Genomic DNA, 57413 nt, shown 5'->3' with positions numbered 1-57413 from the left:
GCACCGGGAGGGGGAGTGACGACGACGCTGGTCTCGGGGCTCCACCCCAATTGAACGGTTCCGTCCCGTCGCGGCAGGATGGCCACCGCGGGATCGAGTCGAACGGTCGATGTGATCATGAACCACACTGTGACACTCGGTCCGACGGCAAACGCCCGCTCGGAGCACGTTATCCACAGGGGAAAATGGGCTTCGAGCAGGCGTTCGACGGGACCGACGGCATTGGTGTGCGCCGTCCGGGTTCAGGGTGTGGAAGAGCCCTTGTCCGGATGGTCGTCGCCGTCCTCCGAGGCGTCGTCCGTGCCGTGTTCCGCCCGCTCGGCGGCCTCCTTTGCCTCCATCGCCTCGAGTTGCGCGATGGGGTCGTCGAAGCTGGAGGTGCCGCCGCCCACGACTCGGTCGATGAACGCCGCCGGATTGTCCAGGTCGGATGCGTCGGGCAGGAGATCCGGGTGTGCCCACACCCCGTCGCGGCCCTCCACGTCCGCGGCGGCCAGTAGTTGGCGCCACAGATCGGCGGCCTCGCGCACCTTGCGGGGACGCAACTCGAGACCGACCAACGTCGCGAACGTCTGCTCTGCCGGGCCGCCGGAGGCGCGGCGACGGCGAATGGTCTCGGCGAGGGCAACCGCGCCGGGGAGACGGTCGCCGAGTGCGGCCGTGACCACGGTCTCCACCCAGCCCTCCACCAGTGCCAGCAACGTTTCGAGACGTTCGAGAGCGTGCTTCTGCTCGGGTGTGGTCTGCGGCTCGAACGAACCCTGCTGCAGCAGCGCTTCGATCTTCGACGGATCCGTCAGCGCCGACGGGTCGAGCCCGGCAGCGGCTTCCTCGATTGCCGAGAAATCCATGCGGATGCCGCGAGCATATTCCTCGACAGTGGCGAGAACCCGCTGGCGCAGCCACGGGACATGGCTGTACAGCCGCTGGTGTGCAGCCTCGCGGGCGGCCAGGAACACCAGCACCTCACGCTCGGGCTGCTCGAGACCTTCGCTGAACGACGCGATCGCCGACGGTAGCAACGCGGCGGTGCCCGACGGGCCGAGCGGGAGACCGATGTCGGTGGAGGTGAGAACTTCCTTCGACAGTTGGCCCAGTGCCTGACCGAGTTGCGAGCCGAACGCCATTCCGCCCATCTGGGTCAGCATGCCCATCATCGGTCCGGCCATCTGCTGAGCCTCCGGCGGCAACCCCGAGGTCCACATGCCCGAAATCTGCTCGGCAACCGGATCGCACAGCCGCTTCCAGGTGTCGATGGTGTTGTCGAGCCAGTCGACCGGCGTCCACGCTGCAGTCTTGGTGGCACCGGCAGGCAATGTGGTGGCACCGTCCAACCAGAGCTCGGCGAGGTGCGCGGCCTCGGTGATGGCCTCACGCTCCCCGGCCGACACCGGGCTGAAATCGCCCATCTGCTGTCGGGCCAACTGCTTGGCGAGGTCGTAATTGACCGGTCCGGCCGACGATCCGCCCGACCCCGCGGCACCCATGCCGCTGAGCATCTGGCCGAACTGGGTGAGCATCTGGCCCAGCTGTGCAGGGTCGAAGCCCTCGGCCCCGAACCCGAAACCGGCGGGGTTACCCGACCCGTCCGGATCCTTCTTCTTGTCCGGGTCGTCGTCGGAAGCACCGAAACCAAAATTGCTCATGGCTCAACGGTACAAGCCATGAGCACTCGGAGCGCGAAAGATCGTCACGCTGACGGCGAACAGAACGGCTTCGTCGCATCGTGCGTCGGGCTCCGGCAGGGGCGGTATCCACGCCGCCGCACGTTCGGATCTAGTGTCTACCGAGTGAACCGAAGGATCGCCACACTCGTCGCAGCGCTGGTACCGGTCGTGGTGCTGGGCGTCACCGGCTCGGTCGTCACCGTTCCGTTCGCGGCACTCGGCCCCGGGCCGACGTACAACACTCTCGGCGACGTCGACGGCGTGCCCGTAGTCCAGATCGACGGCACCGACGTCGACCCCACCGCAGGCCATCTGAACATGACGACGGTGGCCGTGCGGGATCAGCTCAATCTTTTCGAGGCTCTCGGGTTCTGGGCCAGTGGGCGTCAGGGACTGGTACCTCGTGAGGAGGTGTACCCACCGGACAAGTCGAAAGAGGAAGTGCAGGAAGGTAATCAGGCCGATTTCGAGCAATCGGAATCCAGTGCCGAACTCGCCGCTCTGCATCACCTCGACCTCCCGGTGTCGCTGTCGGTGACGAGCGTGGCCCAGGACGGCCCCGCCGCAGGCGTGCTGAACATCGGAGACACTCTGGTTGCGGTGGGCGGCACCCCCGTCTCGACGGCAGGCGCGGTTCGCGAGGCCGTCAGCGCCAAGGCACCCGGCGATTCGCTCGACATCGACTACGTGCGTGATGGTGCCCCTCGTACGGGTTCCGTTGTGCTCGGGGCCAGGCCGGACGATCCGTCCAAGGGATATCTCGGTGTGACGCCCGAGGAGCAGCCGGACGTTCCGTTCGACGTGAAGTTCAATCTCGCCGACGTCGGCGGTCCGTCCGCCGGCTTGATGTTCAGCCTCGCGGTGGTGGACAAACTGAGTCCCGGCGAGCTGAGCAACGGCGAATTCGTGGCGGGAACCGGCACGATCGACGCAGCGGGAACGGTCGGCCCCATCGGCGGTATTCCGTACAAGTTGATAGCAGCTCGCGAGGCAGGGGCCACGACGTTCCTGGTGCCCGACGCCAATTGTGGTGAGGCGCAACAGAATGTGCCAGACGGTCTGCGCTTGGTGCGAGTCGAATCGCTGGAAAACGCGATCGACTCGCTCCGAGCGATCGGGTCGGGCGAAGACGCTCCGACGTGTAGCTGACCCGCTCGGTCGTATTCAGTCGTCGTCGACCACATCGAACGTCGCGTACAGACCGTGGACGACGTTGGGTGCCAGGTCCTCGGCGATGCGAAGGTCGATGGGAGCGAACGGATCGGCGTCTTCGTCCGGATGCAGTTGCAACAACGTCAACGACGGCCCGTCCTTGAGCACTGCCACGATCAGCCGCGCGTCACGCTTCTCGGGATGGTTCTCGGCGGCCGATCGTGCCGCGTTGTCGGCCGCGTCGGGATCTGCGAGAAGCGGTATCAGCGCATCGTCGAGTGCCGACTCCGCCGCCGGGGGGAGTACGACGATCTCCTGGACGAGTGCGCATCCCACGACGCCCTCCGGCCACGTCGACGTGGCGAGGAATTCGTCGAGGGCGGGGGAGCCGCCGGTGATGTCCTCGGGCAACGAATGCTGCTGGATCGGTGTGAGTGCAGCACCGTCGGCCAGATCGTCGAGCAGGCCGGGTTCTGCCGCGGCGAGGGCAGCGGTGGGCACCAGCGCGAACATCTGGGGCGATTGGCCCCACCCGCCCGCGTCGACGAAGTCCGCCACCTCACGCGCGCACCGAGCCAATGCCTCGGCGACGCCGGGTCCGCCCGACTCGGGGTCGAAGTCGTCTCCGAAATGTTCCTGGCCGGGCAGTCCGTCACTGTCGTTGCTCACCGCACTATCCTCGCATCCGAACGGTTCCACGAATGTCGATGCTCCTGACCTGCGGTCCGGCGGGGCCGCGGTACGGGCGTCACAGCCGTAGGATCAACGTACGTACAGTAGGGCGAAACGGACATGCGGCGCACGCGAGGTGCGCCGTGACAGTCATCTGCGGCGCCATCGGCGTCGCCCGAAGTTGGAGTGTGGCACGTGGGCATGAGGCCCCCCACCGGTATGCCGTCGTTGTCGCGGCGAAGCCGGATCTTGCTCGTATTGGCCTTGGTAGTAGCAGCTTTGCTGCTCATCGGTCCGCGGTTGATCGATATCTACACGAACTGGTTGTGGTTCGGAGAAGTCGACTTCCGCGGCGTCTACACCACCACTCTGTTGACCCGGTTGGTGATCTTCCTCGTCGTCTCGGTCGTCGTCGGGCTCATCGTCTTCGGCGCGCTGGTCGTCGCGTACCGCAATCGCCCGGTGTTCGTTCCAGTGGCCGGACCCAACGATCCGATCGCTCGATACCGCACCACGGTGATGAGCCGATTGCGGTTGTTCGGCATCGGAATCCCGGTCGTGTTCGGTTTCCTGTCCGGCATGATCGCGCAGACGAACTGGGTCACCGTGCAGCTGTTTCTGCATGGCGGCGACTTCGGCCAGACCGACCCGCAGTTCGGCCTGGACGTCGGGTTCTACTCGTTCGATCTGCCGTTCTACCGCTTCATCCTGAACTGGCTGTTCGTTGCCATCCTGGTTGCATTCTTCGCAAATCTGGTGACGCAGTACGTCTTCGGCGGTATTCGTCTCGCCGGCCGAGAAGGAGCGCTCACCCGTGCGGCGCGGATTCAGCTCGCTGTGCTGGCCGGCACCTTCGTCCTGCTCAAGGCCATCGCCTACTGGTTCGACCGATACACGCTGTTGTCGAGCAGTCGTAAGGAGCCGACGTTCACCGGTGCCAGCTTCACCGACATAAACGCGGTGCTGCCGGCCAAGCTGATTCTGTTGGCCATCGCAGTCATCTGCGCGATTGCCTTCTTTGCGGCCATCTTCCTTCGTGACCTCAGAATCCCTGCCTTGGCCACAGCGCTGTTGGTGTTGTCGTCGATTCTGATCGGTGCCGTCTGGCCGTTGGTGATGGAACAGTTCTCGGTTCGTCCGAACGCGGCCGACAAGGAGAGCACGTACATCGAGCGCAACATCGCGGCAACGAGGTCTGCGTACGGCTTGACCGATGACGTGGTCTCGTACCGCGACTATTCGGGTGAAGCGTCGTTGAGCCCGAGCGAAGTGGCATCGGAGTCGGCCACGATGTCGAACATCCGGTTGCTCGATCCGAACATCCTCGCGCCGACGTTCACTCAGCAGCGTCAGATCCGTAACTTCTACGGATTCCCCGACACACTGGCCGTCGACCGCTACCCGGACGCGGACGGCAACCTCCGCGACTACGTCGTCGCCGCGCGTGAGATCTCACCGCAGACTCTCGACGCGAACCAGCGTGACTGGATCAACCGCCACACCGTGTTCACGCACGGAAACGGCTTCGTTGCTGCTCCTGCCAACTCCGTCGACGAGGCTGTCGCCGACGAGTCCAGCGGCGGGCGTGGTGGTTATCCCAACTACCAGGTGAACTGGATCGAGAACAACGCCGAGGGAACCGTGCGTAAGGACGGCCCAGGTGACCTCGATCAGCCGCGCATCTACTTCGGCCCGGTCATCGCGAATTCCGACGCCGACTACTCCATCGTCGGCTCGGCCGGCGAACCCCGTGAGTACGACACTGACAGCAAGAGCTACTCCTACACCGGTGCAGCGGGTGTCGACGTCGGCAACTTCTTCAACCGACTCGTGTTCGCGAGCAAGTACGCCGAGCGCAACATCCTGTTCTCGAGTGTGATCGGTGACGAATCGAAGATTCTGTTCAACCGTGATCCCCGAGACCGTGTGCAGAAGGTCGCGCCCTGGCTCACCACCGACGGTTCGACGTACCCGGCGATCGTCGACGGCAAGCTCGTCTGGATCATCGACGGCTACACAACGCTGGACAACTTCCCGTATGCCCAGCGGATGTCGCTCGAGGATGCCACTGCCGACAGCATCGAGTCGACGACGACGCGCGCACTGCCGAGCCGGGAAGTCTCGTACATCCGGAACTCGGTCAAGGCCACCGTCGACGCTTACGACGGCACTGTCAAGCTGTACGAGCAGGACGAGAACGATCCGGTGCTCAAGGCATGGGAAGGCGTGTTCCCCGGAACGGTCATTCCGAAGAGCGAGGTGTCTCCGGAACTGCGGGATCACTTCCGGTACCCGGAGGACCTGTTCAAGGTTCAGCGTGAACTGCTGACGAAATACCACGTCAACGATCCGCGAGAGTTCTTCACCAACAACGCGTTCTGGGAGGTTCCGACCGACCCGACCGCGGAGAACACTGCCGCCAAGCAGCCTCCGTACTACGTCGTCGCGTCCGATATCTCCAACGAGGAGAACCAGGCCTCGTTCCAGCTGACCAGTGCGCTGGTGGGGTATCGCCGAGAAGTGCTGGGCGCGTATGTCAGCGCGGATTCGGATCCGGAGAACTACGGCAAGATCACCGTGCTGAGGCTGCCGACCGATACGTCCACTCAGGGCCCGAATCAGGTACAGAACCAGATGACGACCACGACGGACGTCTCCGAAAGCCTCGGCATTGTGCGCCGGGAGAACACTGTCGAGTTCGGCAATCTTCTGACCCTGCCTGTGGGCAACGGCGGTCTGATCTATGTGGAGCCGGTGTACGCCTCGCGCACCAACGAGGCGTCGGCGTATCCGCAGTTGATCCGGGTGTTGGTCTCGTACGAGGGTCGTGTCGGTTACGCCGCCACGCTGCCCGAGGCCATCGAGCAGGTGTTCGGGGCCGGTGCCGGACGGACCGTCACGGCGCCGGGGGAGACCGACGGCAGTACCCAGCCGGGTGCCGTACCCGAGACGACCCCGTCCGAGGGCGGTTCGACGCCGGCGAATCCGGCTCCGTCCACCGGTGGGTCGACCACCAGGGACGCCGCTGTCACCGGGTTGAACGACGCACTCTCCGCCGTGCGGACTGCACAGCAGAGCGGCAACCTGGCGCAGCTCGGTACCGCGCTGGAGAACCTGCAGAAGGCGGTCGACGCGTACAACGGGGCCGGTAGCTGATCGGCACTGTTCCACCGGGTTGACTGCAACGACAGAGCCGCCTCACCGAATCGGTGAGGCGGCTCTGTCGTTGTTCGCTACATCGGATGCGCTGGGCATCCACTGCGAGCGGAACGAGGCAGTTCTAGCGAACTGCCGGTGAATCAGCGTCCGATGGGCGCGAGCACTGGAGCGTTCGCAGCAGCGAAGTGCTGGAACTGGGTGCTCAGGCCGTACTGGTCTGCGAGCTTGGATGCTGCATCGAATGCGCCCTGAGCGGCCTGTGTAGCTGCTGCGACCTCGGGTGCGACGGCAGGCGCGGGGGCCGGTGCCGGTGCTGCCTGAGGAGCCGGTGCCGGTGCCGCTTCGGGCTCGGCTGCCGAGGTGCCGGTGGTCAGCTGCTGACCACAGACGGGCCATGCGCCCGGTCCCTGGCTCTGCAGGGTGTTCTCCGCGACGCGGATCTGCTCGGCCTTGGAGGCGTTGGCCGGGGATCCGGTTCCGCCGTTGGCCGTCCAGGTGCTCTGCGAGAACTGCAGGCCACCGTAGTAGCCGTTTCCGGTGTTGATGTTCCAGTTGCCACCGCTCTCGCACTGTGCGACGCCGTCCCAGTTGTGGGTGGCTGCGTTGGCGGTTCCGGCAGAAACGCCGAGCGGAATGGCGACGGCTGCGCCGGCGATGGCGGCCAATCCGAGTGCGCGCTTACCGAAGTTGTTCTGAGTGGTCATGCGGGGTGAATCCTCTCCGCGCTCGACTGGCGCGACTGGCCTGCGAATCGTTACGCCGGTGGTGATGGCGATAACAACCAGGCACTTCGTATCGTCGCGGCTCTGCCCCCGTACGTATTGGGGACCACACCCGCGGGGCAGAGCGAAAGAAGCGGCGGGGTGGTGCAAGCCCAGCGGTTTAGGGCCGTCCGTGAAGGTAGTCGAGGATTCACTCACCGTCACTGACCGGATATGGGATGCGACCCGTCCACATAGTGGGATTGGGCCCCCTGTTCGTGCAGCTCGAGCCGCATTGTGGCGGGAATGTTTCACCTTCGTGACCCGACCGTTATGTGACTCGAAACACGCAAGAAAAGAGACCCGGAGCACTATTTCGAGGGGCTGCGAACGTGCTGTTCGGGTCGGCTCGGCCGCGCGTCGAGCCTGATCGACTGGACCGAGCACCCCGTGGTCACGTGATTTGCATTCGTCGTACACGCGGGGGTAACTTCGTAGATGCAACGCGGGGTGGAGCAGCTCGGTAGCTCGCTGGGCTCATAACCCAGAGGTCGCAGGTTCAAATCCTGTCCCCGCTACCACTCGAAAAAGCCCGAGACCACACGGTCTCGGGCTTTTTTGTGCTCTGATAGCCACCGTGCAATCACGTTGGACTGCCCGATGCCCGCGCGAAGAGGGCGAGCGAGGATGATCCTGCCCGCTGTTCGAGATCCCCGGCTCGTCACCGCCCGGCGCGGGGGACTGCTGTCCGATGACGATCATCGGGCCCTGGCACTCTGGGCTGCTGCCTGTGCCGAACACGTGCTGCCCCTGTTCGAGAGCGCGGTTCCGTCGGACGCCAGACCCCGGGAAGCCATCGACGGGATCGGCGCGTGGATACGCGGCGAGCTGCCGATGATGGAGACCCGCGCCCTCGGCGGACACGCGATGGGCGCAGCGCGTCCCCTTCGCGGAGCGGCTCGATTCGCCGCCTACGCTGCGGGTCAGGCCGCATGCGTGTCGCACGTGGCCGAACACGACCTCGGAGCAGCGGCATACGCCATCAAGGCAGTTCGAGCTGCGGCACCGTCGTCGAGCGCAGCAGCCGCGGCGTATGCGGAAAATGAGTGGCAGAGGGAACAGCTGCCGGACAGCGTGCGGGCTCTGGTGTTGGAGGACCAGCACAGGAGAAACAGCATCTGCTGGTACGTGTTCGAGTAGATCTACAGAACCGTGACCGTGAAGGACTGGGTGTCGACGACCAGAGCACGAAGATCGTGCGGCCTCAGCTGATCTGCGGCAAGCAGTGACGTATCGGGACGAAACCGGATCGTGGTACCGGTCCGATCCGTAGGGGCAGTCGACACCAATTCGGTGACGGGCAACCCGTGCTGGTATCGGCGGGTCCACGAGCCCTCACTCCGACGGTTGGTGTGCTCGAGCACCTCCGACAGCGCTGCGACAGTCGACATTCCGCGGCGGGCATGTCCGTCCGCCAACAGCACTGGCTCCAGCCGGTCGAAGAAGCGAACATCTGCAGTGCTCACAACGGGCTTGCGAATTGCGAGTCCGCGGTCGAACCGTGTGTCGGTACCTCGTCCGAGGTCCGTTACATCGATCGTGCCGTCCGAGTCGAACGTGATGGTCGCGTGACCGCCTCCCTGATCCTCGGCTTCGTCCACCGCATACGCGAGGACTTCGAGAACCAGGTGCAGCACTCCACCCGGCGCGTACTCACCGGGGCGGCGTCTGATGTGCGAGAGGTGATCTCGATCGACGTCCATCGACCAGTCGTGCGTCGTGGTGGACCAAGTGCTTCGGCCGGACACGGAGGGGTCGGGCACCGACGTCAGTCCGAGACCTGCTCCCGTGCATCGTCGCTGGTGACGATGTCATCGTCGTCGGTGGTCGCAGCATCCTCCGGCTCGTCTGCGGTGAGGTCGACGGTGTCCGCGCCCTCGAGAGCCGTCAATTCCTGTTCTGCCTCTGCCATGAGGCCCTTGGCATTCTCTTCGACCTTCTTGATCCACTCGGCCATGACTGTCACCCTTCGCTCGATCGTCTACCACCGGTCTACCAGACCCGAGCCCTCTAGGATCACCGGTGTGCGAATGCAGACCCCACGACTGGTTCTCGACGAGCCTGCAGATGCAGATCTCGACGCGTTGTACGAGATCTGCAGCGATCCGCAGTCGTGGACACACTTTCCGAGCTTGCGGCACACCGATATCGGTACGACCGAACGTATGGTGCAGAACTGGACTGCGCAATGGCGTCGAGATGGATTGAGTACGTGGATCGTTCGTGAGCACGGCAGCGACATGATCAGCGGCTACGGCGGGTGTTCCATCCGACAGAATGCCTTCTGGAATCTCGGCTACCGTCTCCATCCCGACGCGCAGGGCAAGGGGTACGCCGCAGAAATGTGTCGAACCGCAGTCGAGTGCGCGTACCGAACTCGGCCCGAAATGCCGGTCGTGGCATATCTTCTCGAACACAACCTCTCCTCCGCTCGCGTGGCAGAGCGCGCCGGCCTGAAGCTGGTATCCCGTGGACCCGATATCGGCAACCCCGATCCCGAGGCCATCCGACTGGTGTACGCAGACCGACCGCTGACGGCCGATCAGGTGGATGCTGTGCTGTCCGTCTGATCCCGTGCGTCGGCAACCTCGGCCAGTCGTCTTCTCAGCAAACGCTTCTCCGGTGCCGTTCGCGCGAAATCCAGTGCTCTCCGGTAGTGCACGGCGGCCTCGTCCATCCGGCCCAGTCGGTGCAGCAGATCGGCCTTCGCCATCGCGAACGGGTGGTACCGGCGCAGGGCCGGCTCAGCGGCGATGGCGTCCAACAACTCGAGCCCGGCCTCGGGCCCTTCGGTCATTGCGACGCCGACGGCCCGGTTGAGCGCGACCACCGGTGATTGTGTGAGTGCCATCAACACGTCGTACAGAGCCACGATCTGAGGCCAGTCCGTGCTCGCGGCGTCAGCAGCCTCGTCGTGTAATGCCGCGATGGCGGCCTGAACGGAGTACGGGCCGGCCGGCCCGCGGGTCAGGGCCTCGCTCACGAGTTCCGTTCCCTCGGAGATGAACGCGGCATTCCATACGCGCCGGTCCTGATCGGCCAACAGCACGATCTCGCCGTGTTCGTCGATCCGGGCGCGGCGTCTGGCGTCGGTCAGCAACATCAGCGCCAGCAAGCCGGTCACCTCGGACGTGCCCGGCAGAGCCGCGTGCAGAACTCTGCCCATACCGATCGCTTCGTCCGAGAGATCGACGCGTCCGACTCCATCGCCGGATGTCGCCGAGTACCCCTCGGTGAAGATGGAGTAGACGACCTCGAGCACCATCGGCACTCTTTCCGCCAGCTCGTCCGGTCCTGGAACGCGAAACGGAATGCGACCCGTGCGAATCTTGTTCTTGGCCCGCACTATTCACTGTGCCGCCGTGGCCGGAGGGATGAGCAGTGCGCGCGCCACCTCTGCTGTGGACAGACCCGCGAGACACCTCAGCGTCAGGGCGAGTCGGGCCTGGGCAGCAAGAGCCGGGTGGGAGCACGTGAAGAACAGCTGGAGGCGATCGTCGGGCACACGATCGTCGAGCGCATTCGAGCCGGACGGGTTGTCGCGGTCCGAGTCGATCTGCAGTAAGGCCATTCTCGCAGCCAGTGTCTCATCGCGTCGAAGGCGGTCGACTGCCTTGCGCCGGGCTGTGGTGAGCAACCAGGCCCCTGGCTTGGCCGGTATGCCATCGATCGGCCAATGCTTCAGAGCGGCCTCGATGGCATCCGACGTCACCTCCTCGGCGAGGTCGAGGTCACGGTAGCGCTGCACCAACGACGCGAGCAGCATCGAGCGCTCGGCACGGAAGACCGATGCGATCGTTCGACTGACCTCGACCTCGCTCACCCAACGATCCCGCGCGTCAGAATTCTGCGAGCGGGCGCACGACGACGGTGCCGCCGTCCTTGGAGCCGGGGCAGCGGGCCGCCCACTCGAGCGCTGCATCGAGGTCGGGAACGTCGATGACGTCGTAACCCCCGAGTACCTCGTGCGACTCGGCATACGGGCCGTCCGTAACGGTACGTTCGCCCGTGCTCGGATCGACGCGTACCGCGGTAGCAGTGGTCAAGTCGGCCAGCGCGTGCCCGGCAACGTAGACCCCGGCCTCCTTCAGTTCCTTCTCGTACGTCATCCAGTCCTCCACACTGCTGCAGCCGGGTGCAGCACCGGGGGAGGTGTCGGCGTTGATCAACAGGATGTACTTCATGGTGCGCTCCTTGGCTCGGTACCTCGGTGTCGCGGCGCGATTCGCCGTACACGAAGACGACGATCGAGACATCACGATATCGACACCGACCCTCGACATTTCTTCCAAGCGCACGAAAGCGGCACCGGACGCACAGTCCGGTGCCGCTTGTCGATCACGTGCCGACTCGATGACGAGCCACTGTTTACTTCAGCTCGGCCGAGGACTTTCCGAGTACGCGACGGGCAACGATCAGCTGCTGGATCTGCTGCGTGCCCTCGAAGATGTCGAGAATCTTGGAGTCACGGCTCCACTTCTCGAGCAGCGGGCGCTCGGAGTAGCCGTAGGTACCGGCCAACTCGACTGCTTTGAGGGTGATGTCGACTGCGGAGCGTCCGGCCTTCGCCTTCGACATCGACGCCTGCAGCGAGTTGGGCTCCTTGTTGTCTGCCATCCATGCCGCGCGCAGTGCGAGCAGGTGCGCGGCTTCCCAGTCTGCTTCGAGTCGCAGGAATTCTGCGGCCGCCGCGTGCTGGTTGTAGGCGGGAGTCTCGTACGAGATGTCGACTCCGGCATCGACCAGGATGGACCGCAACTCCTCGAGTGCGGCACGGGCGACGCCGATCGCCATTCCAGCAACCAGAGGGCGAGTGTTGTCGAACGTCTGCATGACGCCCGCGAAGCCCTTTTCGACGTTGACCTCGGCGGTGCCGAGCAGGTTGTCCTTCGGGATGCGGCAATCCTCGAGCAGCAGGGCTGCGGTGTCGGACGCCTTGATGCCCAGCTTGTGCTCGAGGCGGGCAACCGACAGGCCCGGAGCGTCACGCGGGACGACGAACGACTTGATGGCCGCGCGGCCGAGAGACTTGTCGACCGTTGCCCACACCACGATGTGGGTGGAACGCTCACCGGCCGTGACGTAGATCTTCTCGCCGTTGAGCACCCACTCGTCGCCGTCGAGGACAGCGGTGGTGGTAACTGCTGCGGAGTCCGAGCCGAAGCTGGGCTCGGTGATGGCCATCGAAGCCCACACCTTGCCGAAGCGCTCGAGCTGCTCGTCGGTGGAGACCGCGGCGATAGCGGAGTTGCCGAGTCCCTGGTACGGGATCGACAGCGTGAGTCCGACGTCGCCCCAGCAGGTCTCGATCACGTTCACCAGAGCGGACATGTTGCCGCCGTTGGAGTTGGCTGTCTTGCTGGGCTTGGCCGACTCGCTGTCCTTCTCACGGCCACCGGCCGCTCCGCCGATTTCGCCACCGGCGTCGGACATGCCTTCGACCATGGACGCCATGGTGTCGAGCTCCACCGGGTACTCGTGCTCGGCGAGGTCGTACTTGCGGGAGATGGGGCGGAAGATCTCGGCAGCGACCTGGTGAGCCTGATTCGCCTGCGCCCGAAGCTTCTTGGGAAGTTCAAGATTGATCATCGTGTGTGTCCTTGGGTGAGTGCCATGGAATTCGGGTCGGCGAGCTAGATGAGAACGATGCCTTCGGCGACGCCGACGGACCGTAGATCGCGGTACCAGCGCTCGACCGGATGTTCCTTGGTGAAGCCGTGTCCACCGAGCAACTGCACACCGTCGGAGCCGATCTGCATTCCCTTCTCGGACGCCAGGCGGCGTGCGAGGGCCGATTCACGAGTGAACGACAGTCCCTGTTCGGCGCGCGACGCGCCACGCAGCGTGACCAACCGCATGCCGTCGAGCTCGATCGCGATGTTGGCAACCATGAAGGCCACGGCCTGGCGATTACTGATCGGCTCGCCGAACGCGACGCGCTCGTTGACGTAGGGAACGACGTAGTCGAGTACGGCCTGGCTCGTACCGACGGCCAAGGAGGCCCAGCCCAGACGGGCCAAACCGATGGCGGCGCTGTACTCGGCGGCGCGCTGGTCGGCGTCACCATCACCGAGCAGAGCCGACTCGGGCACTGCCACGTCGGTGAGGATCAGGCGACCCAGGCCCGCGGCGCGCAGACCCATGCTCGGATCCGCTTCGACGACGAGGCCCTTGGAGTCGGACTCGACGATGAAGAAAGTCGGGCGACCTTCGAGTTCCGCCGCGATGACGAACAGCTCCGAGCTGCCGGCCGCGGGTACGAGGCTCTTGACTCCGTTGAGCTTGTATCCGCTGGGCGAGCGCACTGCCTTGGTCTGCAGCGCGTACGGATCGAACAGTGCGCGGGGCTCGTTGACGACCACTGCTGCGTTCGGCACCTTCTCGCCGACGAATGCCGGAAGGTACGTCTTCTGCTGCGCATCCGTTCCCCACTGAGTGAGGGCGACAGCGACACCGCTGGGCGCGAGGATCGGCAGGGCCAGGCCCATATCGCCGTGGGCGAGAGCCTCGGCGACGAGGGAATTGGTGACCGCACCGCGCTCGCTGGCGGCACCGTCGAGTTCCTCGGGAACGTTGATGAGCGTGATGCCGAGTTCGGCCGAGCGACGAACCAGGTCCTCGGGCGAGGAGGCGTTGTGATCAGCCTCGAAGGCGGCCGGCCGGAGGATTTCCTCGGCGAACTCCTTGACCGTTTCGACGATCATGCGCTGCTCGTCGTCGGGCGTCAGGTCGAAGTAGCTCAGGTTTTTCGCGGCACCGTCGTCGAGACGCTTGGGCTTGCCGCCTCCGGTGACCTTGGCGAACGTACGGTTGGCGGCACCGAGCGTCTTGAACCCGGTTTTGGTGCTCTCGTAGGTGACGCGGTCGATCGTCTGTCGGAGGTTGTACTTCTCCGCCAGTTCGGACCCGGTGATGGCCGTCAGAACGCGCATGGCGGTTCCGATCGCATCTCTCTTGAACGGGTTGAGGCCAACCGCAGAAGTATCGCGGGGCACCTTGGGGGCCTTCGCGTCGACCACACTGTCTTGCTTGCTCATGATCACCAGTTCCTCGGCGTCGGGCACGGACTTCACCGATCTTACTCCCGAGTAAGTTAGCTGTCTACTGTCGAGTAAGTACTGGTGGCGCACAACACCGTGGCGGGTCTTTCGTATCCTGCGTCGTACCGATGTGACAGGCTGTTTCCTGTGCATCCGATAGCTCAGGTCTTCGCCGCCCTCGCCGCGGTACTCCATGTCGTCATCTTCGTCATGGAAAGCGTGCTCTGGTCCAAGCCGGCCGTGTGGGCGAAGTTCGGTGTCGCCAGTCAGAACGACGCAGACATCACCAAACCGATGGCCTTCAATCAGGGGTTCTACAACCTGTTTCTCGGCATCGGCATCGTGGTCGGCCTCATCGTGGGCGGTTCGGCCGGCGACGCGATCGTCTACTTCGCATGCGCCAGCATCGTCGGCGCGGCTCTGGTGCTCGCCACCGGCGGAGCGAAGTACTTCCGGCCCGCGTTCGTGCAGGGAATCACTCCGCTCCTGGCCCTGGTCCTGGCCGCAGTCCTCTGACTCCGCGCTGCTCTCACGGTCCGTCTCCGGTGAGTGCCGACCGAATCACACAGCGGGGGAGAGGCGGCCGAGGATGTCCTGGTGCAGCAGCCCGTTCGTGGCTACCGCGCTCCCGCCGTGCGGCCCGACGCGTCCATCGAGCGAGGTGAACGTCCCGCCCGCCTCGCGCACCAGAACATCGAGTGCCGCCAGATCCCACAAGGAGACCTCCGGCTCGGCGGCGATGTCGAGGGCTCCTTCGGCGAGCAGGCAGTACGAGAAGAAATCGCCGTAGGCGCGAACTCGCCACACGTCATCGGTCAGTCCGACGAAGCGGTCTCTCGTTCCGAGGTCGGCCCAGCCGGACAGGCTGGAGAAGCTCAGGCTGGACGCGGCCAGTGAATCGACTTTCGACACGTGGATTCGACGGGCGGTTTCGTCGCCGACGCTCGTCCACGATCCCAGCTGCTCGGCGGCCCACCATCGGCGATGCAGCGCCGGGGCGCTGACCACTCCGACTGCGGGGACGCCGTCCTCGAGCAGCGCGATCAGCGTTGCCCACACGGGTACGCCGCGCACGAAGTTCTTGGTGCCGTCGATCGGATCGACGACCCATTGGCGGCCGCTGAACGTAGCCGTGCCACCGAACTCCTCGCCGAGCAGAGCATCGTCGGGACGCTCCGATCCGAGCTGCGCCCGAATCATCGTTTCCACGGCCAGGTCTGCGTCGCTGACCGGTGTGAGATCCGGCTTCGAGTCCACCGTCAGGTCCATGGCGAGGAATCGTCCACGGGTGATGACGTCGGCTTCGTCGGCGAGCCGGAGGGCGAGATGCAGATCGGCAGAGTAGTCGGTCACCGCAGAAGACTATCGCCGCGCACGGGCCTGCTCGCACGCGGCAATATGGGTGGCCGGGCCTATCCGGTGACTTCGTTCAACTTTCCGGTGGCAACATCGAAGACGAACCCGCGAAGCGACTCGTGCTTCGTGACGAACGGGCTGAGCTCGATGCGCGCCAAGGACTGCCGAACGTCGCGGTTCAGATCGGGGAACGACTCGGCAGCCCAGTTGGGCTTCAGACCCGTTTCTTCCTGGAGGTCGTTCTTGAACTCGTCGTCGGTGAACGTGAGCATGCCGCAATCGGTGTGGTGGATCAGGATGATCTCCTTGGTGCCGAGCAGCCGCTGGCTGATGGCCAGTGAACGAATCTCGTCGTCGGTGATCACCCCACCCGCATTGCGGATCACGTGTGCTTCCCCGTCTGCCAGGCCGAGAATCCGATAGACGTCGAGCCGGGCATCCATGCACGCGACCACCGCGACGTGCTTCGACGGCGGCAGCGGTAGGGGACCGTCGAACTGGGCGGCGTATGCCTTGTTGTTCTCGAGGTACTGGTCGGTGACGGTCATACGAGACTCCTCTGTCCATCGAATGTCGCTGGCACCGTGCGGCGGCAGGGATGTCGACCTGCGCATATGCCGACTCGTCGAAAGCTAACAGCGGACGAGGTGCCCGAACAGGGTTCGAATCAGCACGGTTCGAACCCCTGGATGACCATGCGTCTTCGGGGGCGGTCGGGGACGGGTTCGTGTGCCGGTAACCTTGACTCTCGTGCATCCCGACGTTTCTGCAGACCTCGCCGAGCTCGACACCACTCTGTCCACAGTCGAGTCCGTTCTCGACGTCGAGGAGCTGCGGCGACGCATCGACGAGCTGGAACATCAGGCCGCCTCACCCGACCTGTGGAACGACCAGGAACACGCTCAGCAGGTGACCAGCCAGCTCTCCCATGCGCAGGCCGAACTGCGCCGCGTCGAGGAGCTCCGGCAGCGCCTCGAGGACATGCCGGTTCTGTACGAGTTGGCCGAGGGCGAAGAGGGCGAGGCCGCCGCGTCCGCCACCGCTGACGCCGACGCCGAACGCGCCTCGCTCCGAGAGGACATCGCTGCCATGGAAGTTCGAACGCTGCTGTCCGGTGAGTACGACGCCCGCGACGCCCTCGTGAACATTCGCTCCGGTGCCGGCGGAATCGACGCCGCCGACTGGGCGGAAATGCTCATGCGCATGTACATCCGCTGGGCCGAGAAGCACGGGTACGGCGTCGAGGTCTACGACACGTCCTACGCCGAAGAAGCCGGAATCAAGAGCGCGACGTTCGCCGTCAAGGCCCCGTACACCTACGGAACGCTGTCGGTCGAGCAAGGCACGCACCGGCTCGTCCGGATCAGCCCGTTCGACAACCAGGGTCGACGCCAGACGTCGTTCGCGGAGGTCGAGGTGCTTCCGGTCGTCGAGACCACCGACCACATCGAAATCCCCGAGAACGACATTCGGGTCGACGTCTATCGCTCGTCCGGGCCAGGTGGGCAGTCGGTCAACACCACCGACTCCGCCGTCCGGTTGACGCATATTCCGACCGGAATCGTCGTGACCTGCCAGAACGAGAAGTCGCAGCTGCAGAACAAGGTGTCGGCCATGCGCGTGCTGCAGGCCAAGCTGCTCGAGGTCAAGCGCAAGGAAGAGCGGGCCGAGATGGACGCGCTCAAGGGTGACGGCGGCAGCTCCTGGGGTAATCAGATGCGCTCGTACGTGCTGCACCCGTACCAGATGGTCAAAGACTTGCGTACCGAGTACGAGGTCAACAATCCGTCTACTGTTCTCGATGGAGACATCGACGGCTTCCTGGAATCGGGAATTCGCTGGCGAATGCGAGGGGAGCAGTAACCGATGACGGCCTGGCTCAACGTGACGCCCGAGGTCAAGCTCAACGGCCTCGGAATCGTGCTGTATATCCTCGGCGGGCTACTGGCCGCGCGGTTCGTCACGTGGACCGGATCTCGAATCACTGCCCGCATCGACCAGAACTACCAGCACAGCGACGCGCTCGTCCGGTCGGAGGCCGCCAAACACCGTCATGCCCTGGCGCAGGTCATCACCTGGGTGCTGGTCACGCTCATCTACATCCTGGTCACCATCGAGGTGCTGCGCCGGTTCGGCTTCGGGGTCGGTGGACTCGTGGCACCCGCAACTGTCATCGGTGCAGCCCTCGGCTTCGGTGCTCAGCGCGTGGTGCAAGACATCCTGGCCGGCTTCTTCATCATCACCGAGCGCCAGTACGGCTTCGGTGACGTGGTGCAGATCGCCGTCAACGGCTCCGCCGAGGATGCCGAGGGCACCGTCGAGGACGTCACGCTCCGAGTGACACGGGTCCGTAGCGTCGACGGCGAGGTCATCACCGTGCCGAACGGGCAGATCGTCAAGGCGATCAACCTGTCCAAGGATTGGGCTCGCGCCGTCGTCGACGTTCCGGTCCCCAGTACCGCCGATCTGACTCAGGTGAATGCGCTTCTGCGTGCGGTCGGCCGCGATGCGTTCGCAGATTCACACTTGCGTCCGCTCCTACTCGACGAACCGACCGTGATGGGCGTGGAGAGCATCGAGGTGGGGCAGGTCAACGTGCGCTTGGTCGCGCGGACGCTGCCGGGCAAGCAATTCCAGGTGGGACGAGAGCTGCGTGTGAGAGTTGCCGCGGCGCTGCAGCCCGAGGGCATCAACGTTGCCCCCGACGTCAGCACGGCCGGGGTTGCACCGGAATCATCGGGACGAGATCGAACGGAAGACCAGTGAGTACACCCGATACCGGAACCGAACGCTCGCAACGAAATTGGCGGCAGTGGCGCATTCCGGCCAAGATCTACGGCCGCGTCCGAACCTCCACCGTGGCGTTCGGAATCTGCTTCGTGCTCACCGCTCTGCTGTACGGGCAGGTCAGCGCAGATATCGCCGAGAGGAACGGGGAAGCGGTTCAGGGGCCGGTTGCGGTGAGCCCGGACGAGCTCACGCAACCGAGCGAATCGCAGACGTACGTACCGACCCCCTCACGTCTGTCGACCACCACCACACCCAGCACGACCACCGACCCGGAGTCGTCGACGAGCGCCGACGACACCGGTACCCAGTCGACGACGACCACCGCCCCGCCGACCACGACGACTGCCCCGTTCGGCGTGCCCATCCCGCCGGCGATTCAGTCGCTCATCCCGTCCCGGCCTGCACCGACGTCGTCGCGCTGAGGCATCCTTTACCGGCCCTCGGGACTCGCCGCGGCACCCGCTCGCTTCCGGCGGTTACCGACGGGTAAGGACTACACTGGCGACCCGTGATCAGCACCTCGAATGTGTCCAAGTCCTACAAGACCTCGACCAGGCCCGCTCTGGACAAGGTGACGGTCTCCATCGACAAAGGCGAGTTCGTGTTTCTGATCGGGCCCTCGGGTTCGGGTAAGTCGACATTCATGCGCTTACTGCTCAAGGAAGAGACGCCGACGTCCGGCGATATCCACGTAGCGGATTTTCACGTCAACCGGCTCGCTGCTCGTCGCGTCCCGCGGCTACGACAGAGCATGGGGTGCGTGTTCCAGGACTTCCGACTGCTGCAGCAGAAGACCGTGGTGGAAAACGTCGCGTTCGCGCTCGAGGTGATCGGCAAGCCTCGATCGATGATCAAGCGCACTGTTCCCGAGGTGCTGGATCTGGTGGGACTCGGCGGCAAGTCCGACCGTCTGCCCAACGAGTTGTCCGGTGGTGAGCAGCAGCGTGTGGCGATCGCCAGGGCGTTCGTCAATCGACCGCTGGTGCTGCTCGCCGACGAGCCGACCGGAAACCTCGATCCGGACACCAGTCAGGACATCATGCTGCTGCTCGAGCGCATCAATCGCACCGGAACCACCGTGCTGATGGCGACCCACGACAACCACATCGTCGATTCCATGCGTCGACGCGTCGTGGAACTGGACAACGGACGAGTCGTTCGTGACGAGGCCCGAGGGGTCTACGGCGTCGGCCGCTGACGCCGACCACCGAACTCGACCGCTCAGACTTCTCGACCGAACGAATCGAAGGGCTCGGATTCCGCGATGCGCGCAAGTTTCATCTTCAGTGAGGTCTTCACCGGGCTTCGCCGCAACATCACCATGACGATCGCCATGATCTTGACGACCGCGATTTCCCTCGGTCTGTTCGGCGGCGGATTGCTCGTGGTGCAGATGGCAGGAAAGACCCAGCAGATCTTCCTCGACCGGGTGGAGGTGCAGATCTTCCTCACCGACGACATCTCTGCCACCGACGCAGATTGTGCCCAGGAGACGTGCGCTACGTTGCGCTCGGATCTCGAGAACACACCCTCCGTGGTCTCGGTGCAGTACCTCAACCGCGAGGACGCTGTGAAGGACGCGACCGAGCGAGTGTTCAAGGACCAACCCGAACTGGCCGAGTTGGTCAGTGCCGACAGTTTCCCGGCCTCGTTCAAGGTGCGTCTGAGCGACCCGGAGCGATTCGGAGTGATCAACGACAACTTCGAGAACCGTCCGGGTGTGCAGAGCGTGCTCAACCAGCGAGACCTGGTGGAGCGGTTGTTCAGCGTCCTGAACGGAGTACGCAACGCAGCGTTCGCGATTGCCACCGTGCAGGCGATCGCTGCGATCCTCCTGATCGCCAACATGGTCCAGATCGCTGCGTTCACCAGACGAACCGAGGTCGGAATCATGCGGCTGGTCGGTGCCACCCGGTGGTACACCCAGCTGCCGTTCCTCCTCGAAGCCGTGGTCGCAGCTCTGGTCGGTTCGGCGCTGGCGATTGCCGGGCTGTTCACCGCGAAGAACATGTTCATCGACGACGTCCTCTCCGACGTCTATCAAGCCAACATTCTGGCTCGGATATCGAACAGTGACGTGCTGTTGGTCTCGCCGTTCCTGGCACTCGTCGGAGTGGGAATGGCGGCGGTCACCGCCTACATCACATTGCGCCTCTACGTGCGCGAATAAATTCGGTTGCCGATCGGTTCTATGCTGGAGCGGTTGCCGATGAGGCGGCGTCACGCATCGAACGCTCGAGAAAGGGCCCTGCAGTGAGAGAGAAGGGCCGCAAGGCCATTGCGACCAATCGCAAGGCACGGCACAACTACTCCATACTCGACGTCGTCGAGGCCGGAGTCGCGCTCGTCGGCACCGAGGTCAAGAGCCTGCGCGACGGCAAGGCCTCCCTCGTCGACGCCTTCGCGACCGTCGACGACGGCGAGATCTGGCTGCGCGGGCTGCACATCGCGGAATACACGCTCGGAAGTTGGACCAACCATGCGCCGCGTCGAAACCGCAAACTTCTTCTCCATCGTCGCGAGATCGACCGCCTGGCCGGCAAGGTCAAAGAGGGAAACCTGACGTTGGTACCGCTGTCGATGTACTTCTCGGACGGCAAGGTCAAGGTCGAACTGGCGTTGGCCAAGGGCAAGCAGGATTACGACAAGAGACAGTCGTTGGCCAAGCGCACCGCCGAACGCGAAGTCACTCGTGAGCTCGGGCGTCGAGTGAAGGGCATGCGCTGACCGCTGTCCTGCTCGCTCTGGTAGCTGCCGTGGGCTACGGGGTGAGCGATTTCGTCGGCGGTGTCGCGTCCCGTCGAGTCGCAGCCCTGCGGGTGGTCATCGTGTCCTACCCGCTGTCGCTCGTCATCGTGTTGCTCGTCGCTCCGTTCGTCGGCGGGACCATCGAACTCCCCGCGATGCTGTGGGGCCTGGCGTCGGGTGTGGCGGGCGGCGTCGCCGTGTGGTGGTTCTATCTCGCGCTCGCGGCCGGGCCGATGGCGGTGGTGTCCCCGGTGACGGCTGTGTTGGTCGCCGGGATCCCGGTTCTGGTCGGGTTGTCGATGGGTGAGCGTCCCGGCGTCATCGCCTTCGTGGGCATCGCCGTTGCCCTGGTGGCCGTCGTGCTGGTCAGCAAGGAGTCACCGGACGAGGTGACCGGCGAGGTCGCGGGCGGCCGCGACATGAAGTTCACCCGCACCGTGGCCTGGCTGACGGTCGGGTCGGGTGTGACGTTCGCCTTCGCCTTCATCTTCCTGCATCAGATCGGTGACGGCAGTGGGCTGTGGCCCCTCGCGGCGTCCCGCGCATCGGCCACCGCGGTGGTCTGGGCAGTCGCGTTGGCATCGGGGCATTTCGCACCGCCACACGGCAGCGTGCTCAAACTTGCCGCGTTCGTCAGCGTGCTCGACGTGGTCGCCAACGCCGCGATGATCTACGCGTACGAGGGCGGTCTGCTGTCGTTGGTGAGCGTCATCGCCTCGCTGTATCCGGCTGCGACGGTGTTGCTGGCGATGGTGATGCTCGGCGAACGGGTCGGCGCACTGCAGAAGGTGGGAATGGCGTTGGCGCTCGGGGCAATCGCGATGATCGCGCTCGCGGGTTGAACTTGCCCGCGCACGGGTAATGAACCCGTTTATGACTGCTTCCGGTTCTACCTCCGATGTCCCCACATCCGAGAACGCGTCGTCTCGGCCGCGTGTGCTGGTCACCGGTGCCACCGGATATCTGGGCGGTCGTCTGGCACCGCGTCTGCTCGACGAGGGCTACCGGGTCCGTGTGTTGGCTCGGACCCCGAGCAAGCTCGACAACGTTCCGTGGGCGGCGGACGTCGAGATCGTCCAGGGTGACCTCAGTGATCGGGAGTCACTGAAGGAGGCGCTCAGCGACGTCGACGTCATGTACTACCTGGTGCACTCGATGGGCACCGCGGGCCATTCCGATTTTGCCGACACCGAACGCGACAGCGCCGAGAACGTAGCCACCGTCGCTGCGGATTGCGGCGTCGGTCGCATCGTGTACCTCGGGGGCCTGCATCCGCCGACGGGAGAGCTGTCGCCACACCTGAAGTCACGCGCCGAGGTCGGTCGTATTCTGATCGAGTCGGGTGTCCCGACGATCGTGCTGCAGGCGGGCGTCGTCATCGGGTCCGGTTCGGCCTCGTTCGAGATGATTCGCCACCTGACCAATCGGTTGCCGGTGATGACCACCCCACGGTGGGTACACAACCGTATTCAGCCGATTGCCGTACGCGACGTGCTGCACTACCTCATCGGGGCCGCGAGCGCTCCGGTCACCGAGTCCCGCACGTACGACATCGGCGGGCCGGACGTCATGCAGTACGGCGAGATGATGAACATCTACGCCGACGTCGCCGGTCTGCGGCAGCGTCGCATCATCGTGCTGCCGGTGTTGACGCCTCGCCTGGCCGGTCACTGGATCGGGTTGGTGACGCCGATTCCGCGCGGATTGGCGATGCCGCTCATCGAATCGTTGCAGTACGACGCCGTCGGTCACGAAATGGATATCGACGCCGTCGTTCCACGTCCGGCCGAAGGCTTGACGGGCTACCGAGATTCGGTGCGTCTGGCTCTACGCAAGATCGACGACGGCGAAGTCGAGACACGGTGGACCGACGCCACCGGAACTGCGGCCCCGTCGGATCCGCTGCCCTCCGACCCTGATTGGGCTGGAGAGGTCGTCTACACCGATACCCGGGTGGCCCGAAGCAGCGCGCGTTCGAGCACCATTCGGCCCGCGCTCGAACGATTGGCCGACGCCGAGGTGCTCACCGGTTGGCACCGTGACGCCACGGGGCCGGATGCGTCCGCCTCGGGAACCGAACACACCACCCGGCTGAAGTCGTCACGACGGCTGCCGGGAGAGGCGTGGTTGGATCTCACGGTCGGTGGAACCGCCAAGCAGCCGACGATCGAACAGCGACTCGTGTTCTTTCCTCGCGGACTGGCCGGGCGAGCCGTGTGGTACGCGTCGTTGCCCGTACGCAGGGCCGTTGCTCGTCGAATGCTGCGCACAGTAGTGGAACGAGTCGAGTCCGACGCCGGTGCAGCCGCGGCGCAGGGACCTGCCGGCCGTTAACGGGATGAATATGGCCGATCGACGCGTTACACTGAACAGCCCGGACACGGTGTTCGGGAACATACGGGGCTGAACGGTTTCGACTTTGTATGTTGAGTCAGGGGAAGCGTGTCGGTGCAGGCGAGAGACCACCGTAAGCGTCATCGCAACCTTATAAGCGCCGATTCCAATCAGCGCGACTACGCACTCGCTGCCTAAGTAGCGACTGCGTGTCTGTCAGTCCGGGCTTGCCCTCGGCCCGGGTACTGGCATCAGCTAGAGGGCTCACCGATTCATCCGGCCGCGGGATGATGAGGAACATCAAACAGTGGCTGGGATCGTCATCCTGACTTGTTCGCGAGATCGGGAGATCCAAGTAGAGGCATAGCGGACTGCACACGGAGAAGCCCTGGCAATGCAGCAGAGGACCCGGGTTCGATTCCCGGCAGCTCCACTGTGAAGGCCGGGCCGAGAGACTTTCTCTCGGCCCGGTCTTTTTTTGTGTCGGACACCTCACAGACACTGCTGTCGACCCGGTCCCACCCGGAGGGGGCTCGGTGCCGAATAGAGGGCATGAGCAACCAGCGGACCCCAGTTCTCTACACGGGGAAGCGGCTGTCGTCGCCGTCGATGGTGGTATTGGTTCTGAGCGGTGGCAAGGACGTGAGTCGCGCGCGTAGCAGGCCGTGGCACCTGGCGGGGTTGAGAATGTGGCCCTTCACCTGGACGCTTCGGCGGGCCGGACGTAGCCGCGATATTTCGGTCCAACAACTGCGATATCGGTTCCGCGGCTGGAACGCCCCCGAACGGACGCCGGTAGAGGACGCGCGGTGGGCGCTGCGCCGCATTCGTGACCGCAATCCCGAAGTTCCTGTGGTCGTGGTGGGTCACTCGATGGGTGGGCGCACAGCTGCTGCGCTGATCGACGACCCGTCGATCGCGGGTGTCGTTGCGCTTGCTCCGTGGTGGCCGCAGGGTACGGAGGCCGACGGATTCGACGAGAAGCGCACGCTGCTCGTGGTGCACGGAACTGCCGACCGGTGGACCGACCCGCGAACCTCCCGTCGCGCGACCGAACGCGCGATGGCGAACGGTGCCGACGCCGAATATCTCTCGGTGCCTGGAGGCCATTTCATGCTGCGTGATCCGCGCGTGTGGTCGCGCGTCACTCGTGACTTCGTTCTCCGTATCGCCGACGAGTCAAGAGTGCGAACCGATTCGAGCGAATCCGGTGCGTCGACGGGCTGCAGGGGAGAATCGTCGTGACCCGCCGTGTTGCCGTCGTGGGCAGCGGGGTGGCCGGCCTCACGGCGGCATACGCCCTGTCCAAGAACTCGTCGGTGACGTTGTACGAGGCCGACTCTCGGCTCGGCGGCCATGCCGACACCCACTTCGTGGACGGCCCCGGTGGTCCGGTGGGCGTCGACACCGGGTTCATCGTGCACAACGACCGCACGTATCCGACGCTGCTCCGTCTGTTCGACGAGCTCGACGTGCCGACGCAGGATTCGGACATGAGCATGTCCGTTCGGTGCGACGGCTGCGGGCTCGAATACTCGGGCGGACAGGGAATGCGGGGCATTCTCGCGCAGCGGACCGCGGTCCTGCGGCCTCGCTTCGTCTCGATGCTGCTCGACGTCAAGCGGTTTCATCGTCTGGCGACCGAGCTACTCGAGCGCGAGGACGCCGCGGACACCGAGACGACGCTCGCTCAATTCTTGGAGCAGCACTCGTTCTCCGCATACTTCGAATCCCACTTCATGACACCGTTGGTGTCCGCGGTGTGGTCGTGCGATCCGGACACCGCTCTCGCCTACCCGGCTCGCTACCTGTTCACTTTTCTCCGCCACCACGGAATGCTCACCGTCACAGGATCTCCCACCTGGCGTACCGTCACCGGCGGGTCGATCGAATACGTTCGTCGGGTTGCGGAGCACATCGACGAGGTATTGCTCGACAATCCGGTACATGCTGTCTACCGGTCCGGGGATTCGGTGCAGATCCGGGACGGCCACGACGACCTGCGCACGTTCGACGCCGCCGTGATCGCAGTCCATCCCGGTGCCGCGCTGAAGATGCTCGCGGAGCCGACTGCGCTCGAACACAGCGTTCTCGGAGCTATGCCGTATTCGGTCAATCACACTGCACTGCACACCGACTCGTCGGTGCTGCCACGAAACATCAGAGCGAGAGCGTCGTGGAACTACCACCTCCCGTCCTGTAGCGCCAAACCCGATCGAGTTCTGGTCAGCTACGACCTGACGAGGTTGCAGCGATTGGGTGACAGCGATCGAAGGATGCTGGTCACCCTCGGGGGAGCAGATCGCATCGACCCGAACACGGTGCTCGACGAGATGACCTACGAGCACCCGCAGTACACCCCCGAATCCGTCGCAGCGCAGCGACGGCTGCCCGAATTGGACACCGATACGGTGTCGTTCGCCGGGGCGTACCACGGGTGGGGATTCCATGAGGACGGTGCGTTGTCCGGAGCGCGCGCCGCGCAACGGGTGGGGGCCTCGTGGCTCTGACGTCGGTTCTGCCGAACACCCGGGCGCACGGGGCGGCGCTGTATCTCACTCGGATCGATCACGTCCGACGAGCACCGATACGAAATACGTTCTCGTACAAGAGCTACAGCTGGTTCGTCGACCTCGACGCACTTCCCGAACTGCCGCGGATCCTGCGGCCACTCGCATCATTCGATTCCCGCGACCACATGGGTGACCCTGGTGCCACCATTCGCCAGAACGTCGATGCCTTCGTGGCAGAGAGCGGAATCGATCTCGGCGGCGGTCGCATCACGATGTTGGCCAGCGCGCGGGTGTTCGGGCACACGTTCAACCCATTGACTGTGTACTGGTGTCACGACCGCGACGGAGACCTCCGCTGCGTGGTGGCCGAGGTGCACAACACCTACGGCGAGCGATACCGGTACCTGTTGGACACCGGTCGTCACGGTGAGGCACGGACCACCAAGGAGTTCTACGTCTCACCGTTCAACGACGTCGACGGCGAGTACTCCATGCAGCTGCCCGAGCCGAACGCCACACTCCGGCTGTCGATCGTCCTCGAACGTCTCGGTCACCCTCCGTTCGTGGCGACCGTCGTCGGCCGTCGCCGCCAGGTGACGACGCGATCGATTCTTCGTACCGCACTCGAGATACCGATGGCACCGCTGCGAGTGGTGATACAGATTCGCTGGCAAGGCATTCGGCTCTGGGCGCGGGGTCTGAAGATCGTGCAGAAACCTGCCCTTCCGGGGGCGCGGAGAGTTCAGAAGGAAGGAGCTCACAGATGACAACGGTGTCTCGAACCGATTCCGTGTCGCACCCGTCCGGTGCCGGGCCGCGCCCGCTCGTCGATCCTCGGGTCTGGCCCCAGATCGCCCACGTTCCCGGTGGCGTGAAAGTTGCGGTCGCCGCGCCCGTTGCCGACTTTCTCTTCCGTCGTGCGGTCGCGGGATTGCAGGTCCGAGTCGCGATGCCGGACGGCACAGTGATCGGCGCCGGATCGTCCGACGCACCGTTGATGACGGTCTATCGGCCACACGACTTCGCCGCGCGCGTCGGCGACAGCGGCCTCATCGGATTCGGTGAGGCATACATGGCCGGGGACTGGGATGCCGAGGATCTCACCGCTGTGCTCGAGGTCTTCGCTCGTCGAATGGCGTCGCTGATTCCCGAGTCCTTGCAGCGACTCCGTGGGATCTACGTCCCGAAACCTCCACGGAGTGAACGCAATACGACGAAGAACACACGATCGAACATCTCGCGTCACTACGATCTGTCGAACGACCTGTTCGAGCTCTTCCTCGACGAGACCATGACCTACTCGAGTGCGTTGTTCGCCGGATCGGGACCCGACGACAGCGTGGAGCTCGCCGACGCCCAGCGCCGAAAGATCGACCGGCTACTCGATCGCGCAGGCGTCGGCGAAGGAACCAGGGTCCTCGAGATCGGCACCGGATGGGGCGAGCTGGCCATTCGCGCGGCCGCTCGCGGCGCGACGGTCCGGTCGGTGACACTGTCGGTGGAGCAGCAGGAGCTCGCGCGTAAGCGTTGCGCGGCAGCGGGATACAGCGATCGAGTACAGATCGATCTCCTCGACTACCGGTTGGTGGACGGCCGATACGACGCCATCGTGTCGGTCGAGATGATCGAGGCCGTCGGTCATCAGTACTGGGCAACCTACTTCGAGACGATCGATGCACATCTGGCACCGGGCGGACGCGTGGCGATCCAGGCCATCACCATGCCGCACGACCGGATGCTGGCCACCCGCAATACGTACACGTGGGTGCACAAGTACATCTTTCCCGGCGGGTTCCTGCCGTCGGTGCGGGCCATCGAGGAGGTGACCGAGCAGCACACCTCGCTTCGGGTTCGTGAGCGCCTGTCCATGGGTGATCACTACGCGCGAACCCTGGCCCTGTGGGACAGTCGCTTCCGTGAATATCGCAGCGAGGCACAGAATCTCGGGTTCGACGATGTATTCGCGCGAATGTGGCACTTCTACCTCTGCTATTCGGAGGCCGGATTTCGATCCGGGTACCTCGATGTTCAGCAGATCGTGCTCGATCGAAGGGACGACCGATGACCACCTCGACAAGTACCGTGGACCGGACCGATCGCAGCGTCGGTGTTGCACACCGAATTGCCGAGTTGATGGAACCCCTGGTGGGTGGCCCGCTTCCCGTCCGGCTGCAGGCGTGGGACGGATCCGTTGCCGGCGACGCCCTGGCACCGAAAGTGATGTTGCGGAGCCCCAGCGCTCTTCGTCGATTGCTGTGGAGCCCCGGTGAACTCGGTGCTGCACAGGCGTACGTCACCGGGGAGTTGGACGTCGACGGCGATCTTGCCGCGGCTCTCGATCATGTCTGGGGTGTGGTCCGTGAGCGCCGGCTCTCGGCAGTACGACCGGGGCCGGCATCGTTGCTGCGGCTGGCGCGGCTGGCCAAGGATCTCGGCGTGTTCGGCCGCCCACTACCGCCACCCGCGTCGCAGGCCTCGGTGAAGGGGCGGCTGCACTCGTTGCTTCGCGACCGCGCTGCGATCAGCCACCATTACGACCTGTCGAACGACTTCTACGAACTGGTCCTCGATTCGCGCATGGCGTACTCGTCGGCGTACTGGACCTCGAATTCGCCGGATTACACCCTCGATGATGCCCAGCGCGACAAGCTCGACCTCGTGTGCCGAAAGATCGGGCTCGACAAACGATCCGGGCAACGGTTCCTCGACGTCGGCTGTGGCTGGGGGTCTCTCAGCCTGCATGCGGCACAGGAATACGGAGCGCAGGTAGTCGGAGTGACCATCTCGCGCGAGCAGAAAGCCTTCATCGACAAACGAATCGCCGACCGAGGTTTGCAGGACAACGTCGAGATCCGAATCCAGGATTATCGGGAGATTCCGGACGGGCCCTTCGACGCGGTGGCGTCGATCGAGATGGGTGAGCATGTGGGGGAGGCCAATTACCCGACCTACGCCGCCGCACTGCATACCAACGTCAAGCCGGGTGGGCGAGTGCTGATCCAGCAGATGTCGCGAAGAGAGGGCGACAACCCCGGCGGCGGGGCATTCATCGAATCGTTCATCGCGCCCGACATGTTCATGCGTCCGGTCGGGCGGACCGTGGCCATGATCGAGGAGGCCGGACTCGAGGTTCGCGACGTCCATGCTCTGCGCGAGCATTACGTGCGGACCGTCGATGTCTGGACGGAGCGCTTCGAGGCGCGGTACGACGACGTGGTGGCGATGGTCGGGGAAGAGGTCGCTCGCGTGTGGCGGCTGTACCTGATCGGCGGGGGAATGGCATTCCGGGACAACAGGATGGGCGTCGACCAGATCTTGTCCGTTCGCCCGGTCGAGGGGTCGTCCGGGATGGAACCGGTCCGCCCGGTGTGGGTGGCCGCGCGGTGAATTGGTCCGACTTCTTCACCGTGTCACTGGCGAGTCTCGGCGGTACTGCTGTCCTGATGATCATCACCGCCCTTGTCGGTGCCCGTATCGGACGACACAATGTCGTGGATGTGACGTGGGGTGGCGGCTTCGTTCTGATCGCGCTGATCTCGGCTGCGACCGGAACCGGTGATCTGTGGCGACGACTCCTGCTGGTCGTGCTCGTCGGAGTGTGGGGGCTTCGTCTTGCGCTGCACATGGTGCAGCGCTCACGCGGACACGGGGAGGATCCGCGGTACACCGAGCTGCTGTCCAAGGCCACCGGCAACAGAACCTGGTACGCCCTGCGGAAAATCTATCTGACGCAGGCGGTTGCGCTGTGGTTCGTGTCCCTTCCACTGCAGGTTTCCGCCGTTTCACACGGATCGGTTCTACCCGTCGTCGTACTCGGCGTAGTGGTCTGGCTACTCGGATGGACGTTCGAGGCAGTGGGCGACGCGCAATTGAAGGCGTTCAAGGCGGACGCGTCGAACAAGGGCAAGATCATGGACCGAGGTCTGTGGTCCTGGACGCGGCATCCCAATTACTTCGGCGACTCGGCAGTGTGGTGGGGACTGTTCCTCGTCTCGGCCTCGGCGTGGCCTGGGGTGTTCACGATTCTGTCGCCTGTCGCGATGACGTACTTCTTGGTGTTCGCCACCGGGGCTCGGCTGTTGGAACGGAGCATGGAGAAGCGTCCGGGGTATCGCGAATATCAGCAGCGAACCAGCTATTTTCTGCCACGGCCACCGAAACGGCAGAGCAAGTAGCTCGCGGGTGGGGCAGCGGCGTTAGGGTTGAACGAGAAATTCGGTTCGTCGACCGGATTCGGTTCGTTCGAGGATTGAGGAGGCGCATCGTGGCGCACGAGAGAGCTGGAACCACTGCACTGCCGGAGGATCTGGTCGATCTCTCGCAACTCGTCACGGCGTACTACTCGCGCATTCCGGACGTGTCGGAGCCGAGTCAGCAGGTCGTGTTCGGGACCTCGGGTCATCGAGGTTCGAGCCTGGATTCGGCGTTCAACGAGGCGCACATCGTCGCGACCACGCAGGCCATCGTGGAATATCGTTCCGCGCAAGGCATCACCGGGCCACTGTTCATCGGTCGAGACACCCATGCATTGTCCGAGCCCGCGTGGACGACGGCTCTGGAGGTGTTGGCAGCCAACGACGTCGACGTTCTGGTGGACTCTGGGGATCGCTACACTCCGACGCCCGCCGTCAGTCATGCCATTCTCCGGTACAACGAGTCGGGGCCGACCGCGAAAGCCGACGGCATCGTGGTCACACCGTCCCACAATCCGCCGCGTGACGGCGGGTTCAAGTACAACCCTCCGCACGGTGGACCGGCCGACAGCGATGCGACGTCGGTGATCGCTGCCCGCGCCAACGAGCTTCTCCGCGAGGGCATTACCGGTATCAAGCGTGTGACTCTCGCGCAGGCGTTCGCGGGAAGCGTCTCGCGGTACGACTTCCTCGGCACCTACGTGGACGACCTCCCGAATGTGCTCGATCTCGATGCGATCCGCGCCGCCGGAGTTCGCATCGGTGCGGATCCGCTCGGCGGTGCCAGTGTCGACTACTGGGATGCGATCGCCGAACGACACAACCTCGATCTGACCGTCGTCAATCCGTTGGTCGACGGCACGTTCCGCTTCATGACGTTGGACACGGACGGCAAGATCAGAATGGACTGCTCGTCGCCGAACGCGATGGCATCACTGATCGCAGCCCGGGATCGATTCGACATTGCCACGGGCAACGACGCCGACTCCGATCGACACGGCATCGTCACTCCCGACAGTGGTCTGATGAACCCCAATCACTACCTCGCGGTCGCGATCGACTATCTGTTCACCCACCGACCCGGGTGGTCACCGACCGCGGCAGTCGGCAAGACGCTGGTGAGTTCCTCCATGATCGATCGCGTCGTCGCCGGTCTCGGACGAAAGCTGCTCGAGGTCCCGGTCGGGTTCAAGTGGTTCGTGCCGGGGCTGCTGGACGGCGAGCTCGGCTTCGGCGGCGAGGAGAGCGCCGGTGCCTCGTTCCTGCGGCACGACGGGCGAGTGTGGACCACGGACAAGGACGGAATCATTCTGGCGCTGTTGGCCTCGGAGATCACCGCGGTCACCGGATCGACACCGTCGCAACGCTACGCAGAATTCACAGCCGAGTACGGCGACCCGTCGTACGCCCGCGTCGACGCTCCGGCAACCAGGGAGCAGAAGGCTGTGCTCGCGAAGTTGTCGCCCGACCAGATCACAGCCACCGAATTGGCGGGGGAGCCGATCACCGCGACGCTGACCGAGGCTCCCGGAAACGGGGCCGCACTGGGTGGGCTGAAGGTGACAACGGAGAGCGCCTGGTTCGCAGCTCGTCCGTCGGGAACCGAGGACGTCTACAAGATCTACGCGGAGTCGTTCCAGGGCAAGGAACACCTCGCCGAGGTCCAGGCTGCCGCACGTGAATTGGTCTCGTCCGCTCTCGAGAGCTCGTGACCGACTCACCGACACCCGACCACGACAGCTCGGCCCCCGAGCCGGCATTCCAACCCGGAGGCAAACTCCCTCCGGAGATCTGGGTACTGGTCTCGGCAGCGTTCGTCATCGCCCTCGGATTCGGCATCGTCGCGCCTGCCCTGCCGCAGTTCGCTCGAGAATTCGGCGTCGGATACACGGCCGCATCGGCAGTGATCAGTGCCTTCGCCCTCATGCGGTTGCTGTTCGCACCGGCGAGCGGCGCTCTGGTTCAGCGCCTCGGCGAACGACCCGTCTACCTGATCGGACTGTTGATCGTGGCGGTCTCCACCGGTGCGTGCGCTCTGGCTCAGACGTACTGGCAGCTGCTGGTGTTTCGCGGACTGGGCGGAATCGGGTCGACGATGTTCTCGGTGTCTGCTCTCGGACTGCTGATCAGAATCAGTCCACCTACCAGTAGAGGCCGCATCTCCGGGCTGTACGCGACCGCTTTCTTGCTGGGAACCATCGGTGGTCCGCTCGTCGGCGGCGCGCTCGTCGGTTTCGGTCTGCGGGTGCCGTTCGTCATCTATGCCGTGGCTCTGGTGATCGCCGCTGCCGTCGTGTACTTCACCCTCGGCAATTCCGATCTGGTCAAGCCGGAGAAGGGAACTGCGCCGCCGACGATGTCGTTGCTCGCTGCTCTGCGAATCCCGTCCTATCGGGCCGCGCTGGCGTCGAATTTCGCGAACGGATGGGCCGTGTTCGGTGTCCGGGTGGCGCTGGTGCCGTTGTTCGTCGTCGAGGCAATGCAGCGGTCCGAGGTGTTCGTCGGGATTGCTCTCACGGTGTTCGCAGTGGGTAATGCCCTGGTTCTCACCACTGCCGGTCGCCTGTCCGACGTACGCGGACGCAAACCGTTCATGCTGGGCGGTTTGGCGGTGTGCGGCCTGGGAACGGTCGTGATGGGCTATGTCCACGATCCGGTGTTGTTCCTCGCGGTGTCGTTGATCGCCGGAATCGGATCGGGCCTGATGAGTCCTGCCCAGCAGGCCTCGGTCGCGGACGTGATCGGCTCCAAGGCCCGTGGAGGACCCGTGCTGGCTGCCTTCCAGATGGCGTCCGACGTGGGCGCGGTGATCGGCCCGATCGTGGCCGGAATGATCGTGGAACGGGTCTCGTTCGGTCCGGCTTTCGCCGTGACGGGCGCACTGCTTCTACTGGCGGGGTTGTGGTGGTCGCGCGTTCCGGACACCCTCGAGCGCGAGCGCAGCTGACGGATACGTCCGTAGTATTCGCTCTGTGAGCGAGAAGAAGACATCCAGCACGAAACACACTCCGCAGGCCTCGTCGAATACCGTGACGTACATTCTGGGCGGTATTGCATTCCTCGTGGTGGTCGCGGTCGTCGTGGTAGCGATCCTGTGGCAGCGAGGCAGCGACGCGCCCCGGAACGACGGGTACGGATCGGTCAAGAATCCCGAGGTCGAATTGTCGTTGCCGGGAGACGGTGTCGTCGTATTGGCTCGTCCGGGCGCGCAGCGCGTCATCGATATCTACGAGGACCCGATGTGCCCATTCTGCAGTGATCTCGAGGTGAAGCACGGCCAGGAATTGGCTCAGAAAATCGACGACGGCGTTGTCTCGGTCAACTACCACCTGATCAATTTCCTCGATGCGAGCTCGGCCTCGGGTGACTATTCGACGCGGGCCGTTGCGGCGTCGCACTGCGTGGCCGCAACCGAGAATGCGCGGGTCTACTCGGGTTTCCACGCCGCACTGTTCGACCCGGAATTCCAGCCGGAGGAAGGAAGCGACTCCGACCGAACCGATGCCGAACTGGCGGAGCTGGCAACGTCGAACGGAGCGAGCGATCTTGCGGTGGAGTGCATCACCACGGGCGCGCAGCGTGACGCAGCGGTGGCGGACGCGACGACCGGTCGGGACGCCTTGGCCGCATCGGGCGCACGCGGAACTCCGGGTGTTCTGGTGGATGGACAGGTGGTCGACGCGCTGGGCGACTCGGAATGGCTGGCTACGGTCGGCTGATCGGGGTCGAGCGCGGGGGCCCGTACCGGAGCATCGAGTAGGGGCCGCACCAGCTGATTTGTTGCTGCCGCGAGCGATGGTGTAACTTCGTTCGAGCAACCGCATGAGCGGGAGCACGCAGTACTCGGGGCTATGGCGCAGCTGGTAGCGCACCACACTGGCAGTGTGGGGGTCAGGGGTTCGAGTCCCCTTAGCTCCACCGAGAAAGCAAAAGCGCCGCCCATCGGGCGGCGCTTTTGTTGTGTCTATGGCTTCGGCCACCGAATCGGCGTCTGCAGCGTGAGTCCTGAGACGCCGATTCGGAAGGCGGGGGTCAGTGAGCTGCGTCGAACGCCTGCTCCACTTCGGCGGGTATTCTTCCGCGCGCAGAAATGTTGTGGCCGTTCGCCTTCGCCCATTCTCTGATGGCTTTGGTCTGATTGGCGTCGCGCTTCGCCCCGGTGGCCGGGGAACTCGACTTCTTCTGTCGCTTTCCGCCCACCTTCGTCGAGTGCTCGATGTAATAGTCGAGCTTGCGGTGGAATTCTTTGGCGTTCTTGTCGCTCAGATCGATTTCGTAGCTGACTCCGTTGACCGAATAGGTTATGTGTTCGCCACCGGATTCGATCGGTTTTTCGTCGATGTCATCGACTAGTTGCACATAGACTTTTCTGGCCATGCTGAAGCTCTCCAATGGTGCAGGGAATGATGCGGGGGGATGTCCAGATCGAACTGTGTCGACTATACGGCCGAACAATGTGTATATCCATGCTGGCCGATCGATTGTTACCGGTTTCGCAGCATTGCCACAGAATCTGCAGATGTATTCGTCGAAACCGACGTGGCGCAGGCATTAAGTGTGTGCGCAGTGCGAGGGATCGCTGTTGCGGTGAACAAAGACAAACTGTCCGGTATTCATAGGAAATTCGTTCTCGGGGTCGGTTCGAGCCGGCGGCCGGTTTCGGAGTTTCGCGGCACTTGTGTCGCCGTCGTGGGAAACATGAGAAGGCTGGGCAGATCGCAACGGATCGATCACGAAATGCAATCCTTTGGCTAACGAAATTCGATCAGGGACTCGAATGGACCGATCTCTGGTTCACTCGAGCAGCAAGTGTCTGTTGTGACGCACGGTAGCTCCTGATGCCAATGGGAACCGCGTGGCTCGACGGCGTCCGAGGTGCCGAGAGGGGAGTGGCGCGACCGGCTCCACCGGAGCGCCCACGAGTCGATGAAATCTTCACGAACAGCCGGGTCGGCTGCGGTGACGCTGATGTGCGCAGGTCTACTGGGTGCTGGAGCGCTCGTCGGCGCACCGGTATCGGCCGACCCGTCCGCGCCCGCCACTGCGCCGTCGGCGACACCCGGCACGGAATCGGCCGGACGAGAGTTGACGGGAAAGACGGTCTTCCTCGATCCGGGTCACCAGGGCACAGCTCACTCGGAGAATCTGCAACGGCAGGTCGACGACGGGCGCGGCGGTACCAAGGATTGCCAGACCACGGGCATGACCACGGTGGACGGGGTGCCGGAGCACACCATCAACTGGAAGGTCTCGGAGCTGGTTCGGTCCAGTCTGGAGAGTCTCGGTGCGACGGTGAAGACCAGCCGCGTCGACGACACCGGGTGGGGCGGGTGCGTCGACGATCGGGCTCGCGCTGCCAGCGCGTCCGGAGCCGATGTGGCCGTCAGCATTCATGCGGACTCGACGAGCACGACGACCGACACCGACAAGCACGGATTCCATCTGATCGTGCCGACACTGCCGATTCCGAATGCGGCGGCCGATGCGGCTCAGTCGGAGGGCGGGCGCTCGGCCTCGAAGCTGATGAGAGATTCCTACGTTCGCGCCGGGTTCGATCCCGCCAATTACTCGGGCGTCGTCGACGGGATCCAGGAACGATCCGACGTCGCGGGGCCCGCACTGACGACTGTTCCGTTGGTGTTCGTCGAGATGGGCAATGGTTCCAACCCGGACGACGCGGCGGTGCTGGAGAGCTCGGACGGTCAGGTGAAGCATGCGATCGCCATCTCCACCGGCATCATCGACTATCTCCTCGGAGCCGAGGCTGCCTCGTCGCCGGACGTCGCAGTTCCCACCGCCTCTGCGCCGACACCGACGAGCGCGACTGTCCCCGCAGCTACGTCGACGTCCGTAGCGGGTCGTAGTGCCTTGTCTCGACTGCTCGAAAGCGTCTCGCCGTATGTCGAATCGGTCGGTGTCGACGGATTGAAGGGATTGGTGACCGACGAGAACGTCAGCAGCGTCTCCACCTTCGCTCGAGGCCTCCTGAATCGAATTGTCGCCGCCCGGTAGTCTCGACCGGCGTGGCGCGTCGACGAATTCCGGTGGTGATCGTTGCCGGCTTTCTGGGTGCCGGCAAGACCACTCTGCTCAATCATCTGTTGCGCAACGATGCGGGAATTCGGATCGGCGTCGTGGTCAACGATTTCGGTGCGATCAACATCGATTCCATGCTCGTTGCAGGACAGGTCGATTCGATGGTGTCACTGGGCAACGGATGCATCTGCTGTGCGGTGGACATCACTGACATGGACGCGATGTTCGATGCGCTGGCTCACCGCCGTTCGGCCATAGACGTGATCGTGGTGGAGGCCAGCGGATTGGCGGAGCCACGGAATCTCATTCGAATGGTGCGCGGCAGCGAGAACGAGTTCATCGTGTACGGCGGATTGGTGGGAGTCGTCGACGCAGTCGAATTCGCGGATACCCGCACCCTGCATCCCGAAATCGATCAGCATCTGCAATTGGCGGATCTGGTGGTACTGAACAAGTCCGACGCCGTCGAGGATTCGGAGCGCTCTGCGGTGGTGTCGACGGTTCGGTCCATTGTCGGCGACGTCCCTGTCGCAGCTGTGTCGTTCGGACGCGTCGATCCTCTGTTGTTGTTCGACCGGCCCCAGAACGGGCCGGTCGAATCCGCACTACCCGTGCAATTGTCCTTCGACGAACTTCTCCGCGAGCACCTCGACGACGACAGCTGCCACGAGCACGGACACCACCGACACCTGCATGCGCAGTACTCGCATACCGAGTTCGTCAGCACAGCAGCGATGGAGCCGCGTCGGCTGATCGAATTTCTGGAGAATCCGACCGGAAACCTCTACCGCATCAAGGGTGTCGTGCATTTCGACCTGCCGGGACACCAGCAGAAGTTCATCGTGCAGACGGTAGGGCGACACATCCGGTTCGAGAGTGCAGCGTGGTCACGGGGTGAAGCCCAGCAGACATCACTGGTGCTGATCGGCACCGAACTCGATGCGGACGCGGTAGATCATCGACTGCGGGCCTGCGTGCGCGGCCCTGACGACGCAGTCGACGCCTCGGCCATGTTGCCGGTCCATCGATACCTCGAGCCGGCGTAGGTCTTCTACAGTCCGACCCATTCGGTGCGCCCGCCTTCGAAGCCCTGCCGTTTCCAGATGGGTACCTCGGCCTTGATGCGTTCGACCAGTCGGGCGCACGCCTCGAACGCCTCGGCGCGATGAGCCGATCCGACTGCGGCGACGAGCGCGAGATCGCCGACCCGCAAGTCCCCGACGCGATGCACGGCAGCGACCGCAAGACCGGTTTCGGACGAGACTTCCGAGCAGCATCGGCTCAAGAAGCGTTCCGCATCGGGGTGGGCGCGGTATTCGAGAGTTTCCACGGCGTGGCCACCGTCGTGGTCACGAACGATTCCGCTGAACAGCACCACGGCACCGTGGTGCGAATCCTGTACCGCGGCTTCTACTTCGGCGGTCGTCAGCGGCTCGTTCGAGATGCGGGCGACGAGTTCAGTCATCGTGGGGTCCTCCTCCTGAGATCTGGGCGAGTACATGATCGAGGAGCGGATCGAGAACGGCCAAGCCGTCTTTCACGCCTCCCGGTGATCCGGGCAAGTTGACGACGAGGGTACGTCCGATCAACCCGGACACTCCGCGACTCAGCACCGCGTGCGGCGTCGCGGAGGTTCCCTTGGTGCGGATCTGGTCTGCTATTCCTGGCATCTCGATGTCGAGCAGTGCCGCCGTGGCCTCCGGAGTTGCATCGGTAGGGGAGACGCCGGTTCCGCCGGTCGAGATGATCAGCGACGGCTCGCCGCGTAGCGAGTCGCGCAGCCCGGCCTCGATGTCGGCATCGGCGTACACCAGCGGGCCGCGCACCGCGAAGCCCCGATCGGTCAGCCAGGATGCGATGGACGGGCCGGTGGTGTCCGGGCGGGTCCCGCGAGCACCGCCGGTGGAGGCCACGAGCACGACCGCCGACTTCGTCCTCTTTGACGGCCGAGCGTCGTCGCCGGGGGCGGTCGCCTTCGCATCACGCTGCCAATGTCCATGCTTACCACCGTCTTTGGTGATCAGCCGGACGCCGTTCATCGTCGCACCCGGGTCGACTGCCTTGACCATGTCGTGCAGGGTCAGCCCGGCAACCGCGACGGCGGTGAGGGCTTCCATCTCGACGCCGGTTCTACCGGTCGTGCGCGCGGTGGCCTCGACCGTGATGGAGGTGTCGGTGAATCCGAAGGAGATCTTGACCGACGAGAGCGCGAGTTGATGGCACAGCGGAATCAGATCGGAGGTGCGCTTGGCAGCCGAGATACCGGCGATCCGAGCGGTCGCCAGGACATCGGCCTTCGGCATGCCGTCCGCCTGCACCAACCCGATGACCCCGGGCGTGGTGACGAACTCGCCGGCCGCCACAGCCGTTCGGGAGGTCTCTTTCTTGTGCGCCACATCGACCATGCGGGCGCGGCCCTCGTCGTCCAGGTGAGACAGGGGGTTCTGCGGGACTTCGGTGGTCACAGCGGCCATACCTCCACGGGCGATCCTGCGGCGAGTTCGGTTGTCTCGGCGGCGATGTCGATGAGCACGTCGGCCCACGCCAGTGCGGCCACCAGGTGGGACCCCGGTCCGGCGACCAGTTCGACCCGGCCGTCGTCACGCAATTTTCCGCGGAGCAGTTGACGCCTGCCCGGCGGCGAGGTGATCGACTGGAACAGAGTCGCAGGGCCCGACAGGACCGGTGGCAGGCCGGCCGATCGCCGAACGATGTTGCGCGCGAACATGATGTACGACACCACGGTGCTGACGGGGTTGCCGGGGAAACTCAGGACCGGGGTGCCGTCGAACATCGTGATGCCCTGCGGTCCACCCGGTTGCATCCGAACCGATCCGAACTGTCCACCCAGCGGCGCGAGAACGTCCTTGACCACCTCGAAGTCGCCCATCGACACTCCACCGGAGGTGATGATGAGCTCCGCCGATGCGGCTGCGGAGGTGAGGATGCTTCGGAACCGTTCCGGATCGTCGGTGCTGCGTGCGACGGTGACCACGTCGGCACCGCTCGCGCGCAGGTGTGCGGCAAGAGTGATGCCGTTCGAGTCGAAGATCTGACCGGGCGAGAGCGTCTCGCCTGCGTCGGCCAACTCTGCTCCGGTGGTCACCACGGCCACCCGAGGACGCGACCGTACGTCGACGGTGGCCAGTCCGACGGCCGCGAGAACCGAGATGTGCCGGGGCTCGAGCACTCTGCCCGCGTCGATCAGGATCGTTCCCGCGCGTACGTCGCTACCCTGTTCGCGCACGAATTCGCCTGCGACGCGGGCTCGTTCGACGGTTACCGCACCTGCGGTGGTCACCGTGGTGTCCTCCACGGGGACGATGGCGTCCGCTCCGTCGGGTATCGGTGCGCCGGTCATGATCTTGGCTGCGCTACCGGGCGTGAGCGTCGACGGTCGGGTGGGTCCGGCAGCGATGATCGTCGATACCGGAAGCGTCACGGGCGCAGATTGCACCGAGCGAGAATCGACCGCATAACCGTCCATCTGCGAATTCCGGAACAGAGGTAGATCGACGGGGGAGGTCACGTCGTGGAATGCCACCCGCCCCAGTGCGTCGGTCAGCGGCACTCGTTGAGCTGCTCGGGTGCCCAAGTCTGCGAGCAGCGACTCGATCACTGCTGCGTGCTCCTCGACGGATACGGCGCTCACAGTGCAGGTCCGGTGATCGCTCGAGTGTGCTCAGCCGTCATGGCTGCCAATCCTAGGCACGCCGACACGACGGGTGCGTGTGGGCTGCGGCATACTGGGTAGACAAGCCGATGTGAGACATGCAGGAACAGACGGATTCGAGGTGTGAGGTGACGGTGGACAGTGTCACGTCCCTCGGGATCCCACGTATAGGTTCAGCCCCCTCGGGGTCGTCGTTCGGCCCGGTCGACGATCGTCCCGACGTGCCGCATCTGATCGATCGATTCGGGCGGGTGGCACGCGATCTGCGCATCTCGATCACCGAGAAGTGCTCGCTGCGGTGCACGTACTGCATGCCGGAGGAGGGGCTGCCGGCAATCCCCACGGCCGACCTGCTGACCGCTGGCGAGATTGCTCGGGTCGTCTCGGTTGCCGTGCGCCTGTTGGGAATACGCGACGTGCGTTTCACCGGCGGCGAGCCTCTGATGCGTCGAGATCTGGACGAGATCCTTCGTTCGTGCTCCGCTGTGGCGGACGGCGTGCCGTTGTCCATGACCACCAATGCCGTCGGTCTCGAACATCGTGCGCAGGCCCTCGCCGAGGCCGGTCTGACGCGCGTCAACGTGTCGTTGGACTCGGTCGATCGCGAACAGTTCGCGCGCTTGACTCGACGCGATCGTCTGCCGTCGGTGCTGGCCGGCATCCGGGCGGCCAAGAAGGCGGGCATCGGTCCGGTGAAGGTCAATGCCGTACTGATGCGAGATACCCTCTCCGGGTCCGTGGATCTGCTCCGGTGGTGTCTGGACGAGGGGGTCGCGCTTCGATTCATCGAGCAGATGCCACTCGACGCCGATCACGAATGGGCCCGCAACAACATGATCGACGCCCAGACGTTGCTCGACGAGCTGTCCACTGCGTTCGATCTACGTGAAGTGGGTCGCGCCGATCCGTCCGCTCCCGCCGAGGAATGGAGCGTGGACGGCACGGAGGCGACCGTGGGAATCATCGCGTCCGTCACGCGCTCGTTCTGCGGCGACTGTGATCGCACGAGGCTCACCGCCGAGGGCACCATCAGGTCCTGCCTGTTCAGCGACGACGAGACGGATCTTCGCGCGGCGCTGCGGGGCGGTGCCACCGATGACGAGCTGGCAGCAGTATGGCGCGGAGCCATGTGGAACAAATGGGCCGGGCACGGCATCGATGCCGAGGGCTTCGTGCCACCGACCCGCAGTATGGGAGCAATCGGTGGTTGAGACACAGCCCAGCACGACCGATAGTCGAACGATGCAGGTGGAGGTGCGGTACTTCGCAGCCGCCGTCGACGCGTCCGGCTGCGAGTCCGAACACCTAACTCTGCCGGCCGGTGCGACGCTGGGAGAATTGCGCGAGGCCATCCGTTCTCGGTACGGAGCCCCGATGGAACCGATTCTGCGGGTGTCGGCGTATCTGGTCGGAGACGAGTTGACCCGCGATCTGGGGCGGTCCGTAGGCAGCAGAGTCGACGTACTGCCGCCGTTCGCCGGCGGCTGATCGTCACCGATCGCCGCCGACGAAGGTCGGTCAGTGACCGTTCTTCCACCAATCGTCGAACGGTGTCACTGGAACGGTTCGCTTGTGCCGCGTCGCGGCGAACATCTTCTCGAGTTTGTCGGCCACTTCCTCGGTGACGTCCTTGCCTTCGAGGTAGTCGTCGATCTGCTCGTATGTGACGCCGAGTGCTTCCTCGTCGGGCAGAGCCGGTCGGTCGTCTTCGAGATCCGCGGTGGGGACTTTGCGCCAGGTACTTTCGGGCGCACCGAGCTCGCGCAGCAGCGCAGCGCCTTGCCGCTTGGTCAGGCCGGTCAGAGGTGTCAGATCCACCCCGCCGTCGCCGAACTTGGTGAAGAAGCCGGTGACCGCCTCGGCCGCGTGATCGGTGCCGACGACGACGTATCCGAGTTCGCCGGCGATCGCGTACTGGGCGACCATGCGTTGGCGAGCTTTGATGTTGCCGCGCACGAAATCTCGGACCTCGCCGGTTCCCAGAGCGTCGGCGGTCGCAGCTGCTGCGGCATCGGAGGCCTCCTTGATGTTCACCGTCACCGTGCGGTCGGGATCGATGAACTTCAGTGCGATCGCCGCGTCGTCCTCGTCGGCCTGGACACCGTAGGGGAGCCGTACGGCGACGAATTCGGCCTCGTGCCCGTCGGCTCGTAGTTCGGTCACCGCCCGCTGTGCGAGCTTGCCGGTGAGCGTGCTGTCCTGTCCGCCGCTGATCCCGAGTACGAAACCGGAGGCCGGTGTCGACGCGAGGTAGTCCTTGAGGAAGTCCACGCGCCTGCGGACCTCCGTCACCGGATCGATGGTCGACTGTACCGCCAGCTCACGCATGATTCCGGAGCGCAATTCCGAGTTGATGTGTCCCATCCGATCATCCTAATGACGAGTGCGGGCACGCGTTCGGGTCGAGAAGGATGCGTAGTGTCGTTCGACGTGAGCGGATCCACGGATACCTTCGTCAAGCGAGATACCCGCGCGCACCCGGACTTCTTCGAGGCCGAGGCGACGGGACTCGCGTGGCTCGGTGAGACAGGGGTGCCTGTCGTCGGTGTTCTCGATCGCGGACCGACGTTCATCGAACTCGAGCGGTTGACGGCCGCCCGTCCCACCGAGATCGCGGCCCGTCGATTTGGGCGCGCACTGGCCCGGATGCACGACGGCGGCGCGGCCGGATTCGGGGCTCCGCCGAATCGCCCGGACGGCACACCGTTTCCCGGGCAGTTGTTCATCGGCTCGCGGCCCATGACCAACACTGTCCACGCCACGTGGGGTTCGTTCTACGCCGCCGAGCGAGTGCTGCCGTTTCTGCGGATCGCGGTCGACGCCGGAAACGTGACGCAGTCCGAGGCGGCGACCGTCGAGGCGGCGTGCGAGCGGGTGGTGGACGGCGAGTTCGACGATGATGAACCGCCCAGTCGAATCCACGGAGACCTGTGGAACGGCAACGTCTTCTGGACCGATGCGGGTGTCGTGCTCATCGATCCCGCGGCACACGGCGGCCATCGCGAAACGGATCTGGCGATGGCGGCACTGTTCGGCTGTCCTCATCTGGACGCCATGGTCGACGGCTACGAGTCCGTGCACCCGCTGCGGACGGGGTGGCGCGACCGGACCGCCCTCCACCAGTTGCATCCTCTGGCCGTACATGCGGCCGGACACGGCCGTTCGTACGGAACTGCCTTGCATTCGGCGGCACTGTCGATCCTCGCGACGTGACCGACAACCGCTATGGGACGCGAGTTGCTCTGCGCACCAGATCTTCCCACCCGTCGGCCAGACGATCCATCGTCATTCCGAGGTCTCGGTACTGGTGCAGCACCAACGTGGCTTCCAGGGGTGTGAGCAGCCAGTAGGTGAGAAGTTCCAGGTCTCCCTCCACGCCGGCTGCACGGAGCAGAGACAGAACGTGTGTGAAATTGACCATGTGCGCCGGAGCCGAATACCGAGCGTCGGCCGAGCTTTCCGCGGCCCGCAGCACCTCACCCTGAACCCTGACGAACTCCAGCCGTGCCCGACCGAACGCGACGAGGCGGTCGATGGGATCGGCACCGGGCCCGAGCGGCGGTTCGCCGAACATGAACGAGCTCTGCAACATCTTCTCGGTGTGATCCAACAGGGCTCGCATCAACCCGGCGCGGTTGCCGAAGCGCCGGAACACGGTGCCTTTGCCGACGCCGGCCCTCGTTGCCACGGCTTCCATGGTGACGGCGTCGGCACCGAGGGTCGCCACCAGCTCCGTCGCGGCGTCGAGGAGCAGCCGGCGGTTGCGGGCAGCGTCACAGCGTTCGGAGTCTTCGCCTACTACGGGCAGCATCGGACCGGTCACCTGTTCAGGGTACCTCGCTGAGGAATACAAGTGGACCGCGGTCCGTTTGGATGGTATGAATTGACACGACGATCACGTCATCCGAACTTTCGAAGGAAGATTTCATGTCAGACGCACACGTACTCGTTCTCGTCGGAAGCCTGCGCGCCGAATCGGTGAACAAGCAGATTGCCGAGACTGCAGTCACCGTCGCACCGGCCGATGCCGAGATCGTGGTCTACGACGGGCTGGGCGACGTTCCCTTCTACAACGAGGACATCGACGTCGACGGCTCCGTGCCTGCGGCCGCCCTCGCACTGCGCGCCGCTGCCGAGAAGGCTTCTGCGCTGTTGTTGGTCACGCCCGAATACAACGGCACCATTCCGGCCGTGCTGAAGAACGCCATCGACTGGCTCTCACGTCCCTACGGTGCCGGTGCCATGGTGGGCAAGCCGGTCGTGGTCATCAGCGCATCGCCGAGCGGCAACGGGGCCAAGTGGGCCCACGAGGACACGAGCAAGGCCGTCCGCATCGCCGGCGGATCCGTACTCGAGGACGTCCAGCTCTCCATCGGCGGCACCATCGACAAGTTCGGGGCCGCCCACCCGCGTGAGAACGCCGAGGTGTCCGGTGAGATCGGCCATGTCGTGGCCGAGTTGGTCAAGGCGTCGAAGGAACTCATCAGCGCGTGACCGCTTGATGGTATCGGGAATCGTTTTCATGTAGCTTGGTCTCATGAAGGTGAGAAATTCTCTGAAATCGCTCAAGAACAAGCCCGGCGCCCAGGTGGTTCGCCGCCATGGGGTCGTGTTCGTGATCAACAAGAAGGAGCCGCGGTTCAAGGCGCGTCAACGCTGACACTCGCGTGATCTACGTGACGGCCCCTCGGAGCAACTCCGGGGGGCCGTCGTCGTGCGCGGGTGTCTTCGGTGATCGTCACTGTCGGGGCGACGGTCGGTAGTGACGAAAGACACCTCGTTTTGTGACGTCCGACACGCCGATGTGGGGTGGACGAGCGTCGGTCGCACGGCCGTGACCAGCGAATACCACGCATGTTGTTCGCAACATCTCGTGTTCTAGGCAGATGGGGGACACTAGGTGTAGTGTTTGACCCGCCGAGAGACCACAACTCGAAGAGCCCGAACGACGTGGGTTCGAGCAGGTCGCAGTCGCCCTGAGCGGGAGATGTTCTCGGTGCCACACGCAGAGCACATCGTCGCCATCGGTGCACCCGACGGCGACAACGGAAAGAGGGACACCATGAGCATCACCGTTTACACCAAGCCCGCCTGCGTCCAGTGCAATGCCACCTACCGCGCCCTCGACAAAGCGGGTATCGAGTACTCCGTCATCGACATCTCGCAGGACCCCGAGGCACGTGACTACGTCATGGCGCTCGGTTACCTGCAGGCCCCCGTCGTCGTCGCCGGTGACGACCACTGGTCCGGTTTCCGCCCGGATCGCATCAAGACCCTCGCGACGAACGCTGCTTGAACAGATCGAGAAAGTGAGTGAGCGGTGAGTTCACAACAGCAGTCCTCGAACTCACTCGTCTACTTCTCCAGCGCGTCGGAGAACACGCACCGTTTCGTGTCGAAGTTGGATATCCCCGCGACGCGCATTCCCTTACGAGATCCGGACGGCACGTTTCGCGTCGACTCTCCCTACGTCCTGATCGTGCCGACGTACGGCGGAGGAACGACGTACGCCGGCCGCGACACCAACTACGTCCCCAAGCGTGTGATCAAGTTTCTCAACGACAAGCACAATCGATCGTTGATCAGAGCCGTCATCGCTGCCGGAAACACCAATTTCGGTGACTCCTTCTGCTTTGCCGGAGACGTCATCTCGCAGAAATGCGCGGTTCCGTATCTCTACCGCTTCGAATTGATGGGCACCCCCGAGGACGTAGTGCGAGTCCGCGAGGGACTCGAAGACTTCTGGGAACGGGAAGTCCGTCGCGCTGCCCACACGCACTGAGCATCAACCACCACAGACCAGTAGGAGCACCGCCGTGGCACCGACCATCACCGACGCAGCACCCGCACCCGCGACCGTTCGCAGCGACGGTGACATGGACTATCACGCGCTCAACGCGATGCTCAACCTCTACGGGCCCAACGGTGAGATCCAGTTCGAGAAGGACCGCGAAGCTGCCAATCAGTACTTCCTGCAGCACGTCAACCAGAACACCGTGTTCTTCCACGACCTGGACGAGAAGCTGGACTACCTGGTCGAGGAGAACTACTACGAGCCCGAGGTTCTGGACCAGTACTCACGTGAGTTCGTGAAGTTCCTGATCAACCACGCGTACTCGAAGAAGTTTCGATTCCCGACCTTCCTCGGCGCGTTCAAGTACTACACCTCCTACACGCTCAAGACGTTCGACGGTAAGCGCTACCTCGAACGCTTCGAGGACCGTGTGTGCATGGTGGCATTGACGCTGGCGGCCGGTGACGAAGCCCTGGCCACCGATCTCGTGGACGAGATCATCGCCGGCCGATTCCAGCCCGCGACGCCCACCTTCCTCAACTCGGGCAAGAAGCAGCGCGGCGAGCCCGTCTCGTGCTTCCTGCTCCGCATCGAAGACAACATGGAGTCCATCGGACGATCCATCAACTCCGCGTTGCAGCTGTCCAAGCGCGGCGGCGGAGTTGCATTGCTGCTGAGCAACATTCGCGAAGCAGGTGCGCCGATCAAGCGGATCGAGAACCAGTCGTCCGGTGTCATCCCGATCATGAAGCTGCTCGAGGATTCGTTCTCGTACGCCAACCAGCTCGGGGCACGCCAGGGCGCGGGCGCGGTGTACCTGCACGCGCACCACCCCGATGTGTACAAGTTCCTCGACACCAAGCGTGAGAACGCCGACGAAAAGATCCGCATCAAGACGCTGTCCCTCGGAATCGTCATCCCGGACATCACGTTCGAGCTGGCGAAGAAGAACGAGGACATGTACCTGTTCTCGCCGTACGACGTCGAGCGCATCTACGGAGTGCCGTTCGCCGACATCAATGTCTCGGAGAAGTACTACGAGATGGTCGACGACAAGAGGATTCGCAAGACCAAGATCAAGTCGCGTGAATTCTTCCAGACTCTCGCCGAGCTGCAGTTCGAGTCCGGCTACCCGTACATCATGTACGAGGACACCGTCAATCGTGCGAACCCGGTGAAGGGCAAGATCACTCACTCCAACCTGTGCTCGGAGATTCTCCAGGTCTCGACGCCGTCAACGTTCAACGACGACCTCTCGTACAGCCATGTGGGCAAGGACATCTCGTGCAACCTGGGCTCGCTGAACATTGCCAAGACGATGGATTCGCCCGATTTCGGTAAGACCATCGCGGTGGCGATCCGTGGTCTGACTGCGGTGTCGGATCAGACCCACATCTTCTCGGTACCGTCGATCGAGCAGGGCAACAACGACTCTCACGCGATCGGCCTGGGTCAGATGAACCTGCACGGCTACCTCGCCCGCGAGCGCATTCACTACGGCTCGACCGAGGGAATCGACTTCACCAACATCTACTTCTACACGGTGCTGTTCCACGCCATCCAGGCCTCGAACCAGCTGGCCAAGGCTCGCGGCCAGTACTTCAAGGGTTTCCCGGATTCCAAGTACGCGTCGGGAGAGTTCTTCGACAAGTACACCGACCAGGTGTGGGAGCCTGCGACACCGAAGGTCGCGAAGTTGTTCGCCGACTCCGACGTCGCCATCCCGACCCAGGCCGACTGGGCCGCGCTGAAGGCGTCGGTGCAGGAGTACGGAATCTACAACCAGAACCTGCAGGCCGTTCCGCCGACCGGCTCGATCTCGTACATCAACAACTCGACCTCGTCGATTCACCCGGTGGCGTCGAAGATCGAGATCCGCAAGGAAGGCAAGATCGGCCGCGTCTACTACCCGGCACCGTATCTCGACAACGACAACCTGGATTACTACCAGGACGCGTACGAGATCGGCTACGAGAAGATCATCGATACCTACGCTGCCGCAACGCAACACGTCGATCAGGGCCTGTCCTTGACGCTGTTCTTCAAGGACACGGCCACCACCCGCGACATCAACCGCGCGCAGATCTACGCATGGCGCAAGGGCATCAAGACGCTGTACTACATCCGTCTGCGTCAGATGGCCCTCGAGGGCACCGAGGTCGAGGGCTGCGTCAGCTGCATGCTGTAGGGCTTCGCCGTCGTGCGCGTTTTGCGTACCTGGAGGGGCGCAAAACGCGCACGACGGAAGTTGTCGTACCCACTGGGCAGGATGGCCGGCCATGGAACATGGTCGGGGGGACGGTCGAGAACTTCAGGTTCTGATCGACACGCAGTGGGGGCTGTTCACTCAGTCGCAGGTCACGAAGTTGGGGTACAGCCGAAATCGAGTCCGCAAGCTAGTGGACAGTGGCGCGTGGATCGTTGTTCTGCGCGGCGTCTACTCGATCTTCACCGGACCGTTGACTCGGGATCGGATCCTGGTGGCAGCGCTTCTGTACGGAGGTGGGCACGCAATGCTGAGCCACCGCTCCGCAGCCGAAGAATGGGGATTGCGACGGCCCGATCCCGATTCGGCCGTCCACGTCACCGTGCCGTACGGAAAGTCTGCATGCAATCAGCGCCCGACGCTGCGCTCGGTCCCCAGGGCCGGAACGAGGCTGGTGGCGGGCATCGGACTATCGCTGCATCCCGGAGTGGTGGTGCACCGATCTCGTGCGCACCGGCACATCGGCGTACCAGGGGATATGCCGCGAACGACGCTGGTGGGCACTGCACTCGATCTCGCGGTGTCGGAACCTACGCCGAGGCAGGCTTTCCACAGCTTGGTGTCGTCGGTGACTCAGCGGCGAATTCGATTGACGGACGTTCGGGAGCAGATCGCTGTCCGCAGGCCGTACCGGTATCTCACAGCGCTGACCGAAGCCGTCGACTTGCTCGCGAACGGCGTTCAGTCTGTTCTCGAACTCGAATATGCGACCAACGTCGAAGAGGCTCACGGGCTCCCTGCTGCCGAACGGCAGAGCGAGATAAAGGTCGACGGGCGGACACTCTACGAGGACGTCGTGTACCGAGTTGGATCTCGTACGCTGACCGTGCGCCTGGACGGTCGTCGGTTCCATTCGATGCAAGAGGTCGCATTCCGCGATCGGCGACGTGACAATGCTTCGGAACTCGCCGGGCGTGCGCGACTCGTTTTCGGGTACGAGGAGGTCAGCAGCGATCCGTGCGGCGTCGCAGGAGACGTGGCGCAGGTTCTTCGACGTGAGGGCTGGGAGGGCGAACTCACGTCGTGCGCGTTGTGCGCCCCTCCAGGTACGCAAAACGCGCACGACACAGATCTTGTGTTAGCTATTGATGTCGGACACAACGGGTAGTGTTCAAGCAAGCCAATATTCGGCAGATTCTCTCGGTAGATAGGACACATGGTGAAGCTGATCGATCGCGTTTCCGCAATCAACTGGAATCGGGTCCAGGACGACAAGGACTCCGAAGTCTGGGAGCGTCTCACCAGTAATTTCTGGCTGCCCGAGAAGGTGCCGGTGTCCAACGACATCCCGTCGTGGGCCACTCTGACCGCCGTCGAGAAGCAGCTGACGATGCGCGTGTTCACCGGACTGACCCTGCTGGACACGATTCAGGGGACGGTCGGTGCCGTCAGCCTCATTCCCGACGCCATCACTCCGCACGAGGAGGCGGTGTACACCAACATCGCGTTCATGGAGTCGGTGCACGCGAAGAGCTACAGCTCCATCTTCTCCACCCTCAGCTCCACCCGCGACATCGACGATGCATTCCGCTGGTCCGAGGAGAACGTCAACCTCCAGCGCAAAGCCGAGATCGTGCTGAGCTTCTATCACGGTGACGACCCGCTCAAGCGCAAGGTTGCCTCGACGCTCCTCGAGTCGTTCCTCTTCTACTCCGGCTTCTACCTGCCGATGTACTGGTCCTCACGGGCCAAGCTGACCAACACGGCGGACCTGATCAGGCTGATCATTCGCGACGAGGCCGTCCACGGGTACTACATCGGATACAAGTACCAGAAGGGTCTCGAGAAGGTCAGCGAGGAGCGGCGCGAGGAACTCAAGAACTACACGTTCGAGTTGCTGTTCGAGTTGTACGACAACGAGGTCGAGTACACCCAGGATCTGTACGACGAGATCGGTCTGACCGAGGACGTCAAGAAGTTCCTGCGCTACAACGCCAACAAGGCACTGAACAACCTCGGCTACGAGGGTCTGTTCCCCAAGGACGAGACGGATGTGAATCCGGCAATTCTGTCGGCACTGTCACCCAACGCCGACGAGAACCACGACTTCTTCTCCGGCTCGGGATCCTCGTACGTCATCGGAAAGGCCGTCAACACCGAAGACGAGGACTGGGACTTCTAGAAACCCATCCTCGCGCCGGGCCGCTCACTCCTTCGGTGGGCGGCCCGGCGCGCGAATGTCTTTGGCCTCCTTCGGCATTCGGCCCTGCTCGCTCAGTGCTCGACGCAGTAGGAACTCGATCTGAGCGTTGGTGCTTCGGAGCTCGTCGGAGGCCCAGCGGGCAAGAGCGTCGTGCACCGCTGGGTCCAGCCGAAGCAGAATTTTCTTACGCTCGACGGCCATGGCTCACTGGTACAGCGATCCGGTGTTGACGACGGGCTGGGTATCGCGATCGCTGCACAACACGACGAGCAGATTCGACACCATGGCCGCTTTCCGCTCCTCGTCGAGTTCCACGACGTGTTTCTCCTCGAGCTTCGAGAGTGCCATCTCCACCATTCCCACCGCACCTTCGACGATCTGCTGACGCGCTGCGATGACAGCTCCGGCCTGCTGGCGTCGCAGCATGGCCTGCGCGATCTCCGGAGCATAGGCAAGACGGTTGATGCGGGTCTCGATCACCTCGACGCCGGCCGATCGCACCCGCGCGTGTACTTCCTCCGACATGGCGGCGGTGATCTCGTCGGCGTTCTCGCGCAACGACATTCGTCCTTCGGCGTCGTACGGGTAGCTACCGGCGATATGACGGACGGCCGATTCGGTCTGGACGGCGACGAACTCCTCGTAATCGTCGACCTGGAAGGACGCCAGGGCGGTATCGGCAACCTGCCAGACGACGATGGCAGAGATCTCGATCGGATTGCCGTCGGCGTCGTTGACCTTCGATTGACCGGTCTCGTGGTTGCGAATTCGCGTCGAGATGGCCCTGCGGTACGTCAACGGATTGGTCCAGCGCAGCCCCGGTGTACGCAGCGTCCCGCTGTACGAACTGCCGAGTAGCTGCAGAACGCGAGCTTGATTCGGTTGCACCAGAGTCAATCCCATGAGTGCCGGCAGCGAGAGCACGAACAGGACGACTCCGACGACCGTGAGCCCCACCACGGAGAAGACCAGTCCGAGAGCGAACGCGGCGATTCCGCCGAGAAACAGCGCGAGACCGACGCCGAGCATCGACCAGCCCGGCAGATCCCAGCCGGTGCGCTCGGCGATGGTCGTGGTCGGTGTACCCGTCGGCTTCTCGGCGACGGTAGCGGGTGCGGACATGAGAACCTCCCTCTCGATGTTGATAGTAAAGTGATATCACATTACGAATCGAAACAGGGACGGTTCGGTGGAGCTGTGTACTCGGTGCGGCAGGGGAGTCAGCGTCGAAACCATGCCGACGGGTCGTCGGCGATGGCTTTCTCGATTCGCAATCGCGAAGTGGCCGTGAGGTTTTCGGGTAGGCCATCGAGCTCGAACCAGGCCACATCGAGGTTCTCGTCGTCGGCGACATGAGGAGTGCCGCCGGTGTAGCGAGCGAGGAACGTGATGTCCAGATACTGCGCGACGTCGCCGTTGGGGTACGTGATGGGCTCCGTCACGTCGACGCTCGTCAGGCGCACGATCGTGGCGTCCACACCGGTCTCCTCACCGATCTCACGCAGCGCGGCGGGTGCAGGTTCCTCGCCGGGTTCGAGGATTCCGGACACCACGGCCCAGGTGTTGTTGTCTGCCCGCAGAGTCAGCAGCACGCGCCGATCGTCGTCGAGAACGACTGCGCTGACGCCGGACAGCCACAGCGGGGACGTGCCGACGACGCTGCGCAGCGCCTGAACGAAGTCCGGGATAGGCATCGCGTCAGGACACGTAGGCGTTCAGAGAAGCGGACAGGTCGGCCAGAACGGCCCGCGCCGCGACGACCCCGCTGCCCGACCAGACCGTGTCGTTCACCGCGAACACCCGCCCGTCGGTGACCGAGCCGAGAGCGTGCCACGCGTCGCCGTCCATCACCTCACGGCCGAAGGTCTCGCCGTCCGGACCCGCGAATCGCACGTAGACGATGTCGCCCTCGACGGGCTCCAGGTTGCCGGGCTCGACCGAGAAACCGGTGTCACGCTGATTCTGTGGCCGTGCCACGCCGACCTCGGCGAGCACCTGGCCGGCGAACGAATCTTGGCCGTCGACCTCGACGGAATCGGCATCGAATCGGATGACCGACGCCTGCGTCTGGGTTGCATCGATCTCGCGACCGACGCGTTCGGCATCCGCGGAGAACGACGCGAGCTGGTCGAATCCTGCCTGGCCTCGACCCAAGGCGGCTGCGGACTGCAGAAAAGTGTCTTTCCATCCCTGTCCGGTCGCGGTGAACACGGTCGGCGCGATGGCAGTCAGCGAATCGTAGGTATCGGATCCGAGAGAATCGGCCCCCAGGATCAGGTCCGGGGCGAGGGCGGCGATCGCATCGAGGTCGGGGGCACCGACCGGGCCGACCGACGGAACCGACGCCAGGCCGGTACCCAGGTACAGCGGCTGGTCTCCGTCTCCCCGGAAGTCGGGGTCGAGCGTGGCCGCGCCGACGACGCGTTCCCAGATCCCGACCGCGCAGCTGGCGTCGAGGCCTGCAGCGTCGAGGACGACGATGCGCTGTGGATCGGCCGGGATGGCACTGATGCCCTCGGCGTGCCCGACGGGGCGCGTATCGCCCTCGACTCCAGTCGGGTCGAGTGGGGCAAGTGCGGGACACAGTCCGACGGTGTCCCGGTTGTTACCGACCACCCCCGCTCCGGCAATGTTCGTCGTACTGCGAACGATGGTGGATGCGTCGTCCTCGGTCGCGGAGTCGGAGCATCCGGTCAACGCCACGGCTGCCATCAGACAGACAGCGGCCGCCGTGCCCGTGGTGTGTGGCGCGAACCGGCGGGGGAGTCGTGGTCGAAGTGGCAACGCGGAACTTCTTTCTGCGGGTCGGGTGGTCTCACACAGTAACGGAAATCGCCTCGCGCAGAGCACTGCCGCGGACCCTTCTCGGCCATCTGCTCGCACGGTGTTCCGGGGTGTGTCGGAGGGCTCGTAAAGGCCGACGGCGCAGGCAGATCGCACCCCGAACCATGGTTCGATCGAATCCAATACGACACACGGTAGGACCGGTTCGGCAAGCGTCGGTCCGACGGTCTACGATTCGAGTAGCGCACGACTAGTGACGTCGCCTCGTGATTCGGGGTCGGACGCGCAATCAGGAGGATCTGTGACTGCCCTAGCGCCTAGGCCCGCTCCCGCGGTGGATGCTGCTCGGCCTTTCCCGCCGCGGATGGGACCGAAGGGTTCGTTCATCCACAAGGCGGTGACCACAACCGATCCCAAGGTTCTCGGGATCATGTACATCGCGACGTCGTTCGCCTTCTTCCTCGTCGGTGGACTGATGGCGCTGTTGATGCGCGCCGAGTTGGCCGTGCCGGGGATGCAGTTCCTGTCCAACGAGCAGTACAACCAGCTGTTCACGATGCACGGCACCATCATGTTGCTGCTGTACGCAACGCCGATCGTGTTCGGCTTCGCCAACTACATTCTTCCGCTGCAGATCGGTGCGCCGGACGTGGCGTTCCCGCGTCTCAACGCGTTCTCCTACTGGCTGTACCTGTTCGGTGCGCTGATCACCACGGCCGGCTTCATCACCCCGGGTGGCGCAGCCGACTTCGGATGGACGGCGTACACGCCTCTCACCTCTGCTCTGCACTCGCCCGGTGTCGGTGCCGACCTGTGGATCATGGGCCTCGCCGTCGCCGGTCTGGGAACCATCCTCGGTGGCGTCAACATGATCACCACGGTGATCTGCCTCCGCGCCCCCGGTATGACGATGTTCCGGATGCCCATCTTCACCTGGAACATCCTGGTCACGTCGATTCTTATCCTGCTGGCGTTCCCGCTGCTGACCGCCGCACTGCTCGGCCTTGCCGCCGACCGCCACCTGGGCGCGCATCTCTTCGACCCGGCAACGGGCGGAGTGCTGCTGTGGCAGCACCTGTTCTGGTTCTTCGGGCACCCCGAGGTCTACATCATCGCGTTGCCGTTCTTCGGAATCGTGTCCGAGGTGTTCCCGGTGTTCTCCCGCAAGCCGATCTTCGGTTACTCGGGTCTGATCTACGCGACGATCGCCATCGCTGCACTGTCGATCGCCGTGTGGGCCCACCACATGTACGCCACCGGCGCGGTACTGCTGCCGTTCTTCTCGTTCATGACATTCCTCATCGCTGTTCCGACCGGTGTGAAGATCTTCAACTGGGTCGGCACGATGTGGCGCGGACAGGTCACGCTCGAAACGCCCATGCTGTTCTCGATCGGCTTCCTCATCACGTTCGTGTTCGGCGGACTGACCGGTGTGCTGTTGGCTTCGCCTCCCATCGACTTCCAGGTCACCGACACGTACTTCGTCGTCGCCCACTTCCACTACGTGGTGTTCGGCACCGTGGTGTTCGCGACCTACGCAGGAATCTACTTCTGGTTCCCGAAGATGACGGGCCGGATGATGGACGAGGCTCTGGGCAAGTGGCACTTCTGGCTGACGTTCTTCGGATTCCACGCCACGTTCCTGGTGCAGCACTGGCTCGGTAACGAAGGCATGCCGCGTCGCTACGCCGACTACCTGCCGTCCGACGGCTTCACCGAACTGAACATCATCTCGACCATCGGTGCGTTCATCCTCGGTGCCTCGACACTGCCGTTCGTCTGGAACGTGTTCAAGTCGTACCGATACGGTGAGGTCGTCACAGTCGACGATCCGTGGGGTTACGGAAACTCGCTGGAGTGGGCCACCTCGTGCCCGCCCCCGAGGCACAACTTCACCGAGCTGCCCCGGATTCGTTCCGAGCGTCCGGCGTTCGAGCTGCACTACCCGCACATGGTCGAGCGGATGCGGTCCGAAGCGCACGTCGGTCCTGGTGCTCATGGTGGCAAGACCACCGCGGTACTCGAACAGGCCCGCCGGGCTCCGATCGCGACCAGCGATCACGAAGGTTCGGGCGACCCGGATCCCCGGTAGTCCACAGCACAGCGAGAGCCCCTCCCGGCTACCGGGCGGGGCTCTTCGCTTGCGACAATCTTCCCTGCGCGTCCGGCCCGTTCGGCGGCAGTCGCGGGACACGAGCAGGGCACACCAGTAATGGGGGGACAGTGCGAAAGGGAGATTCGGTGAGATCGAGCGACACTGCGGTGTTGGTAACGGTGACGGGACCCGACAAACCAGGTGTCACATCGGTGCTGTTCGCGGCCCTGTCGCGGCACGACGTCAGCCTGCTCGACGTGGAGCAGGTGGTCATCCGCAACAGGCTGACCCTCGGTGTGTTGCTGACCTGTCCACGCGATCCCGAGGCGCTCCAGGAAGAACTCGAAGACGCGATGGCCACCGTGGGCGTCCATGTCGATGTCGAGATCGACGCGGCACAGAACGGTGGACGCACACTGGCCACGCATGTCGTCGTCGTGCTCGGCCGTCCGGTCACCGCGCGAGCATTCAGCACCATCTCGAGAGAATTGGCCCGGCAGGGGACCAACATCGATTCCATCCGTGGGATCGCGGACTACCCGGTGACGGGCCTCGAACTTCAGGTCACCGCCACCGACACCTCGCCTGAGGCAGACCTCCAGCTACGCACCGGCCTCGCCGCGATCGCAGCGGGAATCGGCGTCGACATCGCAGTGGAGCGAGCCGGCATCGCACGGAGGTCGAAACGACTCATCGTGTTCGACGTGGACTCGACGTTGGTCCAGGGCGAGGTCATCGAGATGCTTGCCGCCCGGGCCGGGCGCGAAGACGAGGTACGTGCCGTCACCGAGGCGGCGATGCGCGGGGAGATCGACTTCGCCGAGTCGTTGGAACAGCGTGTCGCAGCGCTGGCCGGCCTGGACGCATCCGTCATCGACGACGTCGCCGACAGCTTGGAGCTGACGGCGGGGGCTCGAACGACCATCCGGACGCTTCGGCGTCTCGGTTTCGCCTGCGGTGTCGTATCGGGTGGATTCCGCCAGGTGATCGAGGGTTTGGCTCACGAACTCGAACTCGACTACGTCAAGGCCAACACACTCGAGATCGTCGACGGGAAGTTGACCGGCCGCGTCATCGGCGACGTCGTCGACCGTGCTGCGAAGGCGACCGCACTGCGGGAGTTCGCCGCCCAAGCCGGAGTGCCGATGGAGCAGACGGTCGCGGTCGGCGACGGTGCCAACGACATCGACATGCTCACCGCGGCCGGGCTCGGCGTTGCGTTCAACGCCAAGCCCGCGCTACGCGAGATCGCCGACACTGCGATCTCGCACCCGTACTTGGACGCCGTCCTGTTCATTCTCGGGGTCACCCGAAACGAGATCGAAGCCGCGGATGCCGTCGACGGGGGAGTCCGCCGCGTCCCGATCCCATGACCGACGCCCCCGCCGTCGGCGACTCCGTCGATCGGGACCGTGCCGGGTCGACGTCCGATACGGCTGAACCCGAGCAGTTCTCGGACGCCAACACCTTCGCCTCGCGTCACGCCGAGTTGGCCCGCGGCTACGGCGGTGCCGAGGATCCCGAGGACCCGTCTGAGGTTCTGGCCATGCCCATGGTGCTGCACATACCCAAGGCCGACCCGCCGGTGCGCAACGACCTACTCGAAGCCGCCGCCCGAGCCGTCGTGGCGCTGTGCCTCGACCCACGGGTCGGTGTCGACGCCTCGTGGCACGAGCCTTTCGTTGCGTGGACCTCGGCGCGGATCAGGAAGGTGGCCCGCCGTGCCCGCGGCGCGCAATGGACTGCAGCGCAGGAAGTTCCGGGTGTCACGGTCGAGGTCGGGAACGCTTCGGCCCGTGCTTTCGTGCCGGGCCGCGTCGGCGATCTGGATCCGCGCATCAAGCGTCTTCAGATCGGCGGCACCGACGTACCGGCCGAAGAAGAGTCACCGCCGAGCGCCGGGCCGGTGCTGTGGATCGACGCGTCCCTGTCGATGACGGTGGGCAAGGCCGCCGCGCAGGTGGGTCATGCGTCGATGTTGCTGGCCGGTGCGATGAGCCTCGACGACTGTCGAGCCTGGGCCGATTCCGGTTTTGCCTGTTCGGTTCGATCGGCGGATCCGGAGCAGTGGACGCACGCGCTGGACGAGGTCCGCGCGGGTCGCGCCGTCGCAGTCCGAGATGCTGGTTTCACCGAAGTGGCTCCCGGTTCGACGACCGTGATCGCTGTCCGGATGTAACGCAGCATCGGCCGGGGGTCCACTGTCGCGTAACTGGCTATCGAACGAGGTATCCAGT

Annotated in this window: 58 protein-coding genes, 2 tRNA genes, 1 other RNA gene and 1 pseudogene (1 of these 62 only partly in view); 40 read left to right on the top strand and 22 right to left on the bottom strand. The window is 64.2% G+C overall.

Going from position 1 to position 57413, the window contains the following annotated elements; all coding sequences use genetic code 11:
* Both JLZ96_RS03625 and JLZ96_RS03620 read right to left on the bottom strand, forming a co-directional pair.
* A protein-coding gene (locus JLZ96_RS03625) for a hypothetical protein (protein ID WP_032372873.1) crosses the window boundary here: on the bottom strand, nt 1-119 show its 5' portion. Its footprint begins 769 nt before the window's first position; the window shows 119 of its 888 coding nt (coding positions 1-119); its start codon is at nt 117-119; its stop codon lies off the left edge, out of view.
* A 123-nt stretch (nt 120-242) separates the two neighbouring features.
* Nucleotides 243-1646, bottom strand: coding sequence for a zinc-dependent metalloprotease (locus tag JLZ96_RS03620; RefSeq protein WP_032366328.1), 1404 nt, complete (start codon nt 1644-1646; stop codon nt 243-245).
* A 144-nt stretch (nt 1647-1790) separates the two neighbouring features.
* On the opposite strand from JLZ96_RS03620, the gene JLZ96_RS03615 reads away from it, so the two are divergent.
* On the top strand, nt 1791-2816 hold the full coding sequence (locus tag JLZ96_RS03615) for a PDZ domain-containing protein (RefSeq protein ID WP_201009508.1): 1026 nt from the start codon (nt 1791-1793) through the stop codon (nt 2814-2816).
* 15 nt (nt 2817-2831) lie between these two features.
* Here JLZ96_RS03615 and JLZ96_RS03610 read toward each other — a convergent pair whose 3' ends face one another.
* Nucleotides 2832-3398 (bottom strand): PPA1309 family protein, encoded by a 567-nt coding sequence (locus JLZ96_RS03610; RefSeq protein ID WP_201010649.1) that lies wholly within the window; start codon nt 3396-3398, stop codon nt 2832-2834.
* 288 nt (nt 3399-3686) lie between these two features.
* Between JLZ96_RS03610 and JLZ96_RS03605 the strand changes: the two genes are divergently transcribed.
* Entirely contained in the window at nt 3687-6647 is a 2961-nt protein-coding gene (locus tag JLZ96_RS03605; RefSeq protein WP_027496560.1) for a UPF0182 family protein, read from the top strand.
* Nucleotides 6648-6790: 143 nt separating this feature from the next.
* Here JLZ96_RS03605 and JLZ96_RS03600 read toward each other — a convergent pair whose 3' ends face one another.
* On the bottom strand, nt 6791-7354 hold the full coding sequence (locus JLZ96_RS03600; RefSeq protein ID WP_032370731.1) for a transglycosylase family protein: 564 nt from the start codon (nt 7352-7354) through the stop codon (nt 6791-6793).
* A 501-nt stretch (nt 7355-7855) separates the two neighbouring features.
* Between JLZ96_RS03600 and JLZ96_RS03595 the strand changes: the two genes are divergently transcribed.
* Both JLZ96_RS03595 and JLZ96_RS03590 read left to right on the top strand, forming a co-directional pair.
* Nucleotides 7856-7932, top strand: a tRNA-Met gene (locus JLZ96_RS03595).
* 106 nt (nt 7933-8038) lie between these two features.
* On the top strand, nt 8039-8551 hold the full coding sequence (locus JLZ96_RS03590; RefSeq protein ID WP_201009507.1) for a putative immunity protein: 513 nt from the start codon (nt 8039-8041) through the stop codon (nt 8549-8551).
* A 2-nt stretch (nt 8552-8553) separates the two neighbouring features.
* Here the strand turns inward: JLZ96_RS03590 and JLZ96_RS03585 are convergent, their stop codons facing one another.
* Together JLZ96_RS03585 and JLZ96_RS03580 are read right to left on the bottom strand one after the other, a co-directional pair.
* Nucleotides 8554-9174 (bottom strand): hypothetical protein, encoded by a 621-nt coding sequence (locus JLZ96_RS03585; RefSeq protein WP_201009506.1) that lies wholly within the window; start codon nt 9172-9174, stop codon nt 8554-8556.
* Between the two features lie 5 nt (nt 9175-9179).
* Complete coding sequence (locus JLZ96_RS03580; RefSeq protein ID WP_201009505.1) at nt 9180-9368, bottom strand: hypothetical protein; 189 nt, start codon at nt 9366-9368, stop codon at nt 9180-9182.
* A 73-nt stretch (nt 9369-9441) separates the two neighbouring features.
* On the opposite strand from JLZ96_RS03580, the gene JLZ96_RS03575 reads away from it, so the two are divergent.
* The gene (locus JLZ96_RS03575; protein WP_201010648.1) at nt 9442-9981 is read left to right on the top strand and encodes a GNAT family N-acetyltransferase; all 540 of its coding nucleotides are present in this window, start codon (nt 9442-9444) and stop codon (nt 9979-9981) included.
* On the opposite strand, the pseudogene JLZ96_RS03570 reads toward JLZ96_RS03575, so the two are convergent.
* From JLZ96_RS03570 to JLZ96_RS03555, 4 genes and pseudogenes are all read right to left on the bottom strand, one after another.
* Nucleotides 9954-11234: pseudogene (locus JLZ96_RS03570) on the bottom strand (RNA polymerase sigma factor). The gene JLZ96_RS03575 and the pseudogene JLZ96_RS03570 sit on opposite strands and share 28 nt — an antisense overlap.
* Nucleotides 11235-11250: 16 nt before the next feature.
* Nucleotides 11251-11595, bottom strand: coding sequence for a YciI family protein (locus JLZ96_RS03565; RefSeq protein WP_027496565.1), 345 nt, complete (start codon nt 11593-11595; stop codon nt 11251-11253).
* Between the two features lie 184 nt (nt 11596-11779).
* Nucleotides 11780-13000, bottom strand: coding sequence for an acyl-CoA dehydrogenase family protein (locus tag JLZ96_RS03560; protein ID WP_032366333.1), 1221 nt, complete (start codon nt 12998-13000; stop codon nt 11780-11782).
* A 44-nt stretch (nt 13001-13044) separates the two neighbouring features.
* Nucleotides 13045-14454 carry an acyl-CoA dehydrogenase family protein gene (locus JLZ96_RS03555; protein ID WP_032366564.1) on the bottom strand — a complete coding sequence of 470 codons (1410 nt, stop codon included), beginning with the start codon at nt 14452-14454 and terminating at the stop codon, nt 13045-13047.
* 144 nt (nt 14455-14598) lie between these two features.
* Here JLZ96_RS03555 and JLZ96_RS03550 point away from each other — a divergent pair, with 144 nt between their 5' ends.
* Complete coding sequence (locus tag JLZ96_RS03550; RefSeq protein WP_094695466.1) at nt 14599-14967, top strand: DUF1304 domain-containing protein; 369 nt, start codon at nt 14599-14601, stop codon at nt 14965-14967.
* A 45-nt stretch (nt 14968-15012) separates the two neighbouring features.
* Here the strand turns inward: JLZ96_RS03550 and hisN are convergent, their stop codons facing one another.
* Together hisN and JLZ96_RS03540 are read right to left on the bottom strand one after the other, a co-directional pair.
* Nucleotides 15013-15804 carry a histidinol-phosphatase gene (gene hisN, locus JLZ96_RS03545; protein WP_032387190.1) on the bottom strand — a complete coding sequence of 264 codons (792 nt, stop codon included), beginning with the start codon at nt 15802-15804 and terminating at the stop codon, nt 15013-15015.
* A 59-nt stretch (nt 15805-15863) separates the two neighbouring features.
* Nucleotides 15864-16355 carry a carbonic anhydrase gene (locus JLZ96_RS03540; RefSeq protein WP_027496570.1) on the bottom strand — a complete coding sequence of 164 codons (492 nt, stop codon included), beginning with the start codon at nt 16353-16355 and terminating at the stop codon, nt 15864-15866.
* 202 nt (nt 16356-16557) lie between these two features.
* On the opposite strand from JLZ96_RS03540, the gene prfB reads away from it, so the two are divergent.
* The 19 genes from prfB to JLZ96_RS03445 all read left to right on the top strand — a co-directional run bounded on the left by prfB (nt 16558) and on the right by JLZ96_RS03445 (nt 34303).
* On the top strand, nt 16558-17670 hold the full coding sequence (gene prfB, locus JLZ96_RS03535) for a peptide chain release factor 2 (protein WP_027496571.1): 1113 nt from the start codon (nt 16558-16560) through the stop codon (nt 17668-17670).
* Between the two features lie 3 nt (nt 17671-17673).
* Nucleotides 17674-18573: a mechanosensitive ion channel family protein gene (locus JLZ96_RS03530; RefSeq protein WP_027496572.1), complete on the top strand. Its 900-nt coding sequence runs from the start codon at nt 17674-17676 to the stop codon at nt 18571-18573.
* Nucleotides 18570-19019, top strand: a complete 450-nt coding sequence (locus tag JLZ96_RS03525) for a hypothetical protein (protein ID WP_027496573.1) — start codon at nt 18570-18572, stop codon at nt 19017-19019. Before JLZ96_RS03530 ends, JLZ96_RS03525 begins: the two co-directional genes overlap by 4 nt.
* Nucleotides 19020-19105: 86 nt before the next feature.
* A complete protein-coding gene (gene ftsE, locus JLZ96_RS03520; protein ID WP_027496574.1) occupies nt 19106-19795 on the top strand; it encodes a cell division ATP-binding protein FtsE in 690 nt (229 codons plus the stop codon).
* Nucleotides 19796-19861: 66 nt separating this feature from the next.
* Nucleotides 19862-20767 carry a permease-like cell division protein FtsX gene (gene ftsX / locus JLZ96_RS03515; RefSeq protein ID WP_032366335.1) on the top strand — a complete coding sequence of 302 codons (906 nt, stop codon included), beginning with the start codon at nt 19862-19864 and terminating at the stop codon, nt 20765-20767.
* An 83-nt stretch (nt 20768-20850) separates the two neighbouring features.
* A complete protein-coding gene (smpB, locus tag JLZ96_RS03510; protein ID WP_027496576.1) occupies nt 20851-21324 on the top strand; it encodes an SsrA-binding protein SmpB in 474 nt (157 codons plus the stop codon).
* 8 nt (nt 21325-21332) lie between these two features.
* Complete coding sequence (locus tag JLZ96_RS03505; RefSeq protein ID WP_072692108.1) at nt 21333-22187, top strand: DMT family transporter; 855 nt, start codon at nt 21333-21335, stop codon at nt 22185-22187.
* Nucleotides 22188-22218: 31 nt separating this feature from the next.
* Nucleotides 22219-23679, top strand: a complete 1461-nt coding sequence (locus JLZ96_RS03500; RefSeq protein WP_048320205.1) for an SDR family NAD(P)-dependent oxidoreductase — start codon at nt 22219-22221, stop codon at nt 23677-23679.
* Nucleotides 23680-23744: 65 nt separating this feature from the next.
* Nucleotides 23745-24115, top strand: a transfer-messenger RNA (tmRNA) gene (gene ssrA / locus JLZ96_RS03495).
* 116 nt (nt 24116-24231) lie between these two features.
* On the top strand, nt 24232-24924 hold the full coding sequence (locus JLZ96_RS03490; RefSeq protein WP_045841885.1) for an alpha/beta hydrolase: 693 nt from the start codon (nt 24232-24234) through the stop codon (nt 24922-24924).
* On the top strand, nt 24903-26189 hold the full coding sequence (locus JLZ96_RS03485) for an NAD(P)/FAD-dependent oxidoreductase (protein WP_201010647.1): 1287 nt from the start codon (nt 24903-24905) through the stop codon (nt 26187-26189). Before JLZ96_RS03490 ends, JLZ96_RS03485 begins: the two co-directional genes overlap by 22 nt.
* Nucleotides 26180-26959: a DUF1365 domain-containing protein gene (locus tag JLZ96_RS03480; RefSeq protein ID WP_201009504.1), complete on the top strand. Its 780-nt coding sequence runs from the start codon at nt 26180-26182 to the stop codon at nt 26957-26959. Before JLZ96_RS03485 ends, JLZ96_RS03480 begins: the two co-directional genes overlap by 10 nt.
* The gene (locus JLZ96_RS03475; RefSeq protein ID WP_201009503.1) at nt 26956-28257 is read left to right on the top strand and encodes a cyclopropane-fatty-acyl-phospholipid synthase family protein; all 1302 of its coding nucleotides are present in this window, start codon (nt 26956-26958) and stop codon (nt 28255-28257) included. The genes JLZ96_RS03480 and JLZ96_RS03475 overlap by 4 nt, the downstream gene beginning before the upstream one ends.
* Entirely contained in the window at nt 28254-29579 is a 1326-nt protein-coding gene (locus JLZ96_RS03470) for a cyclopropane-fatty-acyl-phospholipid synthase family protein (protein WP_236253822.1), read from the top strand. Before JLZ96_RS03475 ends, JLZ96_RS03470 begins: the two co-directional genes overlap by 4 nt.
* A 56-nt stretch (nt 29580-29635) precedes the next feature.
* Nucleotides 29636-30367, top strand: coding sequence for a DUF1295 domain-containing protein (locus tag JLZ96_RS03465; RefSeq protein WP_094622506.1), 732 nt, complete (start codon nt 29636-29638; stop codon nt 30365-30367).
* 89 nt (nt 30368-30456) lie between these two features.
* A complete protein-coding gene (gene pgm / locus JLZ96_RS03460) occupies nt 30457-32097 on the top strand; it encodes a phosphoglucomutase (alpha-D-glucose-1,6-bisphosphate-dependent) (RefSeq protein ID WP_027496584.1) in 1641 nt (546 codons plus the stop codon).
* 77 nt (nt 32098-32174) lie between these two features.
* Nucleotides 32175-33332: an MFS transporter gene (locus JLZ96_RS03455; protein ID WP_045841964.1), complete on the top strand. Its 1158-nt coding sequence runs from the start codon at nt 32175-32177 to the stop codon at nt 33330-33332.
* Between the two features lie 25 nt (nt 33333-33357).
* Entirely contained in the window at nt 33358-34104 is a 747-nt protein-coding gene (locus JLZ96_RS03450) for a DsbA family protein (protein WP_032390069.1), read from the top strand.
* A gap of 126 nt (nt 34105-34230) precedes the next feature.
* Nucleotides 34231-34303, top strand: a tRNA-Ala gene (locus tag JLZ96_RS03445).
* A gap of 114 nt (nt 34304-34417) precedes the next feature.
* Here JLZ96_RS03445 and JLZ96_RS03440 read toward each other — a convergent pair.
* On the bottom strand, nt 34418-34762 hold the full coding sequence (locus tag JLZ96_RS03440; protein WP_032370939.1) for an Lsr2 family protein: 345 nt from the start codon (nt 34760-34762) through the stop codon (nt 34418-34420).
* Nucleotides 34763-35353: 591 nt separating this feature from the next.
* On the opposite strand from JLZ96_RS03440, the gene JLZ96_RS03435 reads away from it, so the two are divergent.
* Entirely contained in the window at nt 35354-36397 is a 1044-nt protein-coding gene (locus JLZ96_RS03435; RefSeq protein ID WP_201010645.1) for an N-acetylmuramoyl-L-alanine amidase, read from the top strand.
* Between the two features lie 11 nt (nt 36398-36408).
* On the top strand, nt 36409-37467 hold the full coding sequence (locus tag JLZ96_RS03430) for a GTP-binding protein (protein WP_201009502.1): 1059 nt from the start codon (nt 36409-36411) through the stop codon (nt 37465-37467).
* A 5-nt stretch (nt 37468-37472) separates the two neighbouring features.
* Here the strand turns inward: JLZ96_RS03430 and JLZ96_RS03425 are convergent, their stop codons facing one another.
* Genes JLZ96_RS03425 through glp form a run of 3 tightly spaced genes read right to left on the bottom strand, consistent with a single transcriptional unit; the run spans nt 37473 to nt 40073 of the window.
* Nucleotides 37473-37886 carry a molybdenum cofactor biosynthesis protein MoaE gene (locus JLZ96_RS03425; protein ID WP_027496591.1) on the bottom strand — a complete coding sequence of 138 codons (414 nt, stop codon included), beginning with the start codon at nt 37884-37886 and terminating at the stop codon, nt 37473-37475.
* Complete coding sequence (moaCB, locus tag JLZ96_RS03420) at nt 37879-38886, bottom strand: bifunctional molybdenum cofactor biosynthesis protein MoaC/MoaB (protein ID WP_374758025.1); 1008 nt, start codon at nt 38884-38886, stop codon at nt 37879-37881. The genes JLZ96_RS03425 and moaCB overlap by 8 nt, the downstream gene beginning before the upstream one ends.
* A complete protein-coding gene (glp, locus tag JLZ96_RS03415) occupies nt 38883-40073 on the bottom strand; it encodes a gephyrin-like molybdotransferase Glp (RefSeq protein WP_201009500.1) in 1191 nt (396 codons plus the stop codon). The genes moaCB and glp overlap by 4 nt, the downstream gene beginning before the upstream one ends.
* A gap of 149 nt (nt 40074-40222) precedes the next feature.
* On the opposite strand from glp, the gene moaA reads away from it, so the two are divergent.
* Together moaA and JLZ96_RS03405 are read left to right on the top strand one after the other, a co-directional pair.
* Nucleotides 40223-41305 (top strand): GTP 3',8-cyclase MoaA, encoded by a 1083-nt coding sequence (gene moaA, locus JLZ96_RS03410; protein ID WP_374758024.1) that lies wholly within the window; start codon nt 40223-40225, stop codon nt 41303-41305.
* Nucleotides 41306-41336: 31 nt separating this feature from the next.
* The gene (locus JLZ96_RS03405) at nt 41337-41582 is read left to right on the top strand and encodes a MoaD/ThiS family protein (RefSeq protein WP_027496595.1); all 246 of its coding nucleotides are present in this window, start codon (nt 41337-41339) and stop codon (nt 41580-41582) included.
* Nucleotides 41583-41612: 30 nt separating this feature from the next.
* Here the strand turns inward: JLZ96_RS03405 and nadE are convergent, their stop codons facing one another.
* Nucleotides 41613-42458 carry an ammonia-dependent NAD(+) synthetase gene (gene nadE / locus JLZ96_RS03400; protein ID WP_032372663.1) on the bottom strand — a complete coding sequence of 282 codons (846 nt, stop codon included), beginning with the start codon at nt 42456-42458 and terminating at the stop codon, nt 41613-41615.
* A 66-nt stretch (nt 42459-42524) separates the two neighbouring features.
* On the opposite strand from nadE, the gene JLZ96_RS03395 reads away from it, so the two are divergent.
* Entirely contained in the window at nt 42525-43307 is a 783-nt protein-coding gene (locus tag JLZ96_RS03395; protein ID WP_236253820.1) for a fructosamine kinase family protein, read from the top strand.
* Nucleotides 43308-43317: 10 nt separating this feature from the next.
* On the opposite strand, the gene JLZ96_RS03390 is transcribed toward JLZ96_RS03395, so the two are convergent.
* Nucleotides 43318-43917 carry a TetR/AcrR family transcriptional regulator gene (locus JLZ96_RS03390; RefSeq protein ID WP_027496598.1) on the bottom strand — a complete coding sequence of 200 codons (600 nt, stop codon included), beginning with the start codon at nt 43915-43917 and terminating at the stop codon, nt 43318-43320.
* Between the two features lie 104 nt (nt 43918-44021).
* On the opposite strand from JLZ96_RS03390, the gene JLZ96_RS03385 reads away from it, so the two are divergent.
* From JLZ96_RS03385 to nrdF, 7 genes are all read left to right on the top strand, one after another.
* Nucleotides 44022-44588 carry an NAD(P)H-dependent oxidoreductase gene (locus tag JLZ96_RS03385; RefSeq protein ID WP_027496599.1) on the top strand — a complete coding sequence of 189 codons (567 nt, stop codon included), beginning with the start codon at nt 44022-44024 and terminating at the stop codon, nt 44586-44588.
* Nucleotides 44589-44631: 43 nt separating this feature from the next.
* Nucleotides 44632-44754, top strand: a complete 123-nt coding sequence (gene ykgO / locus JLZ96_RS03380) for a type B 50S ribosomal protein L36 (protein WP_027496600.1) — start codon at nt 44632-44634, stop codon at nt 44752-44754.
* 402 nt (nt 44755-45156) lie between these two features.
* Entirely contained in the window at nt 45157-45390 is a 234-nt protein-coding gene (locus JLZ96_RS03375; RefSeq protein ID WP_027496601.1) for a redoxin NrdH, read from the top strand.
* 24 nt (nt 45391-45414) lie between these two features.
* Entirely contained in the window at nt 45415-45876 is a 462-nt protein-coding gene (gene nrdI, locus JLZ96_RS03370) for a class Ib ribonucleoside-diphosphate reductase assembly flavoprotein NrdI (protein ID WP_027496602.1), read from the top strand.
* A 34-nt stretch (nt 45877-45910) separates the two neighbouring features.
* Nucleotides 45911-48076: a class 1b ribonucleoside-diphosphate reductase subunit alpha gene (gene nrdE / locus JLZ96_RS03365; protein WP_032370748.1), complete on the top strand. Its 2166-nt coding sequence runs from the start codon at nt 45911-45913 to the stop codon at nt 48074-48076.
* A gap of 91 nt (nt 48077-48167) precedes the next feature.
* Nucleotides 48168-49262 carry a type IV toxin-antitoxin system AbiEi family antitoxin domain-containing protein gene (locus JLZ96_RS03360; protein WP_201009497.1) on the top strand — a complete coding sequence of 365 codons (1095 nt, stop codon included), beginning with the start codon at nt 48168-48170 and terminating at the stop codon, nt 49260-49262.
* Between the two features lie 48 nt (nt 49263-49310).
* A complete protein-coding gene (gene nrdF, locus JLZ96_RS03355) occupies nt 49311-50276 on the top strand; it encodes a class 1b ribonucleoside-diphosphate reductase subunit beta (RefSeq protein ID WP_201009496.1) in 966 nt (321 codons plus the stop codon).
* Between the two features lie 24 nt (nt 50277-50300).
* On the opposite strand, the gene JLZ96_RS03350 is transcribed toward nrdF, so the two are convergent.
* The 4 genes from JLZ96_RS03350 to JLZ96_RS03335 form a co-directional block, all read right to left on the bottom strand.
* Nucleotides 50301-50498: a hypothetical protein gene (locus tag JLZ96_RS03350; protein WP_027496605.1), complete on the bottom strand. Its 198-nt coding sequence runs from the start codon at nt 50496-50498 to the stop codon at nt 50301-50303.
* A 3-nt stretch (nt 50499-50501) separates the two neighbouring features.
* The gene (locus tag JLZ96_RS03345) at nt 50502-51419 is read right to left on the bottom strand and encodes an SPFH domain-containing protein (RefSeq protein WP_027496606.1); all 918 of its coding nucleotides are present in this window, start codon (nt 51417-51419) and stop codon (nt 50502-50504) included.
* A gap of 98 nt (nt 51420-51517) precedes the next feature.
* Complete coding sequence (locus JLZ96_RS03340; protein ID WP_027496607.1) at nt 51518-51991, bottom strand: NUDIX domain-containing protein; 474 nt, start codon at nt 51989-51991, stop codon at nt 51518-51520.
* 4 nt (nt 51992-51995) lie between these two features.
* A complete protein-coding gene (locus JLZ96_RS03335) occupies nt 51996-53009 on the bottom strand; it encodes an iron-siderophore ABC transporter substrate-binding protein (RefSeq protein ID WP_052067034.1) in 1014 nt (337 codons plus the stop codon).
* Nucleotides 53010-53382: 373 nt separating this feature from the next.
* Here JLZ96_RS03335 and ctaD point away from each other — a divergent pair, with 373 nt between their 5' ends.
* From ctaD to JLZ96_RS03320, 3 genes are all read left to right on the top strand, one after another.
* Entirely contained in the window at nt 53383-55173 is a 1791-nt protein-coding gene (ctaD, locus tag JLZ96_RS03330; RefSeq protein ID WP_027496609.1) for a cytochrome c oxidase subunit I, read from the top strand.
* 149 nt (nt 55174-55322) lie between these two features.
* The gene (gene serB, locus JLZ96_RS03325; protein ID WP_027496610.1) at nt 55323-56549 is read left to right on the top strand and encodes a phosphoserine phosphatase SerB; all 1227 of its coding nucleotides are present in this window, start codon (nt 55323-55325) and stop codon (nt 56547-56549) included.
* A complete protein-coding gene (locus tag JLZ96_RS03320) occupies nt 56546-57355 on the top strand; it encodes an aminoacyl-tRNA hydrolase (RefSeq protein WP_027496611.1) in 810 nt (269 codons plus the stop codon). Before serB ends, JLZ96_RS03320 begins: the two co-directional genes overlap by 4 nt.
* Nucleotides 57356-57413 lie beyond the last annotated feature (58 nt).

The organism is Rhodococcus sp. NKCM2511 (assembly GCF_014905595.1).
Taxonomy (GTDB): domain Bacteria; phylum Actinomycetota; class Actinomycetes; order Mycobacteriales; family Mycobacteriaceae; genus Rhodococcoides; species Rhodococcoides fascians.
The sequence above is the reverse complement of the archived record's forward strand: the minus strand, read 5'-3'. Positions and strand labels throughout refer to the sequence as shown.

Bases quoted from the DNA above. Each gene is read 5' to 3' on its own strand.
- JLZ96_RS03375 (WP_027496601.1), top strand. From the start codon at position 45,157: ATGAGCATCACCGTTTACACCAAGCCCGCCTGCGTCCAGTGCAATGCC.
- ykgO (WP_027496600.1), top strand. From the start codon at position 44,632: ATGAAGGTGAGAAATTCTCTGAAATCGCTCAAGAACAAGCCCGGCGCC.
- JLZ96_RS03335 (WP_052067034.1), bottom strand. From the start codon at position 53,009: ATGGCAGCCGTGGCGTTGACCGGATGCTCCGACTCCGCGACCGAGGAC.
- ftsX (WP_032366335.1), top strand. From the start codon at position 19,862: ATGCGCGCAAGTTTCATCTTCAGTGAGGTCTTCACCGGGCTTCGCCGC.
- nrdF (WP_201009496.1), top strand. From the start codon at position 49,311: ATGGTGAAGCTGATCGATCGCGTTTCCGCAATCAACTGGAATCGGGTC.
- JLZ96_RS03475 (WP_201009503.1), top strand. From the start codon at position 26,956: ATGACAACGGTGTCTCGAACCGATTCCGTGTCGCACCCGTCCGGTGCC.
- JLZ96_RS03425 (WP_027496591.1), bottom strand. From the start codon at position 37,886: ATGACTGAACTCGTCGCCCGCATCTCGAACGAGCCGCTGACGACCGCC.
- nadE (WP_032372663.1), bottom strand. From the start codon at position 42,458: ATGGGACACATCAACTCGGAATTGCGCTCCGGAATCATGCGTGAGCTG.
- JLZ96_RS03565 (WP_027496565.1), bottom strand. From the start codon at position 11,595: ATGAAGTACATCCTGTTGATCAACGCCGACACCTCCCCCGGTGCTGCA.
- JLZ96_RS03435 (WP_201010645.1), top strand. From the start codon at position 35,354: ATGTGCGCAGGTCTACTGGGTGCTGGAGCGCTCGTCGGCGCACCGGTA.
- JLZ96_RS03620 (WP_032366328.1), bottom strand. From the start codon at position 1,646: ATGAGCAATTTTGGTTTCGGTGCTTCCGACGACGACCCGGACAAGAAG.
- JLZ96_RS03600 (WP_032370731.1), bottom strand. From the start codon at position 7,354: ATGACCACTCAGAACAACTTCGGTAAGCGCGCACTCGGATTGGCCGCC.
- JLZ96_RS03350 (WP_027496605.1), bottom strand. From the start codon at position 50,498: ATGGCCGTCGAGCGTAAGAAAATTCTGCTTCGGCTGGACCCAGCGGTG.
- JLZ96_RS03385 (WP_027496599.1), top strand. From the start codon at position 44,022: ATGTCAGACGCACACGTACTCGTTCTCGTCGGAAGCCTGCGCGCCGAA.
- JLZ96_RS03440 (WP_032370939.1), bottom strand. From the start codon at position 34,762: ATGGCCAGAAAAGTCTATGTGCAACTAGTCGATGACATCGACGAAAAA.
- JLZ96_RS03360 (WP_201009497.1), top strand. From the start codon at position 48,168: ATGGAACATGGTCGGGGGGACGGTCGAGAACTTCAGGTTCTGATCGAC.
- JLZ96_RS03340 (WP_027496607.1), bottom strand. From the start codon at position 51,991: ATGCCTATCCCGGACTTCGTTCAGGCGCTGCGCAGCGTCGTCGGCACG.
- JLZ96_RS03560 (WP_032366333.1), bottom strand. From the start codon at position 13,000: ATGATCAATCTTGAACTTCCCAAGAAGCTTCGGGCGCAGGCGAATCAG.
- JLZ96_RS03470 (WP_236253822.1), top strand. From the start codon at position 28,254: ATGACCACCTCGACAAGTACCGTGGACCGGACCGATCGCAGCGTCGGT.
- JLZ96_RS03345 (WP_027496606.1), bottom strand. From the start codon at position 51,419: ATGTCCGCACCCGCTACCGTCGCCGAGAAGCCGACGGGTACACCGACC.
- JLZ96_RS03405 (WP_027496595.1), top strand. From the start codon at position 41,337: ATGCAGGTGGAGGTGCGGTACTTCGCAGCCGCCGTCGACGCGTCCGGC.
- JLZ96_RS03575 (WP_201010648.1), top strand. From the start codon at position 9,442: ATGCAGACCCCACGACTGGTTCTCGACGAGCCTGCAGATGCAGATCTC.
- JLZ96_RS03580 (WP_201009505.1), bottom strand. From the start codon at position 9,368: ATGGCCGAGTGGATCAAGAAGGTCGAAGAGAATGCCAAGGGCCTCATG.
- JLZ96_RS03590 (WP_201009507.1), top strand. From the start codon at position 8,039: ATGATCCTGCCCGCTGTTCGAGATCCCCGGCTCGTCACCGCCCGGCGC.
- JLZ96_RS03320 (WP_027496611.1), top strand. From the start codon at position 56,546: ATGACCGACGCCCCCGCCGTCGGCGACTCCGTCGATCGGGACCGTGCC.
- JLZ96_RS03540 (WP_027496570.1), bottom strand. From the start codon at position 16,355: ATGACCGTCACCGACCAGTACCTCGAGAACAACAAGGCATACGCCGCC.
- JLZ96_RS03530 (WP_027496572.1), top strand. From the start codon at position 17,674: ATGACGGCCTGGCTCAACGTGACGCCCGAGGTCAAGCTCAACGGCCTC.
- JLZ96_RS03500 (WP_048320205.1), top strand. From the start codon at position 22,219: ATGACTGCTTCCGGTTCTACCTCCGATGTCCCCACATCCGAGAACGCG.
- JLZ96_RS03490 (WP_045841885.1), top strand. From the start codon at position 24,232: ATGAGCAACCAGCGGACCCCAGTTCTCTACACGGGGAAGCGGCTGTCG.
- JLZ96_RS03465 (WP_094622506.1), top strand. From the start codon at position 29,636: ATGATCATCACCGCCCTTGTCGGTGCCCGTATCGGACGACACAATGTC.